The organism is Gordonia effusa NBRC 100432, from assembly GCF_000241305.1.
GTDB lineage: Bacteria > Actinomycetota > Actinomycetes > Mycobacteriales > Mycobacteriaceae > Gordonia > Gordonia effusa.
In genome coordinates, this window is the sequence record NZ_BAEH01000095.1 from 1 (window position 1) to 56,568 (window position 56,568).

The 56,568-nt window shown below is 62.1% G+C and carries 55 protein-coding genes; 31 read left to right on the forward strand and 24 right to left on the reverse strand.

Annotated elements, in window-relative coordinates:
• Positions 1-133: 133 nt before the first annotated feature.
• The gene (locus GOEFS_RS16615; protein WP_040525336.1) at positions 134-883 is read right to left on the reverse strand and encodes a TetR/AcrR family transcriptional regulator; all 750 of its coding nucleotides are present in this window, start codon (positions 881-883) and stop codon (positions 134-136) included.
• 30 nt (positions 884-913) lie between these two features.
• Positions 914-1,933: an alpha/beta hydrolase gene (locus GOEFS_RS16620; RefSeq protein WP_245549881.1), complete on the reverse strand. Its 1,020-nt coding sequence runs from the start codon at positions 1,931-1,933 to the stop codon at positions 914-916.
• A 231-nt stretch (positions 1,934-2,164) separates the two neighbouring features.
• Here GOEFS_RS16620 and GOEFS_RS16625 point away from each other — a divergent pair, with 231 nt between their 5' ends.
• The 6 genes from GOEFS_RS16625 (at position 2,165) to GOEFS_RS16650 (ending at position 8,813) form a co-directional block, all read left to right on the forward strand.
• Positions 2,165-3,010, forward strand: coding sequence for an SDR family NAD(P)-dependent oxidoreductase (locus GOEFS_RS16625; RefSeq protein ID WP_007319103.1), 846 nt, complete (start codon positions 2,165-2,167; stop codon positions 3,008-3,010).
• 130 nt (positions 3,011-3,140) lie between these two features.
• Positions 3,141-4,025, forward strand: coding sequence for an SDR family NAD(P)-dependent oxidoreductase (locus GOEFS_RS16630; RefSeq protein ID WP_007319104.1), 885 nt, complete (start codon positions 3,141-3,143; stop codon positions 4,023-4,025).
• On the forward strand, positions 4,018-5,574 hold the full coding sequence (locus GOEFS_RS16635; RefSeq protein WP_007319105.1) for a flavin-containing monooxygenase: 1,557 nt from the start codon (positions 4,018-4,020) through the stop codon (positions 5,572-5,574). The genes GOEFS_RS16630 and GOEFS_RS16635 overlap by 8 nt, the downstream gene beginning before the upstream one ends.
• On the forward strand, positions 5,571-7,208 hold the full coding sequence (locus tag GOEFS_RS16640) for a flavin-containing monooxygenase (protein ID WP_007319106.1): 1,638 nt from the start codon (positions 5,571-5,573) through the stop codon (positions 7,206-7,208). The genes GOEFS_RS16635 and GOEFS_RS16640 overlap by 4 nt, the downstream gene beginning before the upstream one ends.
• The gene (locus tag GOEFS_RS16645; RefSeq protein WP_007319107.1) at positions 7,205-8,161 is read left to right on the forward strand and encodes an alpha/beta fold hydrolase; all 957 of its coding nucleotides are present in this window, start codon (positions 7,205-7,207) and stop codon (positions 8,159-8,161) included. Before GOEFS_RS16640 ends, GOEFS_RS16645 begins: the two co-directional genes overlap by 4 nt.
• A gap of 34 nt (positions 8,162-8,195) precedes the next feature.
• The gene (locus GOEFS_RS16650; protein WP_007319108.1) at positions 8,196-8,813 is read left to right on the forward strand and encodes a TetR/AcrR family transcriptional regulator; all 618 of its coding nucleotides are present in this window, start codon (positions 8,196-8,198) and stop codon (positions 8,811-8,813) included.
• Between the two features lie 42 nt (positions 8,814-8,855).
• Here GOEFS_RS16650 and GOEFS_RS16655 read toward each other — a convergent pair whose 3' ends face one another.
• Entirely contained in the window at positions 8,856-9,410 is a 555-nt protein-coding gene (locus tag GOEFS_RS16655; protein WP_007319109.1) for a mycothiol transferase, read from the reverse strand.
• A gap of 88 nt (positions 9,411-9,498) precedes the next feature.
• Positions 9,499-10,233 carry a GntR family transcriptional regulator gene (locus GOEFS_RS16660; protein WP_007319110.1) on the reverse strand — a complete coding sequence of 245 codons (735 nt, stop codon included), beginning with the start codon at positions 10,231-10,233 and terminating at the stop codon, positions 9,499-9,501.
• A gap of 93 nt (positions 10,234-10,326) precedes the next feature.
• On the opposite strand from GOEFS_RS16660, the gene GOEFS_RS16665 reads away from it, so the two are divergent.
• The 6 genes from GOEFS_RS16665 to GOEFS_RS16690 are packed head-to-tail and all read left to right on the forward strand — an operon-like array spanning position 10,327 to position 15,789.
• Entirely contained in the window at positions 10,327-11,748 is a 1,422-nt protein-coding gene (locus tag GOEFS_RS16665) for a sugar porter family MFS transporter (protein ID WP_007319111.1), read from the forward strand.
• A gap of 5 nt (positions 11,749-11,753) precedes the next feature.
• Positions 11,754-12,668: an N-acetylglucosamine kinase gene (locus GOEFS_RS16670; protein WP_007319112.1), complete on the forward strand. Its 915-nt coding sequence runs from the start codon at positions 11,754-11,756 to the stop codon at positions 12,666-12,668.
• 35 nt (positions 12,669-12,703) lie between these two features.
• Positions 12,704-13,723 carry an SIS domain-containing protein gene (locus tag GOEFS_RS16675; protein ID WP_211600671.1) on the forward strand — a complete coding sequence of 340 codons (1,020 nt, stop codon included), beginning with the start codon at positions 12,704-12,706 and terminating at the stop codon, positions 13,721-13,723.
• Complete coding sequence (gene nagA / locus GOEFS_RS16680; protein WP_007319114.1) at positions 13,720-14,889, forward strand: N-acetylglucosamine-6-phosphate deacetylase; 1,170 nt, start codon at positions 13,720-13,722, stop codon at positions 14,887-14,889. The genes GOEFS_RS16675 and nagA overlap by 4 nt, the downstream gene beginning before the upstream one ends.
• A 20-nt stretch (positions 14,890-14,909) precedes the next feature.
• Positions 14,910-15,359, forward strand: coding sequence for a MarR family winged helix-turn-helix transcriptional regulator (locus GOEFS_RS16685; RefSeq protein ID WP_040525343.1), 450 nt, complete (start codon positions 14,910-14,912; stop codon positions 15,357-15,359).
• Positions 15,360-15,366: 7 nt separating this feature from the next.
• Positions 15,367-15,789 carry an organic hydroperoxide resistance protein gene (locus GOEFS_RS16690; RefSeq protein WP_007319116.1) on the forward strand — a complete coding sequence of 141 codons (423 nt, stop codon included), beginning with the start codon at positions 15,367-15,369 and terminating at the stop codon, positions 15,787-15,789.
• On the opposite strand, the gene GOEFS_RS22590 is transcribed toward GOEFS_RS16690, so the two are convergent.
• Positions 15,786-16,376, reverse strand: coding sequence for an SMI1/KNR4 family protein (locus tag GOEFS_RS22590; protein ID WP_007319117.1), 591 nt, complete (start codon positions 16,374-16,376; stop codon positions 15,786-15,788). The two genes, GOEFS_RS16690 and GOEFS_RS22590, sit on opposite strands and share 4 nt — an antisense overlap.
• 227 nt (positions 16,377-16,603) lie before the next feature.
• Between GOEFS_RS22590 and GOEFS_RS16700 the strand changes: the two genes are divergently transcribed.
• The 4 genes from GOEFS_RS16700 to GOEFS_RS16715 all read left to right on the forward strand — a co-directional run bounded on the left by GOEFS_RS16700 (position 16,604) and on the right by GOEFS_RS16715 (position 20,299).
• Complete coding sequence (locus GOEFS_RS16700; protein ID WP_007319118.1) at positions 16,604-17,380, forward strand: SDR family oxidoreductase; 777 nt, start codon at positions 16,604-16,606, stop codon at positions 17,378-17,380.
• Positions 17,373-17,774, forward strand: coding sequence for a GlcG/HbpS family heme-binding protein (locus GOEFS_RS16705; RefSeq protein WP_007319119.1), 402 nt, complete (start codon positions 17,373-17,375; stop codon positions 17,772-17,774). Before GOEFS_RS16700 ends, GOEFS_RS16705 begins: the two co-directional genes overlap by 8 nt.
• A 35-nt stretch (positions 17,775-17,809) precedes the next feature.
• Positions 17,810-18,391 (forward strand): TetR/AcrR family transcriptional regulator, encoded by a 582-nt coding sequence (locus GOEFS_RS16710; protein ID WP_007319120.1) that lies wholly within the window; start codon positions 17,810-17,812, stop codon positions 18,389-18,391.
• A gap of 186 nt (positions 18,392-18,577) precedes the next feature.
• Positions 18,578-20,299, forward strand: a complete 1,722-nt coding sequence (locus tag GOEFS_RS16715) for an acyl-CoA dehydrogenase family protein (RefSeq protein ID WP_007319121.1) — start codon at positions 18,578-18,580, stop codon at positions 20,297-20,299.
• A 107-nt stretch (positions 20,300-20,406) separates the two neighbouring features.
• Here GOEFS_RS16715 and GOEFS_RS16720 read toward each other — a convergent pair whose 3' ends face one another.
• Positions 20,407-21,651, reverse strand: coding sequence for an NAD(P)/FAD-dependent oxidoreductase (locus GOEFS_RS16720; protein ID WP_007319122.1), 1,245 nt, complete (start codon positions 21,649-21,651; stop codon positions 20,407-20,409).
• 83 nt (positions 21,652-21,734) lie between these two features.
• Here GOEFS_RS16720 and GOEFS_RS16725 point away from each other — a divergent pair, with 83 nt between their 5' ends.
• The 6 genes from GOEFS_RS16725 to GOEFS_RS16750 all read left to right on the forward strand — a co-directional run bounded on the left by GOEFS_RS16725 (position 21,735) and on the right by GOEFS_RS16750 (position 28,659).
• Entirely contained in the window at positions 21,735-22,826 is a 1,092-nt protein-coding gene (locus tag GOEFS_RS16725) for an S-(hydroxymethyl)mycothiol dehydrogenase (protein ID WP_007319123.1), read from the forward strand.
• Entirely contained in the window at positions 22,823-23,449 is a 627-nt protein-coding gene (locus GOEFS_RS16730; RefSeq protein WP_007319124.1) for an MBL fold metallo-hydrolase, read from the forward strand. Before GOEFS_RS16725 ends, GOEFS_RS16730 begins: the two co-directional genes overlap by 4 nt.
• Before the next feature lie 246 nt (positions 23,450-23,695).
• A complete protein-coding gene (locus GOEFS_RS16735) occupies positions 23,696-24,985 on the forward strand; it encodes an MFS transporter (protein ID WP_085949535.1) in 1,290 nt (429 codons plus the stop codon).
• Positions 24,986-24,988: 3 nt separating this feature from the next.
• A complete protein-coding gene (locus GOEFS_RS16740) occupies positions 24,989-26,668 on the forward strand; it encodes a SulP family inorganic anion transporter (protein WP_007319126.1) in 1,680 nt (559 codons plus the stop codon).
• Positions 26,665-28,182 (forward strand): ATP-dependent DNA ligase, encoded by a 1,518-nt coding sequence (locus GOEFS_RS16745; protein ID WP_007319127.1) that lies wholly within the window; start codon positions 26,665-26,667, stop codon positions 28,180-28,182. The genes GOEFS_RS16740 and GOEFS_RS16745 overlap by 4 nt, the downstream gene beginning before the upstream one ends.
• 48 nt (positions 28,183-28,230) lie before the next feature.
• The gene (locus tag GOEFS_RS16750) at positions 28,231-28,659 is read left to right on the forward strand and encodes a YccF domain-containing protein (RefSeq protein ID WP_007319128.1); all 429 of its coding nucleotides are present in this window, start codon (positions 28,231-28,233) and stop codon (positions 28,657-28,659) included.
• Between the two features lie 3 nt (positions 28,660-28,662).
• Here GOEFS_RS16750 and GOEFS_RS16755 read toward each other — a convergent pair whose 3' ends face one another.
• Both GOEFS_RS16755 and GOEFS_RS23275 read right to left on the reverse strand, forming a co-directional pair.
• Positions 28,663-29,922 (reverse strand): oxygenase MpaB family protein, encoded by a 1,260-nt coding sequence (locus GOEFS_RS16755; RefSeq protein WP_007319129.1) that lies wholly within the window; start codon positions 29,920-29,922, stop codon positions 28,663-28,665.
• 62 nt (positions 29,923-29,984) lie between these two features.
• Complete coding sequence (locus tag GOEFS_RS23275) at positions 29,985-30,311, reverse strand: LemA family protein (RefSeq protein ID WP_007319130.1); 327 nt, start codon at positions 30,309-30,311, stop codon at positions 29,985-29,987.
• A 167-nt stretch (positions 30,312-30,478) separates the two neighbouring features.
• On the opposite strand from GOEFS_RS23275, the gene GOEFS_RS16765 reads away from it, so the two are divergent.
• Entirely contained in the window at positions 30,479-30,904 is a 426-nt protein-coding gene (locus GOEFS_RS16765; RefSeq protein ID WP_007319131.1) for an SRPBCC family protein, read from the forward strand.
• Between the two features lie 9 nt (positions 30,905-30,913).
• Here GOEFS_RS16765 and GOEFS_RS22595 read toward each other — a convergent pair whose 3' ends face one another.
• Positions 30,914-31,276: a 2Fe-2S iron-sulfur cluster-binding protein gene (locus GOEFS_RS22595; protein WP_007319132.1), complete on the reverse strand. Its 363-nt coding sequence runs from the start codon at positions 31,274-31,276 to the stop codon at positions 30,914-30,916.
• On the reverse strand, positions 31,255-32,622 hold the full coding sequence (locus GOEFS_RS16775) for an oxygenase MpaB family protein (protein WP_007319133.1): 1,368 nt from the start codon (positions 32,620-32,622) through the stop codon (positions 31,255-31,257). Before GOEFS_RS16775 ends, GOEFS_RS22595 begins: the two co-directional genes overlap by 22 nt.
• A gap of 145 nt (positions 32,623-32,767) precedes the next feature.
• Here GOEFS_RS16775 and GOEFS_RS16780 point away from each other — a divergent pair, with 145 nt between their 5' ends.
• Positions 32,768-33,379 carry a TetR/AcrR family transcriptional regulator gene (locus GOEFS_RS16780; RefSeq protein WP_007319134.1) on the forward strand — a complete coding sequence of 204 codons (612 nt, stop codon included), beginning with the start codon at positions 32,768-32,770 and terminating at the stop codon, positions 33,377-33,379.
• A gap of 7 nt (positions 33,380-33,386) precedes the next feature.
• On the opposite strand, the gene GOEFS_RS16785 is transcribed toward GOEFS_RS16780, so the two are convergent.
• Positions 33,387-34,478 (reverse strand): oxygenase MpaB family protein, encoded by a 1,092-nt coding sequence (locus GOEFS_RS16785; RefSeq protein ID WP_007319135.1) that lies wholly within the window; start codon positions 34,476-34,478, stop codon positions 33,387-33,389.
• A 91-nt stretch (positions 34,479-34,569) separates the two neighbouring features.
• Between GOEFS_RS16785 and GOEFS_RS16790 the strand changes: the two genes are divergently transcribed.
• On the forward strand, positions 34,570-35,805 hold the full coding sequence (locus GOEFS_RS16790) for a geranylgeranyl reductase family protein (RefSeq protein WP_007319136.1): 1,236 nt from the start codon (positions 34,570-34,572) through the stop codon (positions 35,803-35,805).
• 8 nt (positions 35,806-35,813) lie between these two features.
• Here the strand turns inward: GOEFS_RS16790 and GOEFS_RS16795 are convergent, their stop codons facing one another.
• The 9 genes from GOEFS_RS16795 to GOEFS_RS16835 all read right to left on the reverse strand — a co-directional run bounded on the left by GOEFS_RS16795 (position 35,814) and on the right by GOEFS_RS16835 (position 44,432).
• The gene (locus GOEFS_RS16795) at positions 35,814-36,464 is read right to left on the reverse strand and encodes a hypothetical protein (RefSeq protein ID WP_007319137.1); all 651 of its coding nucleotides are present in this window, start codon (positions 36,462-36,464) and stop codon (positions 35,814-35,816) included.
• Positions 36,465-36,490: 26 nt separating this feature from the next.
• Complete coding sequence (locus tag GOEFS_RS16800) at positions 36,491-37,456, reverse strand: MlaD family protein (RefSeq protein ID WP_007319138.1); 966 nt, start codon at positions 37,454-37,456, stop codon at positions 36,491-36,493.
• Complete coding sequence (locus tag GOEFS_RS16805) at positions 37,456-38,535, reverse strand: MlaD family protein (RefSeq protein ID WP_007319139.1); 1,080 nt, start codon at positions 38,533-38,535, stop codon at positions 37,456-37,458. The genes GOEFS_RS16800 and GOEFS_RS16805 overlap by 1 nt, the downstream gene beginning before the upstream one ends.
• A complete protein-coding gene (locus GOEFS_RS22600; RefSeq protein ID WP_007319140.1) occupies positions 38,532-39,647 on the reverse strand; it encodes an MlaD family protein in 1,116 nt (371 codons plus the stop codon). The genes GOEFS_RS16805 and GOEFS_RS22600 overlap by 4 nt, the downstream gene beginning before the upstream one ends.
• Positions 39,647-40,579 carry an MlaD family protein gene (locus GOEFS_RS16815; RefSeq protein ID WP_170323188.1) on the reverse strand — a complete coding sequence of 311 codons (933 nt, stop codon included), beginning with the start codon at positions 40,577-40,579 and terminating at the stop codon, positions 39,647-39,649. The genes GOEFS_RS22600 and GOEFS_RS16815 overlap by 1 nt, the downstream gene beginning before the upstream one ends.
• 68 nt (positions 40,580-40,647) lie before the next feature.
• The gene (locus tag GOEFS_RS16820; RefSeq protein ID WP_007319142.1) at positions 40,648-41,673 is read right to left on the reverse strand and encodes an MlaD family protein; all 1,026 of its coding nucleotides are present in this window, start codon (positions 41,671-41,673) and stop codon (positions 40,648-40,650) included.
• Positions 41,670-42,707 carry an MlaD family protein gene (locus tag GOEFS_RS16825; RefSeq protein WP_007319143.1) on the reverse strand — a complete coding sequence of 346 codons (1,038 nt, stop codon included), beginning with the start codon at positions 42,705-42,707 and terminating at the stop codon, positions 41,670-41,672. Before GOEFS_RS16825 ends, GOEFS_RS16820 begins: the two co-directional genes overlap by 4 nt.
• 7 nt (positions 42,708-42,714) lie before the next feature.
• Entirely contained in the window at positions 42,715-43,578 is an 864-nt protein-coding gene (locus tag GOEFS_RS16830) for an ABC transporter permease (RefSeq protein ID WP_007319144.1), read from the reverse strand.
• Entirely contained in the window at positions 43,578-44,432 is an 855-nt protein-coding gene (locus GOEFS_RS16835; protein WP_007319145.1) for an MlaE family ABC transporter permease, read from the reverse strand. Before GOEFS_RS16835 ends, GOEFS_RS16830 begins: the two co-directional genes overlap by 1 nt.
• A 145-nt stretch (positions 44,433-44,577) precedes the next feature.
• Here GOEFS_RS16835 and GOEFS_RS16840 point away from each other — a divergent pair, with 145 nt between their 5' ends.
• From GOEFS_RS16840 to GOEFS_RS16860, 5 genes are all read left to right on the forward strand, one after another.
• Positions 44,578-45,858: an oxygenase MpaB family protein gene (locus GOEFS_RS16840; RefSeq protein WP_007319146.1), complete on the forward strand. Its 1,281-nt coding sequence runs from the start codon at positions 44,578-44,580 to the stop codon at positions 45,856-45,858.
• Between the two features lie 16 nt (positions 45,859-45,874).
• Positions 45,875-47,623 carry a long-chain-acyl-CoA synthetase gene (locus GOEFS_RS16845; RefSeq protein ID WP_007319147.1) on the forward strand — a complete coding sequence of 583 codons (1,749 nt, stop codon included), beginning with the start codon at positions 45,875-45,877 and terminating at the stop codon, positions 47,621-47,623.
• A gap of 61 nt (positions 47,624-47,684) precedes the next feature.
• Positions 47,685-48,938 carry a GAF domain-containing protein gene (locus tag GOEFS_RS16850; protein WP_007319148.1) on the forward strand — a complete coding sequence of 418 codons (1,254 nt, stop codon included), beginning with the start codon at positions 47,685-47,687 and terminating at the stop codon, positions 48,936-48,938.
• A gap of 87 nt (positions 48,939-49,025) precedes the next feature.
• Positions 49,026-50,549, forward strand: coding sequence for an acetaldehyde dehydrogenase ExaC (exaC, locus tag GOEFS_RS16855; RefSeq protein WP_007319149.1), 1,524 nt, complete (start codon positions 49,026-49,028; stop codon positions 50,547-50,549).
• Positions 50,550-50,567: 18 nt separating this feature from the next.
• Positions 50,568-50,993, forward strand: a complete 426-nt coding sequence (locus GOEFS_RS16860; protein WP_007319150.1) for a DUF779 domain-containing protein — start codon at positions 50,568-50,570, stop codon at positions 50,991-50,993.
• Here GOEFS_RS16860 and GOEFS_RS16865 read toward each other — a convergent pair whose 3' ends face one another.
• Complete coding sequence (locus tag GOEFS_RS16865; protein ID WP_007319151.1) at positions 50,994-51,986, reverse strand: helix-turn-helix transcriptional regulator; 993 nt, start codon at positions 51,984-51,986, stop codon at positions 50,994-50,996.
• A gap of 61 nt (positions 51,987-52,047) precedes the next feature.
• Between GOEFS_RS16865 and GOEFS_RS16870 the strand changes: the two genes are divergently transcribed.
• A complete protein-coding gene (locus GOEFS_RS16870; protein ID WP_007319152.1) occupies positions 52,048-53,184 on the forward strand; it encodes an epoxide hydrolase family protein in 1,137 nt (378 codons plus the stop codon).
• Between the two features lie 264 nt (positions 53,185-53,448).
• Here the strand turns inward: GOEFS_RS16870 and GOEFS_RS16875 are convergent, their stop codons facing one another.
• The 3 genes from GOEFS_RS16875 to GOEFS_RS16885 are packed head-to-tail and all read right to left on the reverse strand — an operon-like array spanning position 53,449 to position 56,296.
• Entirely contained in the window at positions 53,449-54,375 is a 927-nt protein-coding gene (locus GOEFS_RS16875) for a DUF389 domain-containing protein (RefSeq protein ID WP_007319153.1), read from the reverse strand.
• A 17-nt stretch (positions 54,376-54,392) separates the two neighbouring features.
• Positions 54,393-55,154, reverse strand: a complete 762-nt coding sequence (locus GOEFS_RS16880) for an isocitrate lyase/PEP mutase family protein (protein WP_007319154.1) — start codon at positions 55,152-55,154, stop codon at positions 54,393-54,395.
• Between the two features lie 56 nt (positions 55,155-55,210).
• On the reverse strand, positions 55,211-56,296 hold the full coding sequence (locus GOEFS_RS16885) for an alpha/beta hydrolase (RefSeq protein WP_245549882.1): 1,086 nt from the start codon (positions 56,294-56,296) through the stop codon (positions 55,211-55,213).
• Between the last annotated feature and the right edge of the window lie 272 nt (positions 56,297-56,568).

The following is a 56,568-nucleotide window of genomic DNA, read 5'->3' on the forward strand; positions in this document are numbered from 1 at the left end:
TTGGTCAAGCGTTCGCCGAGCGGGGCCGGGAGGTGTCTACGTTGATGGTCGAGTGCGCTCGCCGAGCGAAGCGAGACGCGCGTGTATCGAGACCTAGGTGACACGATGTCGAAAACTGTTGCGCCCGTGTGGGTTAGCCGCGAGATTGAGCGCCGGCATGTTCAACTGCCCGAAACGCTGTGGCCAAAGGTTGATTCAGGTCAATGGTTAGTCCGAGTGTCGAACTCGCTGTGGCCACCACCGATTGAACGGTTTCCTGTAGGTAGGTAGTCAATTCGCTGGCGGGTAGCATCGGGGTGCCGCCGTCGCCGAGCCACCATTTGGTCACGGCTGCCCCGGCGCCGGCCACTGTGATTGCCAAGAGCTCGACCGTCCGAGAATCAACATGAGATTTGTCGGTCAGCGATTCCAATAGCGTTGTGACGCGGCGTGCTGCCTGTTGAATCACCGGCACCGCGTAGTTGCCACCATCCGACGCCAACCCCGCTACGGTCAGAACCCGAAACGTATTCGGGTACTCGACGACGACGGAGAGATACTCGTTGATGGCGCTCTGCAGTGCTTCGCCGACAGTGATCGATGAATGATTATCGGCGGTTGCCAGGCGCGACCACAGGATGCCGGCCAGTCGCTCTACGACAGCGTCGTAGAGGTCATCCTTATCGGCGAAGTATCGATACAGCTTTGGCTTTGCGGTGCCGAACTCGGCTGCGATGTCGCCCATGCTGACTCGTGGCCCGCTGTTCTCGGTGGCGCGAAAGGCCGCGTCGACAATCTCGGCGCGTACGCGAATTCGGTTCTCGCGCCATCGATCACGCCGGCCATCGGGCTTCTCGACAACCCGCTCACGATGGTCTGACGGCGACAGAAGGTCAGAAGACATGACGGCGCAATGCTGTCGTAACCGTTACCGTCATGCTGAGGTCCGCTCGACCGAGATGGCAGGTCGCGCGAGGGCATCGCTGACAAATGTCCCGATCTCGGCGAATGCCTGGCGAGCGTCGGGGAGAACGTCGGCGCCGGCGTGAAACACGTGAATGGCGCGGTCCCAGACCTGCAGACGCACGGAAACTCCTGCGTCGACGCAGCGCCCGGCGACCTCGTAGGCGTCGGCGAGCAGCACCTCCGTTGACCCAACCTGTATCAAGGTCTCGGGCAAGCCGGTGAAATCGTGATTGATTGGCGACCACACGGGATCTAGCGCCCCGTCCACTCTGACACCCCAGCTGACGGGCAGAGCCAGTATGTCTGCCGACAGGACCGGATCAAGCTTGTCGTTGGGGTGAGCTATGCGTGCGGTGCTGTCGTAGTTGGCGAACGGGGCGATCGCCACCAGTGCGCGGGGCAGTGGAAGGCCCCGATCGCGGAGTGCCAACGCGGTGGAGAATACGAGCCCTCCGCCCGCCGAATCTCCCGCCAGCACAATCCTTTCCGGCGTAATCCCGATGTCGAGGAGGCGCCGGTAGCTCTCGACGCAATCGTCAATCGTCTGCGTCACGTGCACCTCGGGAATCTGCCGATACTCCACGTTGTATACGGGCAGCCCGGTCGCGGAGGAGAGTCGTGCCACCATTCGTCGATGAGTGTTGAGGCCGCAACAGGCAAGACCACCGCCATGAAAATAGAGGATCGCGCCGGTCGTGGCTTCGGGTGGATCGGCGACAGCGGGATTCCACACCCATTCGGCGCGGTGGGTCGGAAAGTCGGCCCGCTGCCGCTTGGTGCCACGGGGCGCGCGCACTGGCGCCAACAGCAGATCGAAACGGCCAATGATCTGTAGCGCGACGTTCTTGGGAAGCATCCGACGGTTGTGGGCCCAAATCGCCGCGTCGAAGAATTTGCGAACGGTCAGCCTCAGCGCCAGGTGGCCTATCCGCAGTCTGAGACTGGCGCGACGGGGGAACTCAACTGAGATCGAGTGGGTGGATCGCATAGAAGCGTGTGTAGTCATCATCCGTCCTTACTGGTTCAACTGCGCATAGTAACACTATGCGAATGGTCGGCGGGTAGCCTCGCAATCTTCCTCTTGCTCGCGCATTGGCTGGCTGCGAACAGCGGTTATGCGGCGTCGGCGCGCGAAGATGGCTGGAGTTGCAACCCATTGACCGCCAGCTAGAAATAGCGTTACTATGCGAAAAAGGACAATGACGGAGGAGTCGGCTCAATGAAGACCGCAATTGTGACGGGTGCCGGTGCCGGCATCGGCAGGGCTACCGCAGAACGGTATGGCCGTAAGGGGTGGCGGGTGATTGCCACCGACGTCAATGAAGTCACCGGAAATGAAACCGTCAGGCGCATCAACGATCGGGGTGGTAGCGGCTTCTTTAGGAAGGCCGATTCATCGTCGCTCGCGGAGTGGGATGCCCTCGCGGATTGGGTATGTAGCGAGTTCGGGATTCCGGACTTGGTAGTCAACAACGCCGGAATCTTGATCGGAGGGGGGTTTCTTGAGCAGAGCGGCGACGACTGGCGGCGAATGATTCAGGTGAACATGATGGGCCCGATCTGGGGCTCGCGAACCTTCGTCGAGCGCATGGCAGCAGCAGGACGCCGGGGACATATTGTGAATGTCGCCTCGTGTGGCGCCTTCTTGCCCACTCAGCTCGGGCCGTCGTATGTCACCGCTAAAGCTGGGGTCTACCTGGGTACTAACGCCTTGCGGTCTGAGTTCGGGAAGAAGGGGATCGGTGTCACCGTAGTCTGCCCTGGATTGATTCGAACCGACCTGGCTACGAACGGCCATCGTGCCGGCGACGACGAGTCATGGGCCGCTAATCTTGGTGCGGCGCAGCGCTTTTCATGGCGTTCCCCGGAACGGGTGGCCGCCGCCATTGAGCGGTCGGTTCGCTGGAATCTCGGCACCGTTCCGGTCGGCTTCGAAGCGTGGATCATCTGGTTCGCCTATCGTCTCTCGCCGTCGCTGGTACGCGGAATCAGCTCAAAGATCTCGATGCCGCTCGCGGACAAATTCACGGAGCTGAGTGGTCGATTTCTTCGAGGCGTGCGATGAATTCTTTGAGTTCGTTCCTTGCTCGAGCCGAGGCGGCCTGGAGCCCCTACGACAGTGACACCGCATGGGCGGGACGCGAAGTCCCGGCTCGCATCGCGAACGTTGATTACAAGTACTTGGAAGGTGCCCGATGAAAAATGTGATGGTGACCGGCGCGGCCGCCGGAATCGGAAAAGAAACCGCGATCCTGTTCGCCAAACGCGGCGAGCGGGTGATTGTCGCTGACATCAACGAGGGCGGGGCGCAACTCACGGTCGCCGAGATCGAGGCGCAAGGCGGTACTGCTGTCTCTTACCTGCTCGACGTGAGCAGCGAGAACGAGTGGGAGCAATGTGCGCAATGGGTTAAGACTCAGTACGGTCCACTCCACGTCCTAGTCAATAATGCGGGCGTGATGGATCTGGGTGGGTTTGTGGAAACCGATCCCGCCGGTTGGCAGCGCATGGTGGACATCAACCTGATGAGCGTTATTTACGGATCGAAAGTCTTTGCGCAGCAGATGATCAGCGAGCAGGTGCGAGGTCATATCGTTAACCTTTCCTCGGCCGGCGCATTCCTTCCGTCGGAACTCGATGCCGCATATGGGGTGGTCAAGGCGGCAGTGTTAATGGCGACCCAGGCTTTACGCACGGAGCTCTCCGCGCATGGCATTGGAGTCACCGCTATCGCGCCGGGCGCGATCCGGACTAACTTGATACGCAATGGCCAACGAAACGGTCTGAGTGAAGACCAACTGGCACAATGGAATTCGGCGGCCGGATCGGTGCAAACACGCCTGGCATTCGGGGGGCCGGACAAAGTTGCCCGGCGAATCGTGAAGTCGGTCGATAAGAACTGGGCTGTGGTGCCCGTGAATCCCGAGGCGTGGTTGCTCTACTATGCCTTCCGCTTGGCGCCCGGATTGGTTCGTTGGGGGACGTCAATTGCCAGATTCGACCGGATAGACGCGCTGCTGCGTCACGCCCGCCCGCTTCTGGATCGACTCACCAAGAATCAGGAGACCAGCAATGCGTGAAGAGCCCGATCATGAGGTGATCATCATCGGTGCCGGCTTCGGCGGTATCGGTGCCGGGGTTGAACTGAGCAAGGCCGGTATCGACGATTTCGTGATCATCGAGAAGAACGCCGGAATAGGGGGAACCTGGTGGGCGAACACCTATCCCGGTGTGGCGGTGGATATCCCATCGATCTACTACAGCTTCTCCTACGAGCCACCTAAGACCTGGAGTCGAGTGTTCGCTCCGGGTGCCGAAGTGCAAAAGTATGCCGAGCAGGTGGTCGACGCGTTTGGGCTTCGCTCGCGGATCAGACTCAATACCCGGATCATCGATGCGTCTTGGGATGACGATCAGCACCTGTGGCGAGCCCGGCTCGATGGGGGAGAGACCATCACCAGTAGGTTCGCGATTGGTGCGGTGGGGGCGTTGGAACAACCACAGATGCCCGACATCGCGGGAGTCGAGACCTTCGCGGGCAAGGTTGTGCACACCGCGACGTGGGACCACGACTACGAGTACGCGGGTAAGCGGATCGGGGTAATCGGCACTGGCGCGACGGCACTGCAACTGATCCCTGAATTAGCAGACGTCGCAAGCCATTTGGCGGTCTTTCAGCGGACGCCGATCTGGGTGGCGCCGAAACCGGACATGAAGATTCCGCGGGCGGTGGCGAGGACCCTGCTACGGGTGTCGGCGTTACGTCGTGGTGTGCGCGCGGTTGTGACACTCGGGATCGACTTCGGCATCACCGGCATCGGCCTCTTCCATGATCGGGTGCCCGGCATGGTTAGCCTGCTCAGCAAGGGCGGAGCCGTGGGGTACCGAGCGTGGTTGCGGGGCAATCCTGAACTGGCACAAAAGCTCACACCGAATTACGCGCCCGGCTGCAAACGGCCTTCCGTATCGAACCGGTACCTCAAGACATTCACTCGGAAGCACGTGGACTTGGTTACCGCCCCCATAGAGCAGATCACCGCGACCGGTGTAATCAGTTCAGATGGTGCCCACGATCTCGATGTGTTGGTGTGTGCCACCGGTTTCAAGGTGATGGACAAGGGAGCCACGCCGCCCTTCCCGCTCCGCGGCGTCGGAGACAAGGATCTCAACGAGTTCTGGGACCAGAATCGCTTCCAGGCTTACCAAGGGGTATCTATCCCAGGCTTCCCCAATGCCTTCATGATTACCGGGCCATACGGATTCGCCGCCGGTTCTTACCTCGCAATGATCGAGTGCACCAGTCGGCATGCGGCCCGGGCTATCGCTGAAGCCCGCCGCCGAGGTGCCACGCGGGTCGAGATCGGCCAGGAGGCACACGATGCCTATTACCAGAAGTGCCGGGCCAGGGCCGAGAAAAGTATGTGGTTGTCGTCGGCGTGCGAAGGGTCTAACACCTACTACGTCAACTACCAAGGCGACGCCGCCGCCATCCGGCCGAGCACTCACTTCGAAATGTGGTGGGGCAATAAGCATTTCCCCTATAGCGATTACCGGTACACCGCGGTGCGTGAGGTGTCCGTGCCGACCGAGGAGTCCGCGGGGGTAAGAGTGAACGGAGCACCGCAATGACAGCGGGACGTGACATCGACAACTCGCCGGAGTTCGAAGTAGCCGTCATCGGTGCTGGCCCCGCGGGAATCGCTGCCGGAGCCAAGTTGCGGATGGCCGGAATCGACGACTTCGTCATCCTCGAGCGCGCCGACGACGTGGGCGGCAGTTGGCACGAAAACCACTATCCGGGTTTGGGAGTCGACATTCCGGGCATCGCGTATCAGTATTCATTCGCGCGAAACCCCAACTGGTCAAGGTTCTTTCCGCTGGGTGCGGAGGTCAAGCAGTACCACGTGGATGTCGCACGCCGGTTCGGGTTACCGGAGCGGACCCGATTCAACTCCGAGGTGGAGAGGGAGGTGTGGGACGACGACGCCAAGGTGTGGCGTCTGCATCTGGCCGGCGGCAATGAGGTGAGGGCTCGGTTTCTGATCAGCGCGGTCGGTGCGTTCGTCCGGCCGAAAGATGATGTAGGTATTCCTGGAGCAAATAGCTTCCGCGGCAAGGTCCTTCGGCCCAGTTCGTGGGACCACAGCTACGACATCACCGGTAAGCGGGTCGCGATCATCGGCACCGGAGCGAGCGCTGTGCAGATCATTCCATCCATCGCTCCCCAAGTAGACCATCTCACGGTCTTTCAGCGGACGCCGGTGTGGTCGATTCCCAAGCCAGACTTCGAGGTGCCCCGAATATTGCAGCGCGCCTTAGCGATTCCGGGTCTCACCGCAGCAGTACATGGTGCGGCGTTGGTTGTGGTCGATGCGTTGTTGCGGCTGCTGGTCCGATCGCCCGGAGCGCTCGTCGAGCCGGTGATGGACAGGTTCGACGCCACCACCATCGCCCTGTATCGCCGGTACGTGCGGTGGGTGATCGATGATCCGGCGGTGGCCGCCAAGTTGTCTCCAAACTTCGGGGCACTGGCAAAGCGGCCCACCATGTCGACCGCTTATCTACGTGCTTACAACCGCGACAACGTCGATTTGTGCACCGAGCCGATAGTCAAGATCACCCAGACCGGCGTACGGACATCTGATGGTGTGCTCCACAAAGTGGATGCTTTGGTGCTGGCGACCGGCTACGAGGTGTTCTCTGATCCTGAAACGTACCGCGTCGGAACGATTGTGGGCCGTGACGGGTTCGACCTCGCGGATTTTTACAGTTCGGAGGGGTTGCAGGCGTATCAGAGTGTGTCGGTACACGGGCTGCCCAATCGATGGACCCTCGTCGGACCCTATTCGTGGACTGGTTCGGGCTGGCATGCCTTTGCCGAGATGACCGCTGACCACGCGGTGCGTGCGATCACCGAGTCTCATCGTCGGTCAGCGCAAGTCTGCGAGATCCGCAAGCAGGCCGCGGATGATTATCACCGTGAAGTCTTCTCGCGTGCCTCGTCTTTGCGGTACTACCTGAACGATCTCAACGGACACGTGCCTACCTACTATCGGAATTCGCAGGGCGACAGCACCTACATTCGGCCCTCGGGCTTCTTCGAGGCAAGCCGTGGCAATCGGCGCTTCCCCTTGGATGACTACTCCTACGAGAACTTCTCCCAGGTACCGAACAACCGGACAGATCCGGGGCCGGGGCGCGGCGCGTCTGAGATCGAGCAAGGCGCCGCCATCAACGAGCACAAGAAGGAAACCGCGAAATGACGGTCCCCGCAGTCGTTTTCGTCGAACACTCGCGACGTGAATCGCCGCGACTGCCCAAACTGGGGCCCACCACCGGAGGACTGAGCGCATCCGCGGATGTGGTTGTTCGGGTCGCCGAACGCGGAGCGTCAAAGTCCGACGCGGCGTCGACCGTGGTGTTCTTACATAATGGCGGCGCCAACCGAGAGATTTGGGAGCCGGTAATCGACCGGCTGGGTCCCTCGATCCGGGCGCTTTCCATAGATCTACCCGGCTATGGCGAATCTGACGCCCCCAGTAGCGGATTCCGGCGCAGCGATTACGCTGATGTGATCGAACAGTTCCTTGACCATTACGTTGACGATCCCTCGGTGGTATTGGTGGGCAACTGCATGGGATCCGCATTCGCGTGGACGGTCGCCGACCGCCGCCCCGATCGAATCGGCGCCCTCGTGTTGATCAATCCGTTGACCAAACAGACCGCGCGGCGCAGCGTCGCCGGCCGGCTGCTCCCCATCCCTGTCGCGATCGATCTTGGCCGGGTCGTCGGCTGGCTGAGGCTGCCCGGGCCGTTGTCGACCCTTGCCCTGGTTCCACAGTTCGGCTTCACCGGACTGCGGCGTCGACTGTGGTGGCGTCATCGAAAGCTCGCCACACAATGGCGCGACTCCGGCCGGGTGCGCCCCGTCGCGTCGCTTTTCCACGACATAGACAGCTACACCGAGCTCGATATGTTCAGGCGACCAGAGTACTGGCCATGGACAGCGATGGTCTGGGGAGCGGCCAACTGGGCACTATCGCCCAAAGCTGGTGCCCGCCTAGCCGACGGCCTTCGACCTGATCGAAATATCCGACTGCGGGGCGCTGGTCATCTCGCGATGCTGGAAGAGCCGGACAAGGTCGCGGGCATCGTGGAGTGTGCCGTCGCCGAGAGGGCCCTGACCGGCCGCTGCGATGTGTCTAGCGCAATATGACACCATAAGAGCTCAACAATGAGCGGAGCGGCCGGTGACTGGTGAACGTAAGGGTGTGAGCCGCGCCGAAGCGCAACAGCAGACACGCGAGACGGTGCTGTCGGCAGCCGAAACGCTGTTTCTCAAACATGGCTTACATGGCACCACGACCGCCAAGATCGCAGCCGCCGCCGGGCGGACTCAAGGGGCGATCTACGCGAACTTCTCCAGCAAAGAGAATCTTTGCGCCGAGGTACTACTGCGCCGATACCTGGAAATCTTCGGTGATCTCATGGCGACGGTCGGTCTTTCGAATCGCGATATCGACGGGCAGGTGGACGCGGTCGTTGCGGGATGGAAAATGCTGGTCCAAGATTCCGATCTGGTGTCGCTGGCGGCCGAGTACGCATTCGCGGTTCGAAATAACAGCGACCAACTGGCGATCTCCCGAGGTCATATCGAGATGGGTCGTGGCCTCGCCAATGTCGCCCTCCTCGGCGCGGTCCCCGACAGTGTGACCAACGAGCAACGAGAGCGGGTCCTCAACGGAGTCATGGCATTGAGTACCGGACTGGCAGTCGGGAACGTATTGGGATTTCTCGATGAGGATGCCGCCACGGAATTACTTCGAGACACCCTCCGGTTATGGCATGCGGAACTGTTAGAGCCGTGATGCCGGAGCGCCGGAAGTCTAGTAGCTAGTCCCGACCAGGCACTACCCCCAGTCCATCCCCTCACTGATCGCGGCCATGGTCGTCTGGCCGTCGAGCGCTTCGCGGATGATGTCGGCATGTCCGCAATGTTGTGCCGTCTCACGCAGTCGGTGCGCGACCAGGCGTCGGACCGACCACCATTCCCGTTCCGGCTGCCATGGTGCGGTGGGCATCGGGATAAGCTCGTCGAGGCTGCCGACTCCGGCTATCACTTCGTCGAATTGTGCTGCCGCGCGGTCATATTCGGCGATCCACTGTTCGACGGTGTCGTCGACGCCGAACTCGTACGAGTCGGCTCCGACGGCCGGATCGAATACCGCGGTCTCGTCGCGGGCAACGATCTCCGCTGCGGTGTCCGCCTCGCCCGATGCCACATGCTTGAGAAGGCCGCCCAGTGTCAGCTCGGAAACCGTTGTTCGTTGCCGCGCTTGCTCATCGGTCAGACCGCGCACGGTGATCTTGAGCAGCGCGCGCTGATCGGCGAGCAATAGCAGAAGGTCCTGCTTCTCTACGCTGAGATCGGGGTTCAGCTCGACAGCGGTATAGGTCCCGGCCATGGTGATGCCTCTCGGTGATGGGGGTTGCCCTGCATGCACCGCTGACTCTACGACCGAAATAGGACAGCTTTCGTCCACTTGGCGAAGTTCAATTGCTCCGCGACACAAATCGGAACCGGTCGCCCCGGTATGCCGATCGCGTCCACTCGACGACGTCCCCAGCGGCGTCCCGTGCTCGGCGACGGACCAGCAGAAGCGGTGCGCCCGAAGGGATTTCGAGAAGGTTTGCCTCATTTGGAGTTGCCAATGCGGTTTCGACACTGTCTTCTACCGCGCCGATCTCGATGCCATAGTCGTCGCGCAGGGTTGCGTATAGCGAACCATTCGCGACTACGCGTTCGGCTAATCCCGGCAGGCGGCCGGGTAGGTGAGCCGTCTCGATCGCCATCGGCTCGTCGTTGACGATGCGCAACCGGGTCAGTCTGTGCACACGCCGCCCGGCTGGAACGTCGAGATGCAGGGCAAGATCGGCGTCGGCTCGTAAGCGATCGGCGGACAGGAGACGCGAGGTGAGAGTCAGCCCTTCCGCACCCAGGTCGTGAGTCAACGACGTCAACTGTCGGACGTGGACCAATCGGGGAGGAGCGACGTAGTTGCCGCTTCCTTGGGTGCTGCGCAGCACGCCTTCGGCGGTCAACTCGGCCAGCGCCTTGCGCAGCGTCGTGCGGGAGGTCCGAAGCTCGGCGGCGAGCTGTCTCTCCGGCGGCAGTGACGTGCCGGGAGCGGCTTCGGCGATACGCTCGGTGAGCGCGATCTTGATCTGGTAGTACCGCGGCAGTCGAGTGGCGGCGGCGTCGACTGCGGCGGCTGGGTCGTCTGTCATGAATTGCAGAATACCTATTGCCAATCTCATTGGTGTATGCCAATGTAGCCCTAGTCACATATTGGTATATACCAATATGGAAGAGAGGCAGACATGAATCGACCACTCCGGGCGCGTACCAGCGGTCTTGCGGCGCTCGTCGCCGTCGCGGCAGCCAGTCTGGGCATCATCTATGGCTACGACATGTCCAATATCGGCGCGGCGAAGGACTTCATCAGAGACGAGTACGCGCTGGGGGACGGGATGACGCAGGCGATGGCCACGGTGGTCGTCGTCGGCGAGATCCTGGGTGCCCTAGTCGGTGGCTGGTTCGCCAACCGGGTCGGCCGCCAGCCCGCGATGGTCACGGTCGCCGCGTCCTATGCGGTGTTCGCGCTGTTCAGCGCCGTCGCACCGACGGTCGGACTGCTGCTTTTCGCGCGATTCCTCCTGGGACTGACGATCGGCGTGTCCGTCGTCGTGGTGCCCGTATTCGTCGCCGAATCCGCACCGGCTCGCATCCGGGGAGCCATGCTGGTGGCCTATCAATTCGCCACGATCGTCGGAATCATCCTCGGCTACGTCTTCGGCTACATATTCGCCGGTCAGGAATCCTGGCGAGCGATGCTGGGCATCGCGGCGATCCCCGCGCTCCTGGTCACCATAGTTCTCCTGCGGCTGCCAGACACCGCCCGCTGGTATATGTCGCGAGACCGCGAGACCGAGGCTCGCGCTGCACTGTCCAGAGTGGAAGCCGATGCCGACGCCGCGCAGATCGAACTGGAGCTGGCCGATATGCGGCAGGCATTGCGCGACGAACATGGTGGCGGAATCCGCGAGTTGTTCCGCAAACCCTTCGCACGAGCGACGTTCTTCGTCGTCGGTCTCGGCTTCTTCATCCAAATCACCGGAATCAATGCGATTATCTACTACAGCCCCGACATCTTTGCCGGCATGGGCTACGACGACAATTTCGGGAAGTACATGTTGCCGGCTTTCGTACAGTGCTTCGGCCTCGCGGCGGTTATCGTCTCGCTGTTCACCATCGACCGATTCGGGCGTCGCCCCATTTTGCTCGGTGGAATATCGACGATGGTCGTCGCATTCATCACGATGATCCTGGCGTACCAGATGGCTGACGGGCAGTTCACCGAAGGCGGCGCGTCGGGCGTTTTCGGATTCGTCGGCTTGGTGCTGGTGGTCGTCGGATTCTCGTTCGGCTTTGGATCACTGGTGTGGGTATACGCGGGTGAAGCGTTCCCCGCCCGCCTACGTGCGTACGGATCGAGTGCGATGCTGAGCGCCGATCTAGTCGCCAATGCCATTGTCGCGCAGTTCACGTTGACTCTTATCAACGGCCTCGGCGGGTCGACTACGTTCGCGATATTCGGCATGCTCACGATTGCGGCCTTCGTATTCGTGTTCAAATTCGCCCCGGAAACCAAGGGTCGCAAATTGGAAGACATCCAACACTTCTGGCGCAACGACGGACAGTGGCCCGCCGAGTCGACGCCCGCCGTCGAGACAGCCAAGTGAAGACCATGTCCCACAACGAAGTTCTGGCGCTCGACATCGGTGGCTCCAAGACCCATGCGGTCCGAGCTATCGGGGGAGTAGTCGCTGCCGAGTCCATCGTTGGCAGCGCCAATGTCGCTTCGGTCGGCGCGGTCGAAGCGGGGCGACAACTCGACGTGGTGATCGACCGCCTGGGCGGCCCGGCGGGTATCGGTGCGGTGTGTGCGGGTGCGGCGGGTGTAGATACTCCCGAATCGGCGAAAGTATTGCGGGACTTGATCATTGATCGCCTACCGAATGCTAGGGTCCGGGTCGTTCACGACAGTCAGCTGATTCTCGCCGCGGCCGGGGTTATCGACGGCATCGCGCTCATCTCCGGCACCGGGTCCGTCGCTTGGGGCCGGATGGGTGCGGCGAGCGCGCGTGCCGGTGGCTGGGGGTATCTGCTCGGAGACGAGGGCAGCGGGTATTGGGTTGCGCGCGAGGCGATTCGACGGCTACTGGCGCGGATGGACGACCACCATCCGGGACAGCCGCTCGGGCAAGAACTCGCCGCCGACTGTGGACTTTCCGATGCCGCCGAACTCCTCAACCACTTCTACGCCCAGACTGACCGACGCTATTGGGCGGGTCGCGCGCGGGTGGTATTCGAACTGGCGAATGCCGGTGATCCGCTGAGCACCGGGATCGTAGATGCCGCATCGACCGCGCTCGCCGAGCTGGTGTTGCAGGTGGGTGCGCGATTACAGATGAGTGGTCCGGTGGTGATGGCCGGCGGCTTAGTAGTGAATCAGCCTGCGCTGCAACGGGGAGTACGACGCATTCTCGCGGGCCGCGGTGTTACCGATGTACGGGTGCTTTCCGTCGACCCGGTCCGCGGAGCCGTCGAACTGGCCCAACGACTCAGCTATCCCGAACCGTCGATGAAAGGACAACGATGACCTCGACCACGCACAACGCAACGCCCGGACAGCTGATGGCCGCGGAGATCGCGCAGCAGCCGGCCGCGTGGCAAGCCTTGCTGGACAACGGCATTGGGGCCATCGCCGATGCCGCCGCGCGTATTTCCGAGTACCGCCCGCGTTTCGTTCAATTCGTCGCACGCGGTACCAGCGATCACGCGGCTCTGTATGCCAAGTATCTCGTCGAGATCACCCACCGTCTGCCCGCGGGACTCGTATCACCGTCGACCATGACGGTGTACGGCGCACATCCCGACCTGCGAGACGTGCTTTACATCGCGGTGAGCCAGTCGGGTGGGTCGCCGGATTTGGTTCAGTCGGTTGAAGTCGCGCGGGCGCAGGGGGCGTTGACGGTTGCGGTGACCAACAGCGCCTCGTCGCCGCTGTCCGCCGCGGCTGAACTGCATATCGATGTGTGCGCCGGCGCGGAGCGGTCGGTAGCGGCGACTAAGTCCTACACCTCGGAGTTGCTGGCACTGTACCTACTGCTGGAGGCAGTCCGCGGTGGTGACGGTTCGGCCGCGCGGGCGCTGCCGGAATTGGGCTCACAGGTGCTCGACAGCGACGCTCATGTTCGCGAAGTGGCGCAACGCTATCGGTTCGCGCAGCGACTGGTTGCCACCGGGCGGGGCTATTCGTATCCCACCGCCCGAGAGGGCGCGCTCAAGCTGATGGAAACGTCTTACCTTTCGGCACAGGCGTTTTCGGGTGCCGATCTGCTCCATGGTCCGCTGGCCACCGTTGACCCGCAGGTTCCGGTACTCGCCGTTGTGCCCGCCGGGGCGGGCGGTGCGGCAATGCTCCCGGTCCTGGAACGACTTGCCGAACGCAACGCGGATGTCTTCGGGGTTGGTGCGCCTGACCGAATCGCCGGGCTCGCCGGTGGCATCGCGCTGCCGGGAAGTGTTCCGGATGAGCTGTCACCGCTCTTGGAAATCATTCCACTGCAACAGCTTTCATTGCATTTAGCGATCGCGCGGGGCGGAGATCCAGACACTCCACGGGGGCTCGCGAAAGTGACGGAGACCTTATGAGCTCTAGCGTGATCTCTGCCGCGCGAGTTGTTGCCGAAGGCAAGGTACTCACCCCCGGCTGGGTTGAGACCGACGGCGAGTACATCGTCGGCGTCGGCGGGGGCGATCCTCCCCGACTCGCTGACTACGAATTTCCCGCTCACACAGTCATTCCCGGGTTCGTCGATATGCATGTACATGGGGGCGGCGGGCATTCATATACCGACGGTAACGCCGACGAAGTCCGCCTCGGTCTCGACTTCCACCGGCGGCACGGCACCACGACGTCGGTGGCGAGTCTGGTCAGTTCGGAGAGTGATTCCCTTCTCGAACAGATTGATGCACTGCGTGATCTTGTCGCCCAAGGCGAGATCGCCGGTATCCATCTGGAGGGCCCGTGGCTCAGTGACCATAGATGCGGCGCACATGACCGGGCGACGTTGCGCGACCCGGATCCGAGGGAGATCGCTGAAATTCTTGATGCTGCCAGCGGTTCGGTTGTGATGGCAACTCTGGCGCCCGAATTGCCCGGCGCACTCGATGCGGTTGAGCAGTTCGCGTCGGCGAATGTTCTTGTGGGAGTGGGGCATACAGACGCGGGTTATGTACAGGTAAGGGCCGCGATTGAACGGGGCGCGCGGGTAGCGACTCATCTGTTCAACGCGATGCGTCCGCTGCATCATCGCGAACCGGGACCGATTCTCGCGCTCCTGGAGGACTCTCGGGTGACGATTGAGTTGGTCGGTGATGGTGTGCACGTCCATCCCGATCTGGTGTCGTATGTGACTGCGACCGCGGGGCCGGACCGGGTGGCGTTGGTGACCGACGCGATGGCCGCCGCGGGTATGACCGATGGTTCCTACCGGCTAGGTGTGCTCGACGTTGATGTAACGGATTCTGTTGCGCGCGTGCGGGAAACCGGAGCAATCGCCGGAAGTACCGCGACGATGGATGTGTTGTTCGCACGGGCGGCGGGGTCTTCTCACGAGTCGGCTGGGACTAGCGACGCAGCGCTGCTTGCCGCCGTTGCGATGACGGCGTCGACGCCGGCTCGGGTGCTGGGCCGGCGTGACATCGGGGAGTTAGCGGTTGGAAAGCGCGCGGACCTGGTGATTGTCGATGAAGCGCATCGCGTCGAACGCGTCCTCACGAGAGGTGATTGGCACGAAAGATTGCACACAATTTAAATGTGCGCTATGTTTTTGGGGTGACCGACGATCAACTCGCCCTGAATCAACAGTTGTGCTTCGCGCTGTATGCGGCGTCGAGGGCGACCACCGCTGTGTATCGACCGATGCTGGACGAGCTCGGGGTCACCTATCCGCAGTACCTGGTGCTACTGGTGCTGTGGGAGCGAGACGGACGCGGGGTCCGGGAGATCGGCGATGAGTTGGATCTCGATTCCGGGACGTTGTCTCCGTTGCTGAAAAGGCTTGAAACGCTTGGACTTATCGAGCGTCGACGACTAACGATCGACGAACGTCGCGTCGAAATCCATCTCAGCGACGCCGGTCGAAAACTCCGCGAGCGCGCCGTCGAGATTCCCGCGTGCCTTGCGGCGCGATCGGGAATGAGTATCGCGGAAGCCGTCGCTCTGCGTGAGTCACTGGTAAAACTCACCGCGTCGTTTCGTGACCAAGAATCCACTAACAGATAGGAACGTAATGAGCACCATCTACACCGCAGAGGCATTGGCTACCGGCGCGGGACGAGACGGCCATGGCCGCACCTCGGACGGCCGTCTGGACTTGGACTTGGCCATCCCGACCGAAATGGGCGGCAGTGGGAATGGAACGAATCCAGAGCAGCTTTTCGCCGTTGGTTACGCGGCCTGCTTCCACTCGGCGTTGCAGCTCGTCGCTCGGCAGGCGAAAGCTGATATCACCGACTCCTCGGTGGGTGCACGCGTCGGTATCGGGCCGAACGACGCTGGCGGCTTCGCGCTGGAGGTGACCCTCGAGGTCACGTTGCCCAACCTCGATCACGCGCAAGCCCAGGAGCTGGCGGATAAGGCTCACCAAGTGTGTCCGTACTCCAACGCGACCCGTGGAAATATCCCGGTCAATGTGATCGTCACCGACGACTAGTCACGCTTCTCGGCGGCAGTGGCGAAAACATGTGTCGAGGGCAATTCGGATTCGGTTGTCGGACAAGGGAATTTGCCGTCCAGCAGGTCTATCAAGAACTGCGCAAGCCCCTGGCGATGGTATAGCCAGACGCCAGCGAGGTCGGTGAATAGAATCGGCCACTTATTCGGGTCGCGGTGACATCGATGCCAGTACCCGAAGTATCCGCCCGATGCGGTGCCCCAGGGCGTGAACAGCAGCGGGCCATTTCCGAGGTCGACTGATTGCGCACTCTCGTCAGGTTCAACCAGCACGCGGGTCGATGCCGCATCCCGCGCGTCTTCGAGACGGTCGGCCGCGGCGGTTGCGAATGCGAACAGGTCGTCGCCGCCGTGGCCGTCGGGCACCCAGATCGTCAGGGTGTCGTCGAAGCTACCCGCGCCGTAGTTCTCGACGATCAGTTCGTAGTCGTCGGGCAGGCGCAGACCGAATCGTTTGTGAACGTCGGTCCAGTTGATCGACGTGCCCACACCGGGCGGGGGGACCAGCGTTTTCAGCGCGTCGACCGCTGGAGACGCCGAGCGCCGGTGCAAGGATCTCAGCAGCATCTGGGTGCTTCTCCCCGGGAGGTTAGCTCAATTCGGTTGTCGCCCTTTTGGTCGACAATCGACGCTATCGCGAACAGATAATTCACATAGTCGTTCAAGTGACCGATCACGACTCGATTCAGATGGGGCGATCAGCCGACCCGAAGGTAACTAACTGGTTATTGACTTACCTCGAATCTCGAGGCATCCTCGAATGGACACATAAGTAACTAGTTAGTTAGGAAGCCATGTCGAAGAGGATTCTCATAACTGGCGCGAGCTCGGGATTTGGTCGCGGTACCGCATTAGCCCTGGCCGCGCAGGGACACCGGGTAATCGCCGGTGCCGAGACCTGGCCGCAGGTGCGTAGCCTGCGGTCGGACGCCGCGGATGCCGGCGTGGAACTCAAAGTGATCAAGCTCAACCTCCTTGACGCCATCGATCTCGAACGTGCGGGTTCGTTCGACGTAGACGTACTGGTACTTAACGCCGGAATCATGGAAGGCGGGTCGATCGTCGATGTTCCGCTGCAACGAGCGCGAGAGTCGTTTGATGTCAATGTGTTTGGACACATGCAACTGGTTCAGTCGATCGTGCCGGAGATGGTGAAGAGGAAGAGCGGAAAGGTGGTGTGGACTTCGTCTATGGGCGGGATCCTCGTGGTGCCGTTCCTGGGCGTCTACTGCGCGACGAAGCACGCCATCGAGGCGATTGCGGGATCGATGAAGGCAGAGTTGGAGCCATACGGAGTCAAGGTTGCCACCATCAACCCGGGCGTTTTCGGCACCGGTTTCAATGACACTGGCGCGGAAAGCTACGAGCAGTGGTACAACGCCGCGACAGCTGTGGTCCCGATGCCGGACTTCAGCGCGAGCCTCGACGGGCAGGCGGATCCACAAGAGATGATCGACGCGATGGTCGAAGTGATCCCGGCGGACGAGCACTTGTATAGAACGATGCGCCCGCTCGACACCATCGAGGCGGCCAAGCAGTGGCAGGCTACCGAGTGGAGTCAGAATGCCTGAAGCAAAGAATATTGAAATCGATGTGGCACATCAGATTATCGAGCGTGGTCGTGAAGCGGCCGCCCAACTGGGGCTCAACGCGGTGATCGCGATTCTCGACACCGGTGCCAACCTTGTTGCTTTCGCTCGGATGGACGGGGCCTGGTTGGCCTCCAATGATCTCGCGATCGCGAAGGCCCGGACCTCGGTGATGTTCCAGGCCCCCAGTGAAGCTCTGGGTCTGCCACTCGTGTTGGGGCAGCCCGCACCTCATTTCGATCACCTCAACGGTGGTTTGTTGTTGATGGGAGGCGGCCACCCAATAGTCGAGGACGGAGTGCTCGTCGGGGCGGTGGGTGTCTCGGGTGGCACGCCTGAACAGGACGCTGAGGTGGCCCGTTCGGCGCTGCGCTAATTCCGTTGCCGTGCGTTGGCGATAGGGTGGCCTAAATGCCTCCGGATTCCGCAGCCACCAAGGCGCGTCTACTCCAGGCGGCCGTGGAAGAGTTCGCCGCGCACGGCCTGGCCGGCGCGCGAGTCGATAGGATCGCGTCGGCGGCGGGTGTGAACAAACGGTCGATATATGTGTACTTCACCAATAAAGAGACACTGTTCGACAAGGTAGTGAGTCAGTCGGTAAGTCAGATCTCGCTTGATGTTCCGTTCACGGCCGGCGATCTTCCGCGGTACGCGGGAGCTCTCTTCGACTATTTGGTCGAGCATCCCGAGCATCTTCGCCTTGCCGCCTGGTCGCGACTTGAGTGGCCAACCGCAAAGTCCGACGCGGTCGATGGCTACCGTGCGAAGGTCGATCAAATGGCGGCGAACGCGACCGGTCACTCAATTGCGGCGGAACTCGATCCGGTCGATGCGCTCGCTCTGCTACTCGGCATGGTGACCTCGTGGTTCTACGCATCACCGACTCTGCGCGCGCTGAGCGCCGACGAGCCCCTCTCGCCGGAACGGCTGCGCGACCATCGTTCCGCGCTCATGGCCACAGTGGCCGTCTGGGCCGGTCCGCGACCCGCGTGATTCCTCTTGCCGCCCTTGGATATTCGGATACGCGGATCGCGCAAGAGCTGACCTGACCCGATATGCCGGGAAGAGCTACCCGCGGGGGACGCGATGAGTAAACCCTGCGCGTCGGATCGCCGAGAGCCGGCAATGCCCGCTCGGCGGAGCGGATTGCTCGGATAGCCTGCGGGCTAGAGTAAGCGCATGTACGGAGTCCTCCTGAACCCCAAGACCAACGATTACTCCCAGTTCGACCCTGAGACTCGCAGGTTGTTGCGTGCGACGATCGACTTCTTCGAGTCCTACGGCAAACAACGATTGCTGCAGGCAGACCTCAACGCCGAGTGGGTCGCCGATTTCCTGGAGTTTCAGAAGAAAGAGAAGTTGTTCGCTACTTTCCTTACCCCGTCGGCCAATGCCGACGGCGATGAGAATCGACGCTGGGACGGCGCCCGGAACGCGGCGCTGAGCGAGATCTTCGGCTTCTACGGCTTGCCCTACTGGTACGCCGAACAGGTGACCATCCTGGGCCTCGGTCCGATCTGGATGTCCGATAACAAGGTGGCGAAAGCTAAAGCAGCACAACAACTTACCGACGGTGAGGTGATGGCTTTCGGTCTGTCCGAGCGATCGCACGGCGCCGATGTCTACAGCACGGATATGATCCTCACTCCGAGTGCGGAGTCGGGCGGCTTCACCGCGTCGGGTACCAAGTACTACATCGGAAACGGCAACGTCGCGGGCATGGTGTCGGTCTTCGGACGTCGCGCCGACGTCGACGGTCCCGAAGGTTATGTGTTCTTCGCTGTCGACAGCCGGCATCCCAATTACGAACTCATCGACAACGTGGTGCATGGGCAAATGTACGTGTCGACCTTCTCGCTAAATGACTACCCGGTATCCGCGGACGACGTACTCCACACCGGGCCGGAGGCTTTTGCCGCAGCGCTCAATACGGTCAACGTCGGAAAATTCAATCTGTGTCACGGCTCGATCGGCATGGCTACCCACTCGCTGTACGAGGCAATCACCCACGCCAACAACCGAATTCTCTATGGGAATCCGGTTACTGATTTCTCCCATGTGCAGGGCAATTTCGTCGACGCGTTCGCGCGGCTTTCGGCGATGAAACTGTTCAGTGACCGCGCCGTCGACTACTTCCGCAGCGCAAGCCTCGATGACCGCCGCTATCTGCTGTTCAATCCAGTGACCAAGTCCAAGGTGACCTCCGAAGGCGAGACCGTGATGACCTTGCTGCTCGACGTCGTCGCGGCCAAGGGGTACGAGAAGAACACCTACTTCCACCAGGCCAACCGCTATACCGGCTGGCTCCCGCGGTTGGAGGGAACAGTGCATGTCAACGTCGCGCAGATCCTCAAGTTCATGCCGAACTACCTGTTCAACCCGGTTGAGTACCCGGTGATCGGCACCCGCCTCGACGCCAGCGACGACTCCTTCTTCTTCGCGCAGGGCCCGGTCGGAGGGGCGGCGAAGATCCGTTTCGCGGATTGGACCAAGGCGTACGAATCACGTTTGGACGTGCCGAATGTCGCGGTCTTTTACGAGCAGGCCAAGGCGTTGCAGGAGCTGTTGCTCACCGCGGCACCGAGCGCTGAGCAGCAGAAGGATCTCGACTTCGTCCTCAACATCGGACACCTATTCTCGCTTATCGTCTACGGCCAGTTGATCATTGAGCAGGCCGCGAACACCGGACTCGATGTCGACGTGCTCAACCGGATCTTCGACTTCCAGATTCGCGACTTCTCCGGCTACGCGATCGCGCTGTACGGGAAGCCCTCTGCGACGCAGGCCCAGCAGGAATGGGCGGTTGGCGCGGTTCGTCGGCCGGTCGCTGACGCGGCCTCCTTCGACCGGGTGTGGCAACAAGTGAAGGCGCTCGATGGCGCATACGTGATGCCGGGCTGATCGAGAGTCACCCTAGTTCGACGAAATATCGTCCCCGTGAGTGCCATCGGAGGGCATATTGCCCTTCAAGGTGCCTGACGGGGACGATATTCTCTCGTGCACCGGCTTTATCCGAGACGGCTGAGCGGCGTTCTGGTGTCGGCCACCTGAATCGGGTCCACGGCCTTACGTGACCGGATAAGAGCTTTGACGTCGTCGGTGACATCCCAGACGTTGACGTTCATCCCGGCAAGAACCCGCCGGTCCGCGTCGAGCCAGAATGCGACAAACTCGCGCTTGGCCTGGTCGCCGCGGATGACCACCGAGTCGTACGACGGTGCATACCCCACGTATTCCATGCCGAGGTCGTATTGATCGGTGAAGAAATAGGGGAGGGTGTCGTAAACGTCGGTGCCGCCGAGCGCGGCTGCGGCAGCGACCGCGGGTTGATTGAGCGCATTCGCCCAGTGTTCGGTGCGAATTCTGGTGTCGTAGAAGGGATTCTCGGCCGCGGCGATGTCGCCGACCGCGTACACGTCCGGATCGCTGGCTCGCAGAGACGCATTCACCGCGACCCCGCCATCGGCGATGTCGAGGCCGGCTTCGCGGGCGATATCGATATTGGGGGCGGCTCCGACCGCGACCAGCACGGCGTCGGCGTTGATCTGCGTACCGTCCGATAGTCGTAGGCCACGTGCCCGACCGTCGGTCGTGGTGATTTCGGCAACTGATGAATCAAAGCGGAAGTCGACGTTGTGCTCGCGGTGCAGACCCGCGAATACGTCACCCAGCTCACGCCCGAGGGCCGCCTGTAGTGGCAGCGTGGCGGACTCGACGATGGTGACCGCTACGCCGGCAGCTCGGGCCGCAGCGGCGACCTCTAGTCCGATCCAGCCGGCGCCGATGACCGCTAGCGACGAGCCGGCGGTAAGCGCGTGTTTGATTTCCCGTGCCTGATCGACGGTTCGCAGATAGTACACCCCGGCGGCGTCGGCACCTGGAAAAGGTGGGTGCTTCGATGACGAGCCGGTCGCCAGGATGAGTTTGTCGTAGCTCAGAGTGTCACCGTCAGCGAGGGTGACTCGGTTGGTGTCAGTGTCGATTGCGTTCACGGTCTGGCCCAGTCGCAGTTCGACCTTGTTCTCGCGGTACCAGGCGCTGTCGTGGACGGTGAAGTCGGCGAGGTGTTTATGCCCGGTGAGTACGTCTTTGGATAGTGGCGGTCGTTCGTAGGGCAGATGTCGCTCACTGCCGATAAGTGTGATTGCTCCGTCAAAACCATTGTCGCGCAGTGCTTCTGCGGACTTCGCGCCGGCCAGTCCGGCTCCGACGACAACGATTGCCTCTGGTGCTTGCGAACGTGAAACAGCCATAAGTTCACCGTACGCCGCACCACATCGTCGCGGGTGGTGGTTGGGTAGGGTTGAGCAGACGCGACAACCAGGAGGAAGTATCGATGTCACAGACCGTTCGCGGAGTCATCTCCCGCAGCAAGAAGGCTCCAACCGAACTCGTCGACATCGTGATTCCTGATCCCGGTGCACGCGACGTCGTCGTCGATATCAAGGCATGCGGCGTCTGCCATACCGACCTCGCGTACCGCGAAGGTGGGATCAACGACGAGTACCCCTTCCTGCTCGGTCACGAGGCGGCAGGCATCGTCGAGTCGGTCGGCTCCGACGTGACGCATGTCGAGGTGGGCGACTTCGTCGTGCTCAACTGGCGTGCCGTATGCGGTGAGTGCCGGGCGTGTAAGCGCGGTCGTCCGTGGTACTGCTTCGACACTTTCAACGCTAGTACGCCGATGACCCTCACCGATGGCACCGAACTCACCCCCGCGCTGGGAATCGGCGCGTTCGCCGACAAGACGCTGGTGCACGAATTGCAGTGCACCAAGGTCAGTTCCGATGTCGATCCCGCGGTGGCCGGCCTGCTGGGCTGCGGTGTGATGGCTGGCCTCGGCGCGGCGATGAACACCGGTGGTGTGGGACGCGGTGATTCGGTTGCGGTGATTGGCTGTGGAGGTGTTGGCGACGCCGCCATTGCCGGCGCGAAGCTTGCCGGCGCCACCACGATCATCGCCATCGATCGTGATGCTGCGAAGCTGGAGTGGGCCACAGACCTAGGCGCAACCCACACCATCGACGGGTCGGTCGTGGAGGATGTCGTTGCCGCAGTACAGGAATTGACCGACGGCAACGGCGCAGATGTCGTGGTGGACGCGGTCGGTCGGCCAGAAACTTATGAAACAGCTTTCTACGCAAGGGATCTCGCGGGAGTGGTAGTGCTCGTCGGTGTTCCGACGCCGGAGATGAAGCTGGAACTTCCGCTGGTTGACTTCTTCTCTCGCGGTGGTGCGTTGAAGTCGTCGTGGTACGGCGATTGCCTGCCTGAACGAGACTTTCCGATGCTCATCGACCTGTACCAGCAAGGCCGGCTGCCGCTCGACAAGTTCGTCACCGAGCGGGTCGGTCTCACCGATATCGAGGCCGCGTTCGAGGCGATGGAAGGCGGCAAGGTACTGCGATCGGTGGTGGAGTTCTCGTGAGCGCACGTATCGATCGGGTAGTGACGTCGGGAACGTTCTCGCTCGACGGCGGTACGTGGGACGTCGATAACAACATCTGGCTGATCGGCGACGACGAAGAGGTCGTCATCATCGACGCTGCTCATCAGGCCGAGCCGATCCTCGACGCCGTCGGCGGCCGGACCGTGAAGGCCATTGTGCTGACCCATGGTCACAATGATCACGTGACCGTCGCACCGGAATTGGCTTCAGCTACCGGTGCGCCGATGTTGCTGCACTCGGGTGATGAAATGCTTTGGCAGCAAACACATCCCGACGTAGACCACGGCGAGCTCACCGATGGCCAACGCATCGACGTCGGCGGCGTCGAGTTGGAGATCATTAACACTCCGGGCCATTCACCCGGTTCGTGTGTGGTTTACGTCCCCGCACTCGGCACGCTGTTCTCCGGCGACACTCTGTTCCACGGTGGGCCGGGAGCTACGGGTCGATCCTTCTCCAGTTTCGACACCATCATCGAATCGATTCGTCAACGGCTACTTGCGCTTCCGCCGGAAACTGTAGTCAATACCGGGCATGGTGATTCGACGACTATCGGCGACGAGGCTCCACATCTGGAGGAATGGATCGCGCGCGGGAGCTGAGGTCAGCGACTACCAGGAGACCAGGTCGAGAAATAGGGGTGTGCGCCCGGCAGCCTTGCCGGATTTCGGCTTGGAAACCACGGGGCGCACCGGCAATACCGGCCACTGCCGCGAATGACGCATCCACTTGGTGGCATAGTCAGCATCGCGCTGGAGGTGACGTTGTAATCTCAGCCGGTGACAGACACAGTCAAGCCAGCCGTCGCCGCACCGCCGGTCCCTCGCAGCCGCATCGTCATCGCGTCAATGGTCGGCACGAGTATCGAGTTCTTCGACTTCTACATCTACGCGACCGCGGCAGTCTTGGTTTTCCCGACGCTGTTCTTCCCGAAGGGCAACGACACCGCGGCGTTGCTGTCGTCGTTCGCGACTTTTGGCCTGGCCTTCGTTGCCCGACCTATCGGCTCGATGGTGTTCGGCCACTTCGGCGATCGGATTGGTCGCAAGGCGACGCTCGTCGGCTCACTGCTCACGATGGGCGTCGCCACGTTCATCATCGGCCTGTTGCCAACCTTCGCCACAGTGGGCTATTTGGCTCCGGTCTTGCTCGCGCTGATGCGGTTCTGCCAGGGGCTCGGTCTGGGCGGCGAATGGTCCGGTGCGGCGCTGTTGGCCACCGAGACGGCGGCGAAAGGTAAACGCGGCTGGGCGGCCATGTGGCCGCAGCTGGGTGCGCCCATTGGATTCTTCTTCGCCAATGGTCTCTTCCTGCTGCTGATGAACCTGCTGGACTTCGACGCCAAGACCGCCGCGAGCAACCATGCCTTCCTTACGTGGGGTTGGCGAGTGCCGTTCCTGGCCAGCGCGGTCATCGTTGCCGTCGGTCTCTACGTGCGGCTCAAACTTACCGAGACACCGGTCTTCACCCAGGCGGTAGCCGAAGGCAAGAAGGTGCGAGCGCCGCTGGCCGAAGTGGTGAGAACGTCGTGGCGCCAGTTGATCATCGGTACCTTCGTGATGCTCGCGACCTACACGCTGTTCTACGTGGTGACCACCTGGACGACGTCATACGGAACCGGCAAGGTTGTCGATGCGTCCGGTATCAAGTTGGATATTTCCTACACGGATTTCCTTGGCATGCAGCTTATTTCGGTGTTGTTCTTCGCTGGTTTCGTACCGGTATCGGGGCGGCTGGCCGACCGTTTCGGACGACGGCCCGTACTCCTGATCATCACCGCCGGAATCATCGCCTTCGGTATCTCCTTCGGGTGGTTCATCAATCCATCCGACGTCAACGACACCGTGATGCTGGCCTTCCTCATCGTCGGAATGACGTTGATGGGCCTAACTTTTGGACCGATGAGCGCCGTGTTGCCCGAGCTGTTCCCGACGAATGTCCGCTACACGGGTTCGGGAATCGCATACAATTTCGCGTCCATCATCGGCGCGGCCGTGGCACCTTTCATCGCCACCTGGTTGGTACATAGCTACGGTGTCGCGTGGGTAGGTGTCTATCTCGCGATAGCCGGAGCGCTGACATTCGTGGCGATCTGCGCGGTCAAGGAGACCCGCGATGTGGAACTGAGCGAGGTCTGAGTCATGTTGCCCCCGGCACTGCGCGGATACCAGCGAAAGTGGTTGCGGGCGGACATTATTGCCGGCGTCACCCTGGCGGCGGTCGCTATCCCGGAATGTATGGGATATAGCTCGATCGCGCAGGTTCCGGTCAGCGCGGGGCTGTACACGATAATCGCGCCGGCGCTGATCTTCGCGCTTCTCGGCGCTTCCCGTCTACTCGTGGTCGGAGCGGATTCGGCAACCGCCGCATTGTTGTCGTCCGGTGTCGCGGGCCTCGGAATCGCAGGTCTGACAGCGGGAACGGATCGGTGGCTGGCCTGGTGCGCCTTGGTCGCGATTGTCACCGCCGCGCTGTTGATCGTCGCCTGGGTGCTTCGGCTTGGATTTCTGGGTGACTTCTTGTCGACGTCGGTGCTCACCGGATTCCTTACCGGCGTGGGCATTTCGGTTCTCATCGGACAGTTGTCAGCCATCGCGGGCCTGCCAGCCGAGCATGGCAATGCCGCGAAGAAGGTCATCGAACTCCTCCGACATCTCGATGACATCAACTACCTGGCGCTCGCTTTCGCGGCGGTCACGCTTCTAGCGATTCTTCTCGGTGACAAGTTCGCGCGCCGGGTACCCGTCGCGCTGCTGGTGGTCGTGGCGGCTATCGTCGTCGTGCAGCTCGCGGGCTGGTCGTCCAAGTTGCCGGTGGTCGGTGAGGTATCCGGCGGCTGGCCCAGTTTCGGCTGGCCGCAACATCTTTCGCTCGCCGATACCGTGACGGTATTACCCGTTGCGGCTGGATGCGCGTTGGTGATCATCGCGCAGAGTGCGGCTACCGCCCGAAGTTTTGCCCAGCGGCACGGTCAGAATCCCGACGTCAACCGTGATCTGCTAGGTCTGGCCGGCGCGAACGCGGCAGCAGGGTTCAGTGGAACATTCGTGGTGAATGGTTCGCCCACCAAGACTGAACTGCTCGACGAACAACATGGCCGCACACAGGTCGCCAACATAACAATGGCCGTGATGGCCCTGTTGGTGGTGGTGTTGCTCACCGATCAGTTGGCGTATCTGCCGCATGCCGTTCTGGGAGCGATCGTCGCGCTGATCGCGGTGCGGCTCATCGATATTCACGGGATGCGACGTATCTGGCAGGTGCGTCGCGTCGAGTTCGCGATAGCCGCGCTGACCACCGGTGCGGTTGTCTTTCTGTCCGTGCGCGACGGCATTATTATGGCGATGGTGCTGTCGTTGGTGGAGATCATTCGCCGGCAGTACCGACCGAACCGATTCGTTATCGGTATCCGCGAGCACGGCGAACCGACTTTCGCCGCCGCAAAGCCGGGGACCCAGTCAGCGCCGGGGTTGCTGGTGTTTCGGTACGACGCAGAACTCTTCTACGCCAACGCATCTCGGTTCTCCGACGATGTCACCGCGTTGACTGAGGCGGCGCCCGACCCGGTCCGCTGGTTGGTTCTCGACTGTTCGGCGATCGCCGACGTCGACTTCTCGGCGTCGAAGATGCTCAATGACCTGATCGACTACGTGCATTCCCACGACGCACATTTCGTATTAGCTGGAGTCGACCCGGACCTGCGCGAAGCGTTGCTGACCAACGGTGTGCTCGGTGACATCAACCCCGATCACGTCTACCCTGACATCACCGCGGCGGTCGCGGGCTTCCGCGCCTGGCAGAAAGCGCAGGACACACAGTGAAACTCATCCGGGTGGTCGAGGCATCGGCGGCGGTCAGCGCGACGTCGTCACGGGTGGCCAAACGCGCGGCAATCGCCGAGATCCTCAGTGCCGCAGATGAATCGGAGACGGCAATCCTGGTCCATTGGCTCTCTGGTGAGCTGCCCCAGGGGCGTATTGGCGTGGGATGGCGAAGTCTGCTTGCGCAGCGGGAAGTCGGGTCCGCGGATATCGCCTCGCTGACGGTGGCCGACGTCGACGCTCACTTCACTACTCTCGCCGGGCTTTCGGGTAGCGGATCGTCGTCCGCGCGAGTCAGTCTTCTCGGTGAGATCTTCGGTGCGGCAACCGAACCCGAGCAGCAGTTCCTCGTCCGTCTCATCTCCGGTGAACTACGGCAGGGGGCGCTGGCCGGGGTGATGGCCGATGCCATCGCCGCGGCGACGAACCTGGACGCGCCCACTGTCCGCCGCGCGGTGATGCTGACCGGATCGCTCGCTCAGACCGCCGTGCTCGCTCGCAGCGGAGGAGCAGAAGCACTGGGCGAGTTACGAATTGAAGTTGGTCGCCCACTCTCGCCGATGCTGGCGAGTCCCGCCGAGTCGATGGAGGCGGCGTATGGCGACCTCGGCCCCGACGTCGTGATCGACTACAAATACGACGGTGCGCGGATACAGGTGCACCGCGACGGCGACCAGGTGCGGATCTTCACCAGGACGTTGAACGAGGTGACCGAGCGGCTCGCCGACATCGTAGCCGTAGTTCGTGAATTCGATTGTAAGACAGTAATACTCGACGGTGAGACGTTGATGCTCGATGAGTCCGGACGGCCCAGGCCGTTCCAGGAGACGATGAGTAGATTCGGGTCGTCGGGCGTCGACGCCGAGCAGAAGGTGTTGCGGCCCTACTTCTTCGATTGTCTGCACCTCGATGGCGTCGACCTGATCGATAAACCGCTCGCGGAACGATTAGAGATGTTGGAACGAGTCGCGCCGCACCACCGAATCCCCAGTGTTCGCCCCGCCGATGCGCAAGACGCACAACGTATCAACGGTGCGGCCCTCGAAGCCGGACACGAAGGGGTAATGGTCAAGGCGCTGGACGGCATCTACGCGGCGGGACGTCGTGGCAAGACCTGGCAGAAGGTTAAGCCAACCCACACCATCGACTTGATCGTGCTCGCCGCGGAATGGGGGTCGGGCCGCCGGCGTGGATGGCTGTCCAATTTGCATCTCGGCGCGCGCGACCCGAATGGCGGTGCACCGATCATGGTCGGCAAGACCTTCAAGGGATTGACCGACGAGCTCTTACGTTGGCAGACAACGGAGTTTCTCCGGTACGAGACGTCGCGCGACGAGTACACCGTCTACTTGTCTCCAGTGCTCGTGGTGGAGATAGAACTCGACGGCGTGCAGGGCAGCTCGCGATATCCCGGTGGGGTGGCACTGAGATTCGCGCGGGTAGTGCGTTACCGCCCGGATAAGACCGCAGAGCAAGCCGACACGATCGACACGGTTCGGGAATTGCGAAAGTAGCGCCGCCATCCGCGGTACGAACCGGACATCGAGGCGCATACTTGATGGGTGAAAACCATCCTCAACATCATCTGGCTCGTGCTGTGCGGATTTTGGATGGCCCTCGGCTATCTCATCGCCGGCATCATCTGCTGCATCCTGATCATCACCATCCCCTTCGGCATCGCGTCGTTCCGGATGGCGAACTACGCGCTGTGGCCGTTCGGTCGCACCGTCGTGCGCAAGCCAACCGCCGGCGCGGCTTCCACGATCGGCAATGTGATCTGGATTCTGGTCGCCGGGATTTGGTTGGCCATCGGTCACATCACTACCGGAATTGCCATGTGCCTGACCATCATCGGAATTCCGTTGGGATTCGCGAGTTTCAAGATGGTGCCGGTCTCGCTGCTGCCGCTGGGTGCCGAAATCGTGTCGACCGATCAGCCCGCGGGTACCTACGCGCCACCCCCGCCGGGCCAGTACTACCCGCCCGCCTAGCTCTCAGCGGCGCATCTGGGTCTTGGGAGTGAAGGAATGCTCGCCGTCGCGGGTCTGCCAGTCCAGCCAGGTCCGCCACGCTTTGGTACGACGTTTCTGCCACGTCCGGTCGACGCCGGGGATTAGTCGGCGTGCGATCTCGACCGCGACCAGCAATGGCAATCGCGCGAGCAGATAGCCCGCGCCGAGCCAACCGCCGGGCAGACCGTCGAACCGCTTGCGATTCCACGGCAGGATGTACAGGCGGGAGAAACCCGCCTGCACGTGCAGGTGAAAATGTCCGCGCAGCTTGTCCTGAAGCGACCAATCAGGTTGCGGCGCAAAGGAAGGCACGAACGAGGCCGCCAGCTCCGAGCCGACCGCGCCGGAGTCGAGGGAACGACAGGCATCGAAGTGGAACAGCATTCGCACGCCGTCGGCAAAGGTTGTCGGGCAGAGTTTCGGATCGACTCCCAGCAGGTAGCCGAGGTAGCGATTGAACTCGAGCGAGGCACGTAGCTCGCGTGGGCTCGACAGATGCCCGATGCCGAATAATGCCAAACCTGGGGCGACACTTCCGCCCAGGAGGGTGAGCATCTGCGCGGATTGACTGATCGGTTTGCCCCAGCTCTCCTCGTTCCATTCGGGATGTTTGGCGACGCCGCGCCGTACCGATACGTGCATCACGCGGACTTTGATCGATAGCAGTTTGGCGGTCGACCCCACGGTGGTCGCGGCATAGGGCTGGGCGCATTCGATCCACCACCGACTGGTCTCGAGGTATCGGTTCAAGGCACTTGCCCCCGCGTAGCCACCGGACAACGACAATGGCACCGCGAGCCACGCCTCGGTGTATGTGTCGATGGTGCCGGCGTTTCCCATCGCGCCCATGTCATACGCCCAGCGCCGCCATGTTGCCGCTCCGCGCTCGATCTCCTCGATGTCGGCCCATTCGGGTATTGCCTCAAGTTCGGCGAACAGTGCGCGCATCGATGGTGGGGCGTCAGGGATCGAGTCGATGCCGTTCAATGCTGCCTGTTCGAGAAGTTCCTTCCCGCGTTCGAAACCGATCTCGCCGTAATAAACCTCGTCGACGAAACGTTCGGCAAGCGGGTCGGTATGCCAGAGGCGGTTGAAATAGTTCGCGGCGAGTTCGTCAGAGGGCGCCAGGTCGAATCCGGTGACGCGTAAGACCAAATCGCGTACACGCCCGTGCGGGGTGCCCGGATAGCCGGGCTGCCAGGTGAATGCAGCCGGGATTCGAGGCATATCGGTCGTGGTCATCGCAGTCTCCTGAGCTACCCGGTGAGACTAATTCACAAATGCGTCTCAATTCGCAGGTAACTCTAGCTCAGGTCGAGCGGATTTCGCGACTTGATGCCCGCGGCTCCGGCGAAGAACATCCACGGGATGGTCCGCACCAGGCGATTGAGATGGAGTACGGCGTCGTTGTAGTCGCGTCGGGCAATCGACAGTTGGTCGTCGGCTTTGCGCAGTTCATTAGGTTGGGTGGCGAGCGCGGTGCGGCGCGTCAGCGCGGCTTCGACGCTGGCCAAAGCTGCTCGCGCCGCGATGTCGGCGGTACGCAATGTGCGAAAAGCGACGACGCCGAGAAGGATGAGCACAGCGATGATCACTCCCATCGCGGTCAACGTGACTGCTGCTTCATCCATGTCCGCGCCTTCCGCCAGAGGCCGCATGTTCCCGGTCTGTGATCGAAGGTACTCGGATGTGTCTCCCGTCACAGCTCGATCGGATTTGCTTGACGCCCAACCGGCGCTGAGGCAAGTTTCAGCCTGGTAGTAACGACTGGCACTCGCCGAAGAAGGGCACATCCGACATGTCACGCGTAAGCGCACAGGCAACCGCATCCGTTAAGAAGCCACTCGCCCAGGTTTGGGCGGCACTCGCCGATCACGAGGGCATGTCCGGCTGGGGCCCGGGCACCAAAGTTTCGGTCACGGCGGCAACAGAGGGCGACCCGAACGGCGTCGGCGCAGTTCGGCGGATCAAGGTCGGTCCCGGCCCGGCAATCGTGGAAGAAATCACCGAGTTCAGTCCTAACCAAAAGCTTGGTTATCGAGCACTTGGCGGAGTTCCGTTCAAGGATTACCAGGGTCTGGTGGCACTTGCCGCCACCGCCGACGGCACCGAAATCGTGTGGACCCTGAGCGCCGCCGACCGTCTGCGAGGCGTAGAAGGTGTCGCTTTGAAGGTGGTCGTCACCGTGCTACTTACGCTCCTCACCCGCTCACTCAGCCGATAGCGAGCTACCTCAGAGATCCAATTCGATTGTCGCACCAGGCTTTTCGGCGCGCGAGACGCAGATCATCAGACTGTTCCCGCGTGCGGCATCGTCGAGGAAGCTGTCGCGATGATCGATCGGGGTTTCACTGAGGACCGTGGTTTGGCACGTCCCGCACATACCGTTGCGACAAAAGCTGGCTGGCGTGACGCCGGCTCGCTCGATCGCCTCGAGCACCGTCGCATCGGCCGGCACCTCGACCTCGATCCCGGTGCGTGCGAGCACGACCTGAAACCCGAAGTCGTCGGGTTTGACCGACGGATGGATGCGGCGTTGGGGAGTCGCCCGCCGCTGCGGACGACGCCGAGCGCCTAGCCGAGGAAGACTGGGCATCCGCTGGTCTTCTTCGTGGTGTCGTGACCGGTGTAATCGAGTTCAATACCCAGCGCTTTCGCTCTGGCACGGCTGACCGCGACCGCTGCTCCCTCGTATCGGTCGCCGCGCAATGTGCGTTTTTCCCGCCTGGATCGCGCACCGGGAAAAACATCGTCGATCCGATGCAGCGCGACGTCGGCTCGGATCGCGAATCCGCCCAACGCGCGCCACGGCTGTAGTCGGACATGCTCGAACGGTGTGCCGCCAAGCAACGCTCGAACGAGTGGCTCGCCACTGTAATTCGAGAGCACGCCCATGAGCGGAGCGACCGTTGCCCTGGCCAGGCGACCCCGAAATCCTGGCGCGGCCGCCAGCACGTCGGTGGCCGCCGACACCATTTGATGTGTCCATTCGGTTGGTCTGCCCGCGGTCGCGACGCCGTAGTTCATGATGTCGAGCGCGTCCGCCGCCGTCGTGGGGATGATGTCGGGGTGCGCACCGAAGACGTAGCAGATATAGGACCAATAGTGGGTGACGGCGTTCATGTCGTCGGGGGTATATCTGCGGCCGTAGGCGTCATCGATCAGCATCGGGATCAGTCCGAATGTGGTGCCCGCGATCATCACCATCGCGGTGCTGATCGGATTGCCGTGATACTCGTATTCCTCGGGAGTCCAAGAGTTGAGAATGGCCTGCCGTACTTGGGCGTGCATCAACCGAACCCGGATCGTGCTCTTGTATTCACTGCTGAACCGGTCGAGGCTGCCGGGTTTGGTGACCCAGTAGAACCACTGCAGGGTTTCAGCTTGCCGGCGGTCCGGATCTGTGACGAAGCGGCCGGTGATGCCGGTCGCGGTCGAGACTTCGGCGCCCACGAATGTGCCCATCGCGTCCTGCACGAGCATGCCCATGCGTCCGGCCAGCGAGCAGTTGTTCCATAGTTGCCGACCACGTTCCCACAATTCCGGGTCGTACCAGGACGGCGGATTGTCGAGGTGTTCGAAAAGATTGACCAATTCTTGCGGAGCGTCGGGTACCGATTCGATGCCTTCGTCGAGTGCCTTCTCCAGCATGGCGCGGCCCTCGGCCATGCCTATCTCGCGGAACTTGCGAACCACCGGGTCCATGAATTCGTCGCCCTGCCAGTAATGATCGTCCAGCCGCTCGATCACCGGGTTGTCATGCGTCTCGATATCGGCGACCCATCGCTTGAGTAGGCGATGCCGGGGTGAGGCCCAGATCTGCGCCTGCCGTCCGGATTGCGCGATACGCGGTGGTGCCGGGCGAAGCGGCATGCCGGGGCGGTACACGTAGTTCAGTTCGGAATCGACGGCGCGTGCGGTCGACTTTTCGGCGGTCGACATCGAGTCACCGGACCTTTCGGGAAGGGTTGCCATAGTGTTGGCTGTGGTGGATTGTTGGGTAGAGCACTCGGCCTTGAAACATTGATCGCAGGATGTTTCTATATACCGTGCCGTAGGGGCGTGAGAGCCGGAACAGACTGAGGTGATGGTGTTGGTGGAGATGTCGTTGCGGACGAGCGCCACGCCGGACGAACAGCGTGAGGCGATCCTGGAAGCCGCGCAATCGGAATTTGAGCGGTTTGGCCTGCGCAAATCGTCGGTCGACGACATGGCGCGTGAGGCAGGAGTCAGCCGAAGCACTCTTTACCGTCGTTTTCCCAACAAAGAGTCGCTCATCATCGGAGTTCTGAGCAAGATCGGCGGCGGTCTGCTTGAGCGGCTGGAGGCGGCAACCCGCTCGTGCGATCCCGAGCAGGCAGTCGTCGAGGCATTCTGCGCGGCCATGGACATCGTCGTCTCCTCGCCGTTCCTGCGCACCCTGGCGCTGGAGGGTTCGGTTTTTCTTCCGCATAACGCTGTGGTGAAGATGCGGCGCAAGCTTGTCGACGATATGGCCATCCGGATCGCCAAGGTCTTGAAGAAATGCGGTTCCACGCGGGAGTTCAAGGACCTGCTGGTGGTCTCGGAGACCATGGTCCGGCTGGTGCTTTCGCATATCGAGACCACGTCGTCGTTCGTCAATCTCGAGAACCCCGACGATGCTCGTCAATTCGGTGAGCGATATCTGGCGCCGCTGGTTGCCGAGCCCACGAAGTAGTTCGACCTCAGCACACGCGGTCAAGGTGGGGTTCCTCCGTATCGTCGGTACTCGCTTTGTCGGTACGCGCTTTGTCGACGTCCTCGTGCTGCGTCATATTGCGTGAGCGCGGCGGTAGCGCCCGGACCCGCCGGTTCGCCTCTCGAACCTCGCGTAGATCGCCGCCGATCGACAGGATTCGCACTCCGGTGCGGGCCGTGAATTTGAACAGTCCGTGTTTGAACCGTGCCGGCTGGGCGAAGTCGACAGCCTCCTGTACTGGCAGCGGCATCATGTCCATCAGGACCCAATAGGCGAATTCCGCGACAATGCCCGCGCCGCGTGGTGCGCGCATCTCGACGTATTTGCGGTTGTCATCGTTGAGCTTCACGTCCTTGACCGGGGAAAGGTGTTGGAGCATGTAGGTGCATTCGGCGCGAGTGCTCGGGAGGCCGGTACCGCCGAGTGCTTCGCCGACGCGTGCGTACTCGGCGTAGAACTGGTCTAATGCCTTGCCGGTCAAGGGTTTTGGGTGATAGCGCAGATGTGCCGCGGCGAGTCCGTCGACCACCGTGCAGTAGGTCCAGCGGAAGAATTCCGGATCATCGGCGTCGTAAGGCACGCCATCGGGTCGGACACCCTTTACGTGTCCGTGGATGGCGCGCACCGTCGCGGACAGAGCCTCGGCGGCTTCGGTTGGCCCGTAGACGACGCCGGTGAAGAACGAATGTGTCCGGGCCGCACGCGCAAAGGTTCCGGTGGTCGAGAATTTTCCGGGAAGGACATTCCCGTCCTTGTCCCGACCAACGAGTTTGGAGTGATCGAAGACGGCGTACTGGATGCCCTGGTGAATTATGTCGATGACCGCGGTATTGAAGACGCCCAACCACAACGACGGCGTATGGGTATGGACGTACCACGACCGGCTGTCGGGACCGAACCAGCCAGGATCGCCGAGTGGCTCGGCGAATGTCGCCTTCTTGAAATACGCCGGCCGATAGAGCTCGAAGAGTAGGTCAATTGGGTTGAAGATCGCCCAGGGCGCTTGACGTAGCCGCCGCCAGATCGGCGAGAGATCTGGCAGCCCATTGTCGAAGTATCGGTCCAGCGGTGTTCTCACAGTGACTACTCCTCGAAGGGCGCTCATCGTCGGGCCTGGTCCGCGCGGTGAGCGCAGGTAAGTTGAACCAATAGTATGATATTGTCTCAACATGTCAACCGTGGTGATAGTCGGCTCGGGTCCGGCTGGGGCGGCAGCGGCCATCACCGCCCGTGAACTTGGCGTCGGTGATGTTCTGCTCATCGACAAGGCGCGCTTTCCGCGCGACAAGTGCTGCGGCGACGGGTTGACCCCACGTGCGATAACCGCTCTGGGCGAGCTTGGCTTGCGCACCTGGATCGGGTTGCAACCGAGGCAGTCGCGAGTCGATATCAGTGTCGGATCGGGCGAACCGGCGAAGATTCAGTGGCCGACGGGCAACCACCCGGAATTCAGTGTCGGGATCAAGCGCGCCGACCTGGATCGGGCGCTGCACGAGCGGGCGCTGGCGGCGGGCGCGCAGGAGCTCACTGGGCGAGTGATCTCGGTCGACACCGACCGCGACGGTCGGGTAGTCGCTGTCAATGTTCGCGATGACTCCGGGGAAGAGAAGATCTCGTGCGATCGACTGGTCATCGCCGACGGCAGCGGTTCGCCGGTCGGCTCGATGCTCGGTCGTCGCTGGCATCGCGACGAAATGTACGCCGTCGCATCGCGCAGCTACCTCCATGTACCCGAAATCGATTCGGATGCTTTGCAAATCGCGATTCTTCCGCCCACCACCCCGGCAGATTCGATGGGGTATGGCTGGGTGTTTCCGATCGGCTATGGCTGGGTGAACGTCGGCTATGGGGAGATGATGTCGACCAATCATTGGACCGCGGGAAGCAGGAAACCGGTCCGCGAATTGCACGAGCGGTACCTCGACCACCTTCGCCTCAGTTACGACCTGGGCGCACCTGAGGACTTCGCTTCGGCTCCGCTGGCCATCGGTGGACTCGCCGGCCCGGTGGCCGGCCCCAACTGGGTTGCGGTTGGGGATGCCGCGGGCGGTATTCATCCGTTGACCGGAGAGGGCGTCGACTTCGCGTTGGAAACCGGTTGTTTGGCGGCGCGGGTGCTCGCCGACGGCGTACCGGCGGATCTCTCTGTGCGATGGCCGGCGATGCTTCGAGAGCGATACCAGAATCCTTACGCCGCAGAGCGTTTCATCGTGCGAACCATCGCCCGCCATCCCGCCGCGGCGCGTCGAATCGTGCCGCGTCTGATTAGCAGTGGGTGGCGCGGCCGGATGGTGCTGGCATCGTCGGCCGGACTCATCGGGCCAGGCGACACCGGCGTGATCGCGGGGATGTACCGGACGACCGGTTCCATCGCCGGTCGTCGTGGGGTGCGGGCCTTCGCTTGATGCGGTAGTCAGCGTCCACCATCCGGCTTGGCAAACATATCGCTGACGCCCGGCGGCACACCGACATTGGAGATCTTCCAGTCCTGATTGCGGTCGACGTCGATCTTGTAGACGGTAATGGTTGAACGGCCATCAGTGAACTGCGAACTCGTCTGGATCAAGTTGACGGTCGTGTAGACGGTGTAGACGCCCTTCGACTGGTTGACGACATGGGAATCGATCACCGAACCGTGCGACTGCCATTTGATTGGAACGAAGATCTGTTGCATGTCGGTAGCAACCTGCCGAAAGCGTTGGGTCAGAACGTCTGTGGTGTTTACCGACAGTTTCGCGGGCCAGTCGGCCGATTTGGTGAAGTCGAGATCGGAGGCTGATTTCGCGTAGTCCGCCGCGACTTTCTCGGCTCGCTGTTCGTCGGCCGTAACCTGTGCGGCTGCGGTGTTCTCGTTGCGTGCTGAGGACAGCTGACTCCGCGCATCGACGATGATCCAGACGATGGCGGCGACGATCGCGATCGCCACGACGACCCAGAACAGCTTTCGGATCAGGGTCTTGGGGATGCGCAGTGTGTCGCCGCTGTCTGGTGCGGGCGGTGAATCAGTCGTGGGCGAGGTGTCGGGCCGGTCGTCGGTCAATGTGTCAGATACTTTGTCGGACATGATATTTCCTGTTCTCTAAAGTTGGATCAATTGGGCGAGGCGGGATCGACAGCCTTCATGGTGAGGTTCAGTCCGCCGTCGGAATCGACGGTGCCCAGCCCCTGCGCGATCAGCATGGAGAGATCGACCGAGCGAAAGGTCGCCGTCGCCAGCGACGTAAGCGGCACCAGCAGGGGCGCGATCGGCCCCACCTGAGCGCCGATGGCGTCGAGCTTCTTCCGCAGGCTCACCAGGAACGGTTGCAGTCCGTTCCCGGACGAGTAGGCATCGGGCATTCCTGGAGCGCGTGCGAGGTCGTCGGCGGCGCGGATCACTTCCGTTGCGGCTGAACCGAATTGATTCCATTGTGGAGCCGTTGTAGTGAGCTGCCGTCCGAGCTTCGGGGTCTTAGCCGAGAGCCAGTCGAGGTCCGCGAGGAGCTGACGAGTGGTTGCGCGACGCGCGAGTATCGCCGCCGCGAGTAGATCGGCTGAGCGGCCGAGGATGTCGATGGCGGCCACGTTCTCAGTAGCGCGCAGGTAGCCGCCCATCAGCCCGCTGAGCGCCTTCGGATCCATATTTGCCACGAGTTTGGTACTCGCGCTGGCTATTTCGGTTAGACTCGCGGGACCGTCGGAGTTGTACGTGAGTTGCGAGCCGTCGTGCAGAAACGGGCCGCTGATCTGATCCGGCGCGAAATTGACATAGGGTTCACCGAGCAGAGACATACTCTCGACGCGGAGTCCGGTCCGAGTGGGAATCTTCGCGCCGCTTTCGACGTCCATCGTCACTCGCACGGCCTCGTTTTCCCGCACCACAGACGTCACCTTGCCGATCCGAACACCGCGCAGCAGCACGGGCGAGTCAGAGAGAAGGCCACCGGAATCGGGCATGGTGAGGCCGAACGTCATTCGGCTCTTCCACGGTGTGTACTGCACCACCGAAACTGCGAGGTATGCGGCAGCCAGCACGCCGATGGCAGGCAATATGAGTGCGGGCAGTATGCGTTTCATCAGCCGGCCATTCCCAATCGCATCATCGTCGAGACCAAGTTCGAGACTCGGTCTCGTGTCGTTGTACCGGCCGCGGTATCGCTGACGGTGAGTTCGGCGAGATTGACCGACATACCCGTCGACGCCCACGGAACCACTTTCTGAAGAATGAGGTCGATCAGCCGTGTCGCGTTGGTCGGAGTCCGCAGACTGATCAGCTGGGGGCTGTCGAGGATTGCGGGCACGAACGCCTTAAGCGCGTGATCCGCCGAGGCAAGAAAGCCAGAGAGGAAGTTGGCTTCTCGGCCGATCGGGCCGATGGCGCCGAGGATTCCTACCGCGTTTACCAGGGAGCCGACCACCGCGACCGTGGTCTTCACCCCGGCCGGATCGAGAAGCGCGGAAAGGGCGGGCCCGGATGCTCTGAGCGCTGCGGTGCCGCTTTCGAGGGTGGTGAGAAGCGCGCCCAAGTCTTGCGGGTACGAGCCGAGGTCGGTTAGCTGGCGTCGTAGTTCCTTCATCGATGCAGCCGTTTCGGCAGGTGTGCCACCGATATTGTTGGCCGCGGCAACGGTGTTGAGCATCTTTGAGATGACTCCGTTCCCGGTCACCGCCGCGACATTGACGAGTAGATCTTCTACCTGCGTCGGGGGCTGGGTGTCGCGCAGGGGAATGACGGCTCCTGGCTCCAAGGGAGGCGCCCCGGGAGCTATTCCTCCGGTGTCGAGTGCGAGGAAAATATCGCCGAGCAGAGTCGGCTGACGGAGCTGGACTTTGGTGCCGACAGGTATGCGGTACTCGTTCCGGATTGCCAGGTGCGCCGTCACGTAGGAATCGGTCACCGAGCCGACCGACACCGAATCGACGACTCCGACTTTCACGCCGTCGAGCAGGATGGTGGCCTTGTCGGGCAGGTTAAGCGCGTTGGAGAACTGCACGTCCACCCGGTAGGTCGGACCGGCGGTCAGGTCGTCGATGGCGGGAAGTTCGGAGAAACTGGCGGTACCTCGAACCAGCACCGCGATTGCGGCGATCAATACCGCCAGTACCACGGCCAGACGTGCGAAGGTCGATTTCTTCATCGAGGTGATTGCGCTCATTTGGCTACCGCCGCGAGTAAAAGGGTGATGAGGTTGGCCGGCATCGGCGCCGTCGGTGAGCAGCCGTTGGCGATATTCTGCTTGAGTAGCGGACAGAGCTTTTGCGCCGCACCCGGAGGAATCGGTAGGACCGGATATTTGTATTCGAGGCGTAGGTAGCCGGTCTTATCGTCAATACTCTTATCGAATACGTCGGTGAATGCCGGAACTATATTGAGAAGGCCGGCGAATGTATCGGTTCCGGTGCGCAGAATTTCTGTCGCGGGGATTAGTACGCCAAGTCCGTCGATGGCGGTCCTGCCGAATTTCATCGAGAGGTTGTTGAACATTCCCAGAACATCGACCAGGTTATCGATAATCCTGGTCGCGCTCGGGAATAGCGTGCCATTCACCAGATCGAGCATCTGGTAGAGCTCGCGAACGGGTCCATCGATTTCGGTCCACCCGGCCCGCACACTGCGAGTCATCGACGCCAACGCGTCGTAGATCCGGGTGAACCGGCTGATGTCGGCATTAGGCTGGTCGAACGCCCGGGCAAGATCGGAGAGCAGAGCATTCGCGTCGTCCGCGGTGCCTGCCAAAGCGGCCGAGGCGGTCGACACAATGTCGGAGGGAACGGTGCCTCGAGATTGCAGATCCTTGGCGATTTTGGCGACGGCGCTGATGGATTCGCTGATGCTGCGTGGCGTGAGTGTCTTCTCGATACAGCGGGACGGAGGGCGAGTCGCTCCGCCACGGTCGGCACCGACCAGCGCGAGCTGCCGTTTCGCGCTGAGGTCGGTGGCGATTGTGGTCGCACCGATATCCGCTGGTACGCGGACCGAGCCGCGCACCGTGAAATGCACGGTTACTCCGCCGGGCGATTGTTCGATGTCAGTGACTTTGCCGACCGGCACACCCATCCGCGTCACCTGATTGCCCTTGTACATACCGACAACGTCGGGCATGAGGGCGCAGTACTCGGTCGGGCGGTCGGCGAATGCGGATAACCGCTCCCGAAGCGGAGGCGAGTAGTACCAGATGATTCCGGCGGTCACAGCGGTTGCCAGTGCGACCGCCAGGACGGTGAGCACCGCCCGCCGAGCGGCTGATCGATTGTGGGTCTTCGGCATCAGCAGGACTTTCCGGGCAACGGTATGCAAATGTCGGAGGCCAGCACCATATTCGATTGATCGATCCGGAAGCCGTCCTTGGCGTACATATTCTTAATCCGCGTAATCAGAGAACTCAACCGCGCGACCATCGGTGTCACTTTGGTCAGCATTTCGTTAACCGCGGGTGTTGATTTCGCGAGCGAAGCCGCGATCGGTTCGAGTTGATCGGTATATATCGGGGCAAGTGCGCCGATCCGCGAGATCAATTCATCGGCTACACCCACGCCGTTCACGATCTCATCGGCATTCGCGCGGACGATACCCTCCAATTGGGCCAGGACGCGTAAGAAGCGCAGCATTGTCTGCTTATTGCCGTTCACGAAGGCGATGTACTCGTCGGCGACATTGAGGGCATCATCGAGTGCCGAATTCTGTTGGGCCAGTACATGAGTGATATTCGCGCTTGCCGTGATGGTGTCACGCAACGCTTTCGGTTGTTCTTTGAGAGCGTCGTTCAGGGTCGCCAGACTTTGGCCCACGGGAGCGAGTTCGAGTTTGGGGATCTTTGCCGAGGCATCGCCGAAGAGTTGGATCAGCGAGTACGGGAGTGCCACGCGGTTCGCCGGGATCGGCGAACTGAGTGCCCCGGAGCCGGCTGGCTGCACAGCCAGGTAATAACCGCCGACCGCGGTCAACATGCGTGCCGCGGCACTGGTCTCCGACCCTAGCCGCACGTCGCTCTTCACGGTGAACGCGACATCGACATCGTTGGTGTTGAGCGTTATGGCGGTGACCTTCCCGACGCCGACCCCGGCGATGCGCACCTCGTCGCCGGCGCGCAGCCACGATGCGTCGGAGACCAGCGCATGGTAGGTGCGCTTGTCGAAGGGGATCACGTAGACCAGCGCGCATATGAGCAATACGGCAACGATGGAGACAGCACCGATCACGCCCCACAGGGTTTGCCGACTAGGGTCCGAATCGACGGTTTCACTATGCGGCCGGCCGCGCGGCCAGTTCATCGCTTGCATAACGTGACCTGCTTTCCGCCAATGAATACCGCCATCTGGGTGGGCAGGGGATAGGCACCCTTACTGCAGGTCAGGGCCTTCCGGGCGGTGTTCTCACCAGGTAGGGCATTAGCCAGCGACTGGAGTAGAGCGGGTGCTGAATCGAGAACCCGGATGACCATCTGGGGATCTGGAATCGCCCGGTGCAGGATGGTCGCGAGGTCGGGATTGGTTTCTTCGGTGATCCCTAGGGTGTTGAGAATCGAATTGAGCGGACGGAGCACCGATATGCCGTACTGGCCGAATTCGATGATTCCCTTGATCTTCTCCGCCATCGTTCCGATCAGGCCTTCCAATCCGCCGAGCAGGGTAGTGAGGCTGCCGCTGCGCCCGCCGAGGTGTTCGGACATCGACTTGAGATTCGACAGCAGTCGTTCGATTACCGCTTGCCGGTCACTTGTGTAACTGAGCATGTCGTCGACGGCGGATAAGGCGTTGCCGAGTTCGGTCGAGTCGCCGCCGATCACCGCGGCCAGAGTTGAGCCGAGTCGATTGACGTCGTCGGTCTTCAGGCTGCGCAGTACTGGTTGGAGGCCGTTGAACACGGTGGTGATATCGAATGACGGCCGCGTCTGTTCGACCGGAAAGGTATGTCCAGCGGTGATCACATTCGAGGCTTGCCCGGGCGCCTCCGGCATCTGCACGTCGACGTATCGAATACCGGCGAGACTTTGAAACCGGATCGCCAATACGGTGTCCGAGCGCAACTGCTGATCCCGCTTGATATGCATCGTGACGCGGGCGTGAAAGCTCGCGTCGTCGAGGTCGACGGCGACGACTTTGCCGATCTGCAGGCCGCGGACGCGCACGTCGTCGTTGGGACGTAGGCCGTTGGCGTCGGTGAACATCGCCTGATAGGTGACCTGATCGCCAGGAGCCGGGCGGGTGATCGTATTGGCGACCACCACCGTGAGTGCGATCATCACGATGGCGAAGATGGCCAGTCGCGTAGCCGACGAACCGACACTTCTCATTGCCCGCCACCTCGGCCGTAGTTCTCGACGGTGCTCAGCGCCGCGGGGACCGATGCGAGGCGGACGCGAATATCGAGTACGGTCCGATCGCCGCGTTTATCGAATGTGCGTGACAGTCGGTCCAGCAGTCGGCCGAGATCGTCGCCGGTCCGGTCTGGATCGTCGATGGTGTCGCCGAGCGCGGTGAGCAGCGGAGTCAATTGTGGGAAGTAGCCGTCGAAGCGGTTGTGCAACGTTGAGAAGACCGGCGGGACCGAGGGCACCAGCTCGTGCTGGAGGTAGTTCATCGCGCGGTCGAACCGTGCTCGCGCGGCAGCGGTCGCCAGGCGTTCGTTGGTACGCATGTCGTCGAGCACGCCGAGCAGGGCCGACCCCCATTCCATCGCGGGGCCGATAAGCGCGGTTTGGCTGCGTAGCACCGTACGCAGATGGGTGTGTGCGCTACCGACGTCGATACCGACCTGAAGCGCGGCGGTGAGTAGCGGGGTGAATGCGGTCAGTTGGCGGGTGAGTCGATCCAATGCCAGGCTGCTGCTGGCGCTGGAGACGATGCCCAGCAGGGGGCTCACCTTGTCGAGGAGTACGGTCAACGAATTGTCGGGTACCTCGTCGGATGACCGAGACAGATCGATCAGCGTACCTGATTGAATCCGTTGTCCCAGAGCGGATTTCGTCAAAGCGATGCCGGTGATACCCCACATGTTCGTCGGGCTGAACGAGACGGTGAGCTGATCGGTGAGTCCAGCGACCTGGTCGACGTCGAGGGAGAGGCCGATGTCGATGGTTTTGCCGTCGCGGACGATCGTGGTGACCTGACCGATCGATACACCGTCGGCGACCACCGTCGCGCCGGCCCGCAGACCGTCGGCGACCTGTGCTGTGCGAATTGTGAGGTGAACCTGTCCTCTATCCGAGTGCGGCCATACGGCGATGGCCGCGCAGATCAACGCGGCGACCGCGAATACACCGAGTCCGGCCAGCCGCGCCCGGCGCAGCGAGGTCGGCATACCGGGAAGCATTGTGACGATGGGCATTTCGCGATCACCCGGTGAATTCGATCGTCGGGCTGATACCCCACAGCACCATCGTCATGACCATGTTGAGGGCGGCCACGGCGACCAGGCTGGCGCGGATCGCCCGGCCGGAGGCGATGCCGACACCGGCCGGACCACCGCTGGCGAAGAAGCCCTGATATCCGTGGATGAGCAGGACCGCGGTGGCGAATACGACGACCTTGATGACCGACGCGAAGATGTCCCAGCCGCTGATGAATTGATCGAAATAGTGATAGTAGGTTCCGCTGGCTTCGCCGTGCAGGAGCAGCGACACCGACCCCGCCGCCACATAACTCAGGATGAGCGTGATCAGGTACGCGGGAACGATCGCGGCCAGACCGCCGATGACCCGCGTCGTGACGACGAACGGGATCGATCTGATGGCGAGCGTCTCGATGGCGTCGATCTCCTCGTTGATCCGCATCGCGCCGATCTCGGCTGTCATGCGGCACCCCGCCTGGCAGGCGAAGCCCAGCGCGGCGGCGAGCGGGGCGAGTTCACGGGTATTGCCGAATGACGAGATGACTCCGGTGAGTGAGCCCATCCCGACGAGGTCGAGCGCGGCATACGCTTCGATGCCCAGCGATGCGCCGATAGCAAGACCGAGAACCACCAGTACGGCCACCGTGCCGCCGCCGACGATGACCGCACCGCGTCCCCAGGCCATCTCGTTGAAGATGCGTAGGCATTGTTGCGGATAGTGACGCAAGGCCAGTGGGATCGAGCGCAGGGCGACGTAGGTGAATTGCGCGCCGTGTCCAAGGTATTCGAGCGGACGTAAGCCCAACATCGCCGGCGCGGCTGCCTTATTGGCGACGACGAGGGCCTTCGGCCGATACGGTGCGGCCATCAGACGACCTGCGGCGGCATGAACACGACGACGATCTGAGTGATCACGACGTTGACGACGATGATGCTCACTACCGACAGCACCACCGACGCGGTGACACCGTCGGCGACGCCGCGTGGACCGCCGGATGCTTCCAGCCCTCGATGACAGGCCACGATCACGACGATCGCGCCGAAGATCGCGGCTTTGATGAAGTCGACCCAGATGTCAGCGAGTGACGCGAACGCTCCGTACGACGCCCAATAGTTGCCGGGCGCCGAACCCGTGGAAACCAGAGCGATCAGGTATCCGGCCACGGTTCCGGTCACGATGATCATCACGCTGAGCAAAGGAGCCACGAGCGTCATCGCGACCAGACGGGGGGCCACCAGCCTACGGACCGGGTCGATCCCCATTACGCGAAGCGCATCGATTTCCTCTCGAATGGTTCGCGCGCCCAGATCGGCGGCGATGGCTGATGCGCCCGCGCCACCGAGCAGCATTCCGGTTGCCAGCGGTGCGCCTTGACGAAGGATGCCCATCCCGCCCGCTGCTCCGACCAGGGAGGTGGCACCGAGTTGGTTGACCAGACTGCCGACTTGAAGCGACACGATCACCCCGAATGGAATGGCCATCAGAACCGCCGGGACTGCGGTGATCGCGACGAAATGCCACCCCTGAACGGCCGCTTCCTTCCATGAGAACCGCAGGGTCGCGATGTCGCTTGCTGAATATCGGAAGGACTGCGTAGCCAAGTAGATGACACGGCCGAAGGTGCGAAAGGGTGAGCTGATCAGGTCGGATCGTCGATTTACGATCGCTGTCAGTGATTGCAGATACTGGATCGGCGATCGGCTTCGAGTGGCTGTTGTCATATTTCCCTCGTGTCGGAGCTCACATATCACTAGCATGTGTGAAACGTAGAGGCAAAATTATCTCTACATTCCATCGAAGCCATCGAGCAATATTGACCCCATGTGGAGCCAATGTTACGTTCCCTGGTGAGACCTGGGAGGAAAAATGACTGACAAAGTGTTTGTCGGCAAGAACTGGTACCGCTCCGACTCGGAGATTCCCGAACGCGCCACCGACGACAGCGTCGCCCGGCGAGAGCTCGCTCAGTATCCGGTGCCGCCGAATTCGCTGCTGTGGAAATACGTCGGCGACCTACGCGTGCAGTCGGCGCTCGGACTGCGGACGGCCGTCATCGAAAATATGTACCCGCAACTCGGACAAGGTGTTTCGGATCATTCCGTGCTCTTCAGCGGAAAGGGTACGTTCCTCGAACGAGTCCGCCGGTCCGCCAAACCCATTCAGTCGGTGATCTACCGCGAGCCGGACGCGGCGCGGAAATCGGCGCTGCAAGTACGCAACTTCCACAAGTCGATCAAGGGCGATATGCCCGATGGACGCAAGTACCACGCGATCAACGCCGAGACCTACTACTGGGCACATGTGACGTTCTTCGAGGCGATCTACCGGGCCTCGGAACTGGGGGTCCTGCGTAAGCGACTGACCCGCGCGGAACGGGAACAGATCTTCGAGGAATCCAAAGAGTGGTACTCGATGTACGGCGTCGACGACTCGGCGCAGCCCCAGACCTACGCCGAGTTCGAGAAGTACCTCGACCATGTGGTCCACCACGAACTCGTCGCCAATGGCATGTCGGAGACGAGTGTGCGGCTCTCCGAGCGTTCCTTCTCGAATCCGAAAATCGTCAAGGACCTTTCGAATGTCGAGGGGATGAAGCCGTGGGTCGCACGGTACGTCGTCCGCCCCCTCATACCAGTCGCCGGCTGGTACGCCCGCATCACGACACTCGGTTCGATGGGACCCCATCTGCGACAGTTGGGCAATGCACAGTGGTCGGCCAAGGATGACCGGCAATATCGTCTATTGTGCCGGGTGCTCCACCTTGTCACCGTGATCACCGACCGCGTAGTTCCGTACCGCTTCTACTACACGCCCGAAGCCGTTGAAGGGTTCACTCGCGAAGGCTTGCACCCGAAGGACGTCACCCTCGAATCCGCCCGCAGCGCGTTGGCGAAAGCTCGAGCGGAGCGGGCGAGCGCGGTGGTTGAATCGAATTCAGAACCGTCAGCTATCACCGTCGCGAGTGCCGATCCCGCGCTGCTCGACGGCACGCATAGCTGCGTTAAATGCGATCGCTCGCTTGCCGAGTGCTCCGATTGCGGTGGTAGCGGCGCCGTCGACGGAGCGGCGTGCGATGTATGCGCGGGAGCAGGCGCCGGATGTCCGGTCCATCACGCGGCGTGGCGGGCTGACGCCCGGGTTGGTTGAACCCTGAAGGATGGAAATGACTGCAGAAGTGCCCGCCGGGAATGACATCCGGATTGTCGATGTGCTCCGCTCGGCGGTGCGATCGGTTCCCGACGCCGGGGTGATCGCACGCCCGGTCCTGCGGGCCCTTGCCTCGCCTCGATCGTTGCGCGACGTCGGAGCGTTCTTCGAACGAGCGGCTTCGGTGCACTCGCACCGCCCGTTTCTCCGGTTCGATGGTGAGTCCGTGAGTTATGCGGATGCCAACCGTCGGGTCAACCGATATGCGCGGGTGTTGTCGGCGCGAGGTGTGCGGCCGGGCGATACCGTCGCGATTCTCGGTCACAATCATCCGATTAATGTGCTGGCGATGCTGGCGAGCGTGAAAGTCGGCGCGTGTGCGGGACTCGTCAATTACAACGCGCGAGGTGACGCGCTCGACCATGCGCTCGGGCTGCTGCGACCGTCGGTGATCCTGGCAGGCTTCGGCATCGACGCCGGCGTGCTGGATGGACAGTCCGCCGAGGTGATCGACTTCGCGCAGTTGGAGCAGTTGTCGGCTGACGTCGACGATTTCGATCCGCCGCGCGTCGACGTCGATGCGAATGATGCGGCGCTCAAGGTATTCACGTCCGGCACAACGGGGATGCCCAAAGCCAGCAAGATGTCGCATCGACGGTGGATATCTGCTGCCTTCGCGTTCGGATCATTGCTGCGCCTGCGGCCCGATGATGTTCTGTACTGTCCGCTCCCGCTCTATCACAACAACGCGATGACCGCGTCGTTGGCTGCGGCCGTCGGCAGCGGTGCCTGTCTGGCGATCGGTGAGCGATTCAGTGCCTCGCGATTCTGGGACGAGGTCATCGAGAATGACGCCACAGCCTTCACCTATATCGGCGAGACATGTCGATACCTGCTGGCTCAACCGCCGAAGGACACCGACCGGCGACACCGCGTCAGCAAGGTAATGGGCAACGGTCTGCGGCCCGACATATGGGATGAATTCACCGAAAGATTCGGCATCGAGCGTATCGGCGAGTTCTACACCGGGAGCGAATTGCCAGGCGGTGCGTTCAACTTCCTCGGATTGCGGCACACCACCGGATATAGTCCGCCGGCGTTCCGCGCGATAGTCCGGTATGACGAGGACCGGGGCCTGCCAGTGCGCAGTCGCGATGGCCGGGTCATCCGGGTCGGACGCGGTGAGGCTGGGCTTCTTCTCATTCGCAATACCTCGTTGTCGTCATTCGACGGCTACACCGACGACGATGCGACCGAGGCCAAACTGGTTCGTTCCGCGGTTCGCGACGGAGACAGTTGGGTCAACACCGGCGATATCGTCCGAGACCAGGGCTGCGGGCATATCGCCTTTGTCGACCGGATCGGCGACACGTTCCGGTGGAAGGGCGAGAACGTGGCGACGACCGAGGTGGAAGGGGTGCTGGATCAGCATCCGGACATCGCCGAAGCGGTCGTATTCGGCGTCGACATCCCGGGCGCCGACGGCAAGGCCGGGATGGCGGCGGTGGTGCTGTCCGGCGAGACACTCGACCGGGATACGCTGGTGGAATCCCTTCAGAACTCATTACCTGATTACGCGATTCCGTTGTACATCCGCGTCGTCGATGCCATCGAGCACACGTCGACCTTCAAGAGCAGCAAGGTCGCCCTGCGCGAACTCGGTTACACCGTTAATGGTGATCCGCTCTACGAACTGACTGGCAAATCGCCATACCGATACAGCCCGTATTCGGGCGACACAGTTACCCAGGTCACATCGCGGTAGCTACACTCGGGGACGAGATCTTCGGCGGCGCAAGGCCGAGGTCTGATCCAACGGAGGCAGTATGGGCGACGCGGCATCTGCTATCCGCTCTGCCTACGAATTAGTGCGGTCCGGGGGCAATCCCACCGAGTCAGATGTGCGCACCATCGTCCGCGAATCGTGGAGCCGTTCGGTGCTACGCGGTGTCGATCCCTCCGGATTACGTCCGGGCGGGTCAGCGATGTCGGCGAGTGAGTTCGCGCTGTACCGACAAGCGCACCCGATGTCGGCCGCGCGTTCCCTGGTCCAATCGCTCATGCTCGACGACATCGCCGATACGGGTGTGGTCGTCGCGTTGACCGATGAGCACGGCCGGCTGCTGTGGGTAGAAGGTGATAGCTCCGCGCGTGACGACGCGGCACGCATCGACTTTGTCGAAGGTGCGGTGTGGAGTGAAGACGTCGTCGGGACAAATGCCCCGGGCGTCGCGCTGGCGGTCGACCGTGGCGTGCAGATCGTCGGCGCCGAACACTTCACCGAGTCCGTGCAGGAGTTCAACTGTGCCGCCGCGCCGGTACACGATCCAATCACCGGACATGTCATCGGAGTCGTCGACGTCACCGGTGGGCGTGCTGCGGCCGCACCGTTCGCGTTAGCCGCGGTGCGTTCGGTTGTCGCAGCCGTGGAGCGCGAATTGCGTTCTCCCAGTGTTGATCTCGCGGACCCTCGGGTGTTCGCCACGAGTGTGGCGCGGCTGACGGTTCTGACCGGCGACCAATATCGATGGACGCGGCCCGATGGCTCAGCCACGCAACTATCCCGACGTCACGCGGAAATTCTGACCCTGCTGCAGGCGCATCCGGAGGGAATGAATACCGAGCAAATGGCGATGGCCCTGGCCGAAGATGGCGTGGATTCGGTGACTGTGCGCGCCGAGATATCGCGGCTGCGACGCGACCTCGGCGCCGACATCATCGCGTCACGGCCGTATCGACTCGGCGTCGACGTCGAATCCGATTGGCATTCGTTGCGTGCCCGGGCGCGGACGGGTGAGGGATTGGCTTCGGCGATCACCGCGTTGGGTCGCGGCGGCTTGTTGGCGGATTCGCTCGCTCCCGGCATCGTCGACCTGTTCGAAGAACTGCGCGAGGACATCCGGTCCCGGGCGATTGCCGACCAGGATGTAGCAGCGCTGACTCGATGGACCGAGTCGGTGCACGGCCGCGAGGATCTGGAGGCGTGGCAGGCGTTGGCCCGACGCCTCGGCGCGGATCACCCGGACCGCGCCCTGGTCACCGGCCGTATTCGGGTACTGGACAGGCGGCTAAGCAGGTAGCCGGCGGGATGCAACGTCGCTGCAACGTTGCCGCTCCTAGGCTGTGAATCAGTTCACATTGGTTCCCCCATGAGAAGGAGCGCACAGATGACTGTTTACGCAAAGCCGGGTTCGGCCGACGCCGTGATGAGCTACGAAACCCGCTACGACAATTGGATCGGCGGCGAGTGGGTCCCGCCGGTGAAGGGGCAGTATTTCGAGAATCCGTCGCCGGTCGACGGCAAGACCTTCTGCGAGGTCGCGCGCTCGACCGCCGAGGATATCGACCTGGCTCTCGATGCCGCCCACAAGGCAGCTCCTGCCTGGGGTAAGACATCGGTTGCCGAGCGTTCGCTGATCCTCCTGCGTATCGCCGACCGCATCGAAGAGAACCTCGAGAAGATCGCCGTCGCCGAGACCTGGGACAACGGCAAGGCGGTCCGCGAGACCCTGGCCGCCGACATCCCGTTGGCCGTCGATCACTTCCGCTACTTCGCCGGCGCGCTGCGTGCTCAGCAGGGCGGGATCTCCGAAATCGACGAGGACACCGTGGCGTATCACTTCCACGAGCCGCTCGGCGTCGTCGGACAGATCATCCCGTGGAATTTTCCGATTCTGATGGCGGTGTGGAAGCTGGCTCCGGCACTGGCCGCGGGTAACGCGGTGGTGCTCAAGCCGGCCGAGCAGACGCCGGCGTCGATTCTCTATCTGACATCGCTCATCTCCGATCTACTTCCCGCCGGTGTGCTCAACATCGTCAACGGCTTCGGTGTCGAGGCTGGCAAGCCGCTCGCGTCGAGCAACCGCATCCGCAAGATCGCGTTCACGGGTGAGACCACAACCGGTCGCCTGATCAGTCAGTACGCATCGGAGAACTTGATTCCGGTGACACTGGAACTGGGCGGCAAGAGCCCGAATATCTTCTTCAACGACGTCACCGCGTCCGATGACGGTTTCCTCGATCGGGCCCTCGAAGGTTTCGCGATGTTCGCGCTCAACCAGGGTGAGGTTTGCACCTGCCCGAGCCGCGCGCTGATCCAGGCCGATATCTACGACGACTTCATCGGTCGCGCGGTGGAGCGGGTAAAGGCGATCAAGCAGGGCAACCCCCTCGACACCGACACGATGATGGGTGCCCAGGCGTCGAATGACCAGTTCGAGAAGATCAGTTCCTACCTAAGCATCGGTAAGCAGGAAGGCGCGAAGGTCCTCATCGGCGGCGAGCCCGCGGATCTGGGTGGCGATCTATCGGGTGGCTTCTACATCCAGCCGACGGTGTTCGGCGGCGACAATAAGATGCGCATCTTCCAGGAGGAGATTTTCGGCCCGGTTCTCGCCGTGACCACGTTCTCCGACTACGAGAACGCGATGTCGATCGCCAACGACACGTTGTACGGTCTGGGTGCAGGAGTTTGGACCCGCGACGGCGCGACGGCATACCGTGCCGGACGGGAGATTCAAGCCGGACGGGTGTGGACCAATACGTATCACGACTACCCGGCACACGCCGCGTTCGGTGGCTATAAGCAGTCGGGTATCGGCCGCGAGAATCACTTGATGATGCTCGAGCATTATCAGCAGACCAAGAACCTGTTGGTTGGATATGCCCAGAGCGCCAAGGGATTCTTCTAGAGATTGGAAAGGAAGGCGATGACCACGCAGGCAGGGACACCCGACCGCGTTGTCGCGCAAGACTCCGCCGTGCAACTTCTGACAAAACTGTCGGAGTTGCACGGCGGGCTCATGATTCATCAATCCGGCGGCTGCTGCGACGGATCCGCACCGATGTGTTACCCGGTCGGCGAGTATCGCATCGGCCAGCGCGATGTACTCGTTGGTGAAGTTGAGTTACCCGATCCTCTTCCAGCAGTACGGGTTTGGATCAACGGCGACCAATTCGAGTTGTGGAAGCACACTCAGCTGATCCTCGACGTCGTGCCGGGGCGGGGCGCGGGCTTCAGCCTGGAAGCGCCTGAGGGAGTTCGCTTTCTATCCCGCTCGCGAACCTTTACCGACGCCGAAAACGATCTGCTGGAACAACATCCACCCCTGGTGGGCGCGCAGCTCGACGACTAGTCAGCTGATCGCCCGCAGGTATCGTTCGCCGACGATCCGCAGGTGTTCGATGAGTCCGGGCGGTTCGGTCACCGAGAAGTCCAGCCCCAGCATGCCGATATAGACGGCGACGGTTTCGAGGGTGTCCGCGCCGGTGACTAGGACGCAGGTGCCGTCATCGACGGACTCGACGATGCCCACCGCTGCGTGAATCCGGGAGAGCACCTCCTGGGCGCTGGCATGAACAGTGATGCGCGCGTGGACTTTCCAGCCCGTCGATGCGACGTCGCGCAGGACGAAGTCGGTGTATGCGTCGTCGGGCATTGGTTCGGATTTGAAGCTGCGACCGGTCGGCATTCGTAGGTCGATCCAATCGACGCGGTAGGTGCGCCAGTCTCGATTCTCTTCTCGCGCAACGAGATACCAGAATCGCTGCCAGCTCACCAGGCGATAGGGTTCGACGACGATCGGCCATCCGTCCGGACGCCCGTCGGTTCGCGGCAACGTCACGTCGGGAGGTGTTTCGTAAGCGAACCGCACGTAGTGCCGGTCGCGGATCGCCGCGGCGAGTGTCGTTAGGACCTCGGGTGCGATCATCGGCGCGACGACGTTGCTATCGGTGTTGTCCGGCCCCGATGACATCGACGAATCGATCGCATTCACTTGGCGCCGTAAATGATTCGGCAGCACCTGCTCCAGTTTTGCCAGTGCGCGTGCGCTGCTATCTTCCATCCCGGCAACGCCGGTTGCCGAGCGCAAGCCGACGGCGACGGCGACGGCCTCGGTGTCGTCGAGCAACAGTGGCGGCAGTTTGGCGCCAACGCCGAGTCGGTAGTGCCCACTTCTGCCCCGCGCTGCGTCGACGGGATAGCCCAATTCGCGTAGCCGGTCGATGTCGTTACGGATCGTGCGAGTGGTGACGTCGAGACGTTCGGCAAGGTCGGCGCCTGTCCATTCCGGTTTGGTTTGCATCAGGGACAGCAGGGACAGCAGCCGTGACGTCGTTTCGCGCATAGTTCAGATAGTCCCATAAAATAGGAAACTACCGTTCCTGTATGAGTAATACCTTCGGGTCATGACAACAAACACAGCAATCACACCGTTCACCATCGCTATCGACCAGGCCGACCTCGACGACCTTCAGTCGCGGCTCGCGCGCACTCGCCTACCGCAGTCGGCTCCCGGTGATGACTGGGATTATGGGACGCCCAACCACTACCTGAGCGAGATGGTCGATTTGTGGCGCGACGGCTTCGACTGGCGAGCCGTCGAGTCGACGATGAATGCTTTCGATCACTTCCGCACCGACATCGATGGCCAGACAGTGCATTTCCTGCACGTGCAGTCTCCGGTTGCCGACGCGACGCCGCTCCTCTTGATCCACAGCTACCCAGGATCGTTCGCCGACTTCCTGGATATGATCGGACCGCTGACTGATCCAGAAGCCCACGGCGGCAAGGCTTCCGACGCGTTTTCGGTGGTGATTCCGTCGATCCCCGGATTCGGTTTCTCGACGCCGCTCGCCGATCGCGGCTGGACGATGCGTCGAGTGGCAGAGACTTTCGACAAGCTGATGCGTCGCCTTGGCTATGACTCCTACGGCGCGCACGGAAGCGATGCCGGCGCGATGATCGCCCGCGAACTCGGCCTGATCAGCCCACCCGGGTTCCTGGGTCTACATGTGCTGCAACTGTTTTCGTTCCCATCGGGTGACCCGGCGGAATTCGCCGACTTCGGTCCGGACGAGTACGCCGCGCTCGAGCATATGCAGTGGTTCCAGTCCGTTGGCGGATACAACGCCATCAACTCGTCGCGACCACAAACCGTCGCCGTCGGCATCGCGGATTCGCCGGTGGGACAACTCGCCTGGAACGAGTTGTTCAACAGTTTCGGCAACGGCACCAGTCTGGTGACGCGCGAGCAGATCTTGATGCAGGTATCGCTGTATTGGTTCACCAACACCGCGGCCGCGGCGGGCCGATACCACTTCGAAGAGGCGCATGCCGACGCCGAGCCGGCGATCAACAACGCGCCGACCGGAGTCGCCGTGTTCGCCGACGACTTCAAGTCGATTCGCTCACTCGCGCAACGAGATAACTCGAATATCGTACACTGGTCGAACTTTGCCGAAGGCGGGCATTACGCATCGATGGAACGGCCCGACGACGTCGTCGCCGACCTGCGGGTGTTCTTCGCGGCATTGCCGAAATAGCTCGGCGCGACTCGGCCCGATTTGGTTGTGGCGCAACCAGATCGGGCCGATTACTGCGCTCTTGCGGACCGGTTGCGGGGTCTCGATACACCCGGCTCGGCTAACGCCTCGCCGGGCACTCGACCGGCGGTTGGGAGACCTCGGCACGCGATGGGATGGCACTCAACCGGCGGAAAATTCGATGGTCGAGTGCGCTCGACGAGCGCAGCGAGACGCGCGTGTATCGAGACCCGGTGACCCGACGTCGGATGTGACACGCGCCCTTCACTCGCCCGACTTTAGCCCACCGAACCGCCGCCAGGCGAAGCGTTGAATGGCCAGGGTGGCGGTGCCGGCGATGAGCAGACCCGCGAGGTTGACGGCAAGCTGGACGGAGGACGACCACGCTTCATGCCAGGCTCCGACGGCGAGCGTCAGCCCGATACACGCGATAGCGGGAACCGTTGTGACAGAAATGAATACGCCGACCAACGCCGCGGATTTCGACGTAGTCAGCGACAACACGCCAGCACTGCCGGCCAGCAATGCGATGATGAATGACCAGATGTCCGGGGAGACGATGAACTGAGTGGATTCGCCAGTGGTGGCCGCCGTGTAGTCGACCCAGCCGGACAGGTCGGCCAGCGCCCACAGGAGCCAGGTGAGTCCGCCGGCCACGAGGAAACCGAGCGCAAGAGTCGCGATCGCTTGCGGGATCGGGGCGCCGCGTCGACGGATCAACGCGACGCAGATCGCGGCAATGGGAGCGAACTCTGGGCCGACCACCATCGCGCCGACAATCAGGATGGGCTGATCGGTGTACCGACCGATGCTGGCAATGAGCGTGGCCAAGACCAGGAATGCGACGAAAGACCACGAGAGGCGGGCGTTGCCACGAGCCTGCTCCTCGATATGTTCCCAGACCAACGCGTCGTCGGGATGGCCCGGGGCGTGAGCCTCCGCACGGTCGGCGGCCACCGAGATGGTGGTCAGCGGCTCAGAGAGCGTGATCGAACCGTTCTGTTCGATGCCGAGGTCGCGCAGCGCCGCGACGATCGGGTTGGCGTTCTCCCGCGCGACGTCGAAGAACAGGATGTCGGTCGGCCCCGACGAGGTGAGACTGACGATATTCGCCACGGTGGGATCGTTGGCGACGAGTTCGTGTGCCGCGGTAACGGTTTCGCGATCCGTGGTCACCCGGATATTGAGCATGGAGGCTATTGTGCCTCCTACGTCCACCGTCCGAGCAGGGTTGCGGCGTGCTCGGCGAGCGCGGCCTGGAAGAACGGGCCGAAACTGATTCGTCCGACGCCGAGCGGTCCGAACGACGCGGGGTCGTCGGCGCCCGGCAGCGCGATCGCGTTGACCGGCAGACGTAGCTCGCTGGTCAGGCGGCGCTGGGTATCAGGATCGTGCCGACCGACCGGGTAGAGCGAATCCGCTCCGGCATCGGCGGCCTCGTTCAGGCGGGCGATGACGCGTTCGACTCGGTCGGATTCGTCACCGTCGGCACGCAGAAAAAGGTCGGTTCGAGCGTTGACCACCACGTGAACACCAGCGTCATCGGCGGATTTGCGAAGTGCGCCAACAAGTTCGGCGTGCTCGGTCGATGTGCGCAGACGACCGCCCTCGCTGTGTACGGTGTCCTCGATATTTAAGCCGACCGCGCCCGCGGCGAGTAGCCCACCGATAAGACGCTCGGCGCTTTCGCCGTAACCGGATTCGATGTCGACCGAAATCGGGACGTCGACGGCCGCGGTGATCTGGGCGACGCGAGTCAGTAGGTCGTCGAAGGTCAGTCCCTCGTTGTCGGGTTTGCCGACCGAATCGGAGACTGGATGGCTGCCGACGGTGAGGGCGGCGAAGCCGGCGTCGACGGCGAGTTTTGCCGACCAGGCATCCCAGACCGTTGGCAGGACAACGGGATTGCCTGGTTGATGAAGAGCGAGGAGGGTGTCGGCGTGGGCGCTGAGCGTTTCAGTTGAGGTCATGCAACCTGACTACCGCACGCGTTCGTCGGCGTCGAGTCTTTTGCGCAAACACGTCCTTACAATTCCCGAATGAACCGTGCCGCCTCGCTCACCGCGCGCTTTGCTTCCGGCGTCATGAACGGGAATAGCTGGAACACATGGCCTTGATCGGGCCACTGCTGCAGTTCGGCCTCGCCGCCGGCCGCGACGAGTTGGCGGTACATCTCACGTGCGTCATCGCCCATGACTTCACGGCCGCCGAATTGAATTAGGGTGCGCGGCAACGACATTCCCGCCTCGATGGGCACCGTGGCGCGGGGGTCGTCGAGACCGGAATCGCGGGTGTAGAGCGTCAAGATGCGCTGGGCAGCCACCGCGTTGATATACGGGTCGCGCACGCCGGTGGCCTCGTGGGCCACCGCGAGTGCGAACGACGGATCGACCAATGGGGAGAACAGGACCATGCCGCCCGGTTGTGGTGTCCCGGTGCGATGGTTGTCGGCAAGGAGGTCGAGGGCCAGATGTCCGCCCGCGGAGTCTCCCGAGACTACGATGTTCTCCGCCCGATAGCCGAGGTCGAGCAGCCAGTGGTAGCCGCGGATGGCATCATCACCGCCGTCGGGCAGGCGATAGCGCGGGCCAAGTCGGTAGTCGAGGCTGAATACTGGCCGGGCGGTGCGCCGGGATAGACGAGATACCAGCCCACGATGGGTCCGAGGGGAACAGATCACATAGCCGCTGCCGTGTAAGTAGTAGATGATTCGGGTGGAGGCTGGGTCTGATCGCCGGGTGACGCCCGGCCCGAACACCCACTCGCCGCGCACGCGCTCGAAGCCCGCCCCGGTTGATGTTCTGGGCACTGAGACAGATACCGGCCACGAGACGGTTCCCGGCAGAGCGGGACTCATCGCGACCAGAGTCGAATTCAGTGCCGGGCGCATGGCGGTGATGACCCGTGGCGCGAACGGCGACGAACCTAAGTCCATCGCGGTCATCATCCGTGGCGCGACCTTCGACATCGATGTATTGAGCACTCGCGAGCGCAGCGATCCACGTGCGCGTTGCCAGTCGTTGTAACGACGGGGCGGTGGGAGGGCCGGGGCGGCAGCCGTGACCGGTCGGTGCGATTCATCAGGCATTGGCTGCGAGGCGGGTGAAGACACAAAAACACCATAAGATGCCAAAGCCGTTGGGAGGTGGTGAATCGCCGAACTGACACGGTGGAGTTGCCGCAGGTCAGCCCATGGACGTGGATTGAGTTTCGTAACTGATTTCGATAGTTAAGCCCGGACGTGCGAAAATAATGACAATGCTCTCGTGAGCAGTTGGCATCGAGAAACCTGACCACAACGTCGAGGCGATCCGATGCGGAACGGTCAGCAATGACGCTGACCCGGACGTCGCCACCACACTCCCGGGCGACGCCCGCGACATC

Bases quoted from the DNA above. Each gene is read 5' to 3' on its own strand.
- GOEFS_RS16615 (WP_040525336.1), bottom strand. From the start codon at position 883: ATGTCTTCTGACCTTCTGTCGCCGTCAGACCATCGTGAGCGGGTTGTC.
- GOEFS_RS16620 (WP_245549881.1), bottom strand. From the start codon at position 1,933: ATGCGATCCACCCACTCGATCTCAGTTGAGTTCCCCCGTCGCGCCAGT.
- GOEFS_RS16625 (WP_007319103.1), top strand. From the start codon at position 2,165: ATGAAGACCGCAATTGTGACGGGTGCCGGTGCCGGCATCGGCAGGGCT.
- GOEFS_RS16630 (WP_007319104.1), top strand. From the start codon at position 3,141: ATGAAAAATGTGATGGTGACCGGCGCGGCCGCCGGAATCGGAAAAGAA.
- GOEFS_RS16635 (WP_007319105.1), top strand. From the start codon at position 4,018: ATGCGTGAAGAGCCCGATCATGAGGTGATCATCATCGGTGCCGGCTTC.
- GOEFS_RS16640 (WP_007319106.1), top strand. From the start codon at position 5,571: ATGACAGCGGGACGTGACATCGACAACTCGCCGGAGTTCGAAGTAGCC.
- GOEFS_RS16645 (WP_007319107.1), top strand. From the start codon at position 7,205: ATGACGGTCCCCGCAGTCGTTTTCGTCGAACACTCGCGACGTGAATCG.
- GOEFS_RS16655 (WP_007319109.1), bottom strand. From the start codon at position 9,410: ATGGCCGGGACCTATACCGCTGTCGAGCTGAACCCCGATCTCAGCGTA.
- GOEFS_RS16660 (WP_007319110.1), bottom strand. From the start codon at position 10,233: ATGACAGACGACCCAGCCGCCGCAGTCGACGCCGCCGCCACTCGACTG.
- GOEFS_RS16665 (WP_007319111.1), top strand. From the start codon at position 10,327: ATGAATCGACCACTCCGGGCGCGTACCAGCGGTCTTGCGGCGCTCGTC.
- GOEFS_RS16670 (WP_007319112.1), top strand. From the start codon at position 11,754: ATGTCCCACAACGAAGTTCTGGCGCTCGACATCGGTGGCTCCAAGACC.
- GOEFS_RS16675 (WP_211600671.1), top strand. From the start codon at position 12,704: ATGGCCGCGGAGATCGCGCAGCAGCCGGCCGCGTGGCAAGCCTTGCTG.
- nagA (WP_007319114.1), top strand. From the start codon at position 13,720: ATGAGCTCTAGCGTGATCTCTGCCGCGCGAGTTGTTGCCGAAGGCAAG.
- GOEFS_RS16690 (WP_007319116.1), top strand. From the start codon at position 15,367: ATGAGCACCATCTACACCGCAGAGGCATTGGCTACCGGCGCGGGACGA.
- GOEFS_RS22590 (WP_007319117.1), bottom strand. From the start codon at position 16,376: ATGCTGCTGAGATCCTTGCACCGGCGCTCGGCGTCTCCAGCGGTCGAC.
- GOEFS_RS16700 (WP_007319118.1), top strand. From the start codon at position 16,604: ATGTCGAAGAGGATTCTCATAACTGGCGCGAGCTCGGGATTTGGTCGC.
- GOEFS_RS16705 (WP_007319119.1), top strand. From the start codon at position 17,373: ATGCCTGAAGCAAAGAATATTGAAATCGATGTGGCACATCAGATTATC.
- GOEFS_RS16710 (WP_007319120.1), top strand. From the start codon at position 17,810: ATGCCTCCGGATTCCGCAGCCACCAAGGCGCGTCTACTCCAGGCGGCC.
- GOEFS_RS16715 (WP_007319121.1), top strand. From the start codon at position 18,578: ATGTACGGAGTCCTCCTGAACCCCAAGACCAACGATTACTCCCAGTTC.
- GOEFS_RS16720 (WP_007319122.1), bottom strand. From the start codon at position 21,651: ATGGCTGTTTCACGTTCGCAAGCACCAGAGGCAATCGTTGTCGTCGGA.
- GOEFS_RS16725 (WP_007319123.1), top strand. From the start codon at position 21,735: ATGTCACAGACCGTTCGCGGAGTCATCTCCCGCAGCAAGAAGGCTCCA.
- GOEFS_RS16735 (WP_085949535.1), top strand. From the start codon at position 23,696: ATGGTCGGCACGAGTATCGAGTTCTTCGACTTCTACATCTACGCGACC.
- GOEFS_RS16740 (WP_007319126.1), top strand. From the start codon at position 24,989: ATGTTGCCCCCGGCACTGCGCGGATACCAGCGAAAGTGGTTGCGGGCG.
- GOEFS_RS16755 (WP_007319129.1), bottom strand. From the start codon at position 29,922: ATGACCACGACCGATATGCCTCGAATCCCGGCTGCATTCACCTGGCAG.
- GOEFS_RS23275 (WP_007319130.1), bottom strand. From the start codon at position 30,311: ATGGATGAAGCAGCAGTCACGTTGACCGCGATGGGAGTGATCATCGCT.
- GOEFS_RS16765 (WP_007319131.1), top strand. From the start codon at position 30,479: ATGTCACGCGTAAGCGCACAGGCAACCGCATCCGTTAAGAAGCCACTC.
- GOEFS_RS22595 (WP_007319132.1), bottom strand. From the start codon at position 31,276: ATGCCCAGTCTTCCTCGGCTAGGCGCTCGGCGTCGTCCGCAGCGGCGG.
- GOEFS_RS16775 (WP_007319133.1), bottom strand. From the start codon at position 32,622: ATGTCGACCGCCGAAAAGTCGACCGCACGCGCCGTCGATTCCGAACTG.
- GOEFS_RS16780 (WP_007319134.1), top strand. From the start codon at position 32,768: ATGGTGTTGGTGGAGATGTCGTTGCGGACGAGCGCCACGCCGGACGAA.
- GOEFS_RS16790 (WP_007319136.1), top strand. From the start codon at position 34,570: ATGTCAACCGTGGTGATAGTCGGCTCGGGTCCGGCTGGGGCGGCAGCG.
- GOEFS_RS16795 (WP_007319137.1), bottom strand. From the start codon at position 36,464: ATGTCCGACAAAGTATCTGACACATTGACCGACGACCGGCCCGACACC.
- GOEFS_RS16800 (WP_007319138.1), bottom strand. From the start codon at position 37,456: ATGAAACGCATACTGCCCGCACTCATATTGCCTGCCATCGGCGTGCTG.
- GOEFS_RS16805 (WP_007319139.1), bottom strand. From the start codon at position 38,535: ATGAGCGCAATCACCTCGATGAAGAAATCGACCTTCGCACGTCTGGCC.
- GOEFS_RS22600 (WP_007319140.1), bottom strand. From the start codon at position 39,647: ATGCCGAAGACCCACAATCGATCAGCCGCTCGGCGGGCGGTGCTCACC.
- GOEFS_RS16820 (WP_007319142.1), bottom strand. From the start codon at position 41,673: ATGAGAAGTGTCGGTTCGTCGGCTACGCGACTGGCCATCTTCGCCATC.
- GOEFS_RS16825 (WP_007319143.1), bottom strand. From the start codon at position 42,707: ATGCCCATCGTCACAATGCTTCCCGGTATGCCGACCTCGCTGCGCCGG.
- GOEFS_RS16830 (WP_007319144.1), bottom strand. From the start codon at position 43,578: ATGGCCGCACCGTATCGGCCGAAGGCCCTCGTCGTCGCCAATAAGGCA.
- GOEFS_RS16835 (WP_007319145.1), bottom strand. From the start codon at position 44,432: ATGACAACAGCCACTCGAAGCCGATCGCCGATCCAGTATCTGCAATCA.
- GOEFS_RS16840 (WP_007319146.1), top strand. From the start codon at position 44,578: ATGACTGACAAAGTGTTTGTCGGCAAGAACTGGTACCGCTCCGACTCG.
- GOEFS_RS16845 (WP_007319147.1), top strand. From the start codon at position 45,875: ATGACTGCAGAAGTGCCCGCCGGGAATGACATCCGGATTGTCGATGTG.
- GOEFS_RS16850 (WP_007319148.1), top strand. From the start codon at position 47,685: ATGGGCGACGCGGCATCTGCTATCCGCTCTGCCTACGAATTAGTGCGG.
- exaC (WP_007319149.1), top strand. From the start codon at position 49,026: ATGACTGTTTACGCAAAGCCGGGTTCGGCCGACGCCGTGATGAGCTAC.
- GOEFS_RS16860 (WP_007319150.1), top strand. From the start codon at position 50,568: ATGACCACGCAGGCAGGGACACCCGACCGCGTTGTCGCGCAAGACTCC.
- GOEFS_RS16865 (WP_007319151.1), bottom strand. From the start codon at position 51,986: ATGCGCGAAACGACGTCACGGCTGCTGTCCCTGCTGTCCCTGATGCAA.
- GOEFS_RS16870 (WP_007319152.1), top strand. From the start codon at position 52,048: ATGACAACAAACACAGCAATCACACCGTTCACCATCGCTATCGACCAG.
- GOEFS_RS16875 (WP_007319153.1), bottom strand. From the start codon at position 54,375: ATGCTCAATATCCGGGTGACCACGGATCGCGAAACCGTTACCGCGGCA.
- GOEFS_RS16880 (WP_007319154.1), bottom strand. From the start codon at position 55,154: ATGACCTCAACTGAAACGCTCAGCGCCCACGCCGACACCCTCCTCGCT.